The organism is Sphingomonas sp. KRR8 (genome assembly GCF_023559245.1).
Taxonomy (GTDB): Bacteria; Pseudomonadota; Alphaproteobacteria; order Sphingomonadales; family Sphingomonadaceae; genus Sphingomicrobium.
Genome location: NZ_CP097462.1, coordinates 1 through 57,671, shown reverse-complemented (window position 1 = coordinate 57,671; position 57,671 = coordinate 1). Strand labels below are relative to the sequence as shown.

The following is a 57,671-nucleotide window of genomic DNA, read 5'->3' as shown; positions in this document are numbered from 1 at the left end:
TGAGCTGCCCAGCGTAAGCAAGCGGAGCGAAGCGAGCGCAGCTTACGCGAGAGACAGCGAACGGCGGACGGCCTGCGCGAAGCGACAGGACCGACGACTCGGGATTTACTCCCGCGTCGCTGCCGCGGAGGGTAATATGAGGAAACAGGAAACCACCGAAGGTCGTTCGGTCCGCCTGCTGCGCGTGGGTGAGCAGGTGCGCCACGTGCTGAGCGAAATTCTCAGCCGCGGCGACGTGCATGACGAGACGCTGCAGAGCCACCTCGTCAGCGTCACCGAAGTGCGCATGTCGCCCGACCTGCGTCACGCTACCGTGTTCGTGAAACCGCTGCTCGGCCAGGACGAGGACGTGGTGCTGAAGGCGCTGCGCACCAATACCGCTTTCCTCCAGCGCGAGGTCGCGCACCGGGTGCGGACCAAATATGCCGCCAAGCTCAAGTTCCTCGCCGACGAGAGCTTTGACGAAGGCAGCCACATCGACCGCATCTTGCGCTCCGAACATGTCGCACAGGATCTTGGCGAGGAGTGATCGCACTCGCGGAGCCGATGGCGGGTGAGAATTGCACCGCCCTACCCTTCAGCGAAGATCATCGCGCCGCGCTCAAGGCGGCCTGCGGGGAAGACGCGGACATCTGGCCGATCTACTCGGTGAGCTGCGATCCCACCCATTTCGACGGCACCATCGATGCCCTGCTGGCGCGGCCGGATGCGGTGACCTTTGTGCTGTTCGACGGTGACGAGCTGGCCGGAATGTCGAGCTTCCTGCGCATCGACGAGCGCAACAAGGTGCTGGAGATTGGCTTCACTTACTATCGGCCGCCCGCGCGCGGCACGGGGCTCAACCGCCGCGTGAAGGACATGATGATCCGCCGCGCGTTCGACGTCGGCTTCCGCCGCATCGAGTTTCGGGTCGACCGCCGCAACCTGCGCAGCCAGGCGGCATGCCGCAAGCTCGGCTTCGTCCGCGAGGGCATCCGCCGCGCCGACACCATCACCTGGACCGGCCACGTGCGCGACACGGTCATGTTCAGCGTGCTTCCGGGCGAATGGCCAGTGTGAATGTCCGCTATGGGTGGAAAGCGGACGCGGCTAAGGGTAGCTCCGCGACATGCGCAGCCCACCGGCAACCCTTCACATGTTTTGCGGCATCATCGCCTCTGGCAAGAGCACGTTGGCGAAGCAGTTGTCCGAAGATGGCTGCACGGCAGTCGTCAGCGAGGACCGCTTACTGTCATCCCTCTACCCCGGCGAGATAAGAACGGTTCAGGACTACGCTCGATGCGCAGGCAGGCTTCGGAATGCGATAGGTCCTCTCATCGTTCATCTGCTCTCGGAGGGCGTGTCTGTTGCCCTCGACTTTCAAGCGAACACAAAGGATGCACGCGCTTGGATGCGCAGTCTTTTCGAAAAAGCTGGCGCTCAACACAAGTTGGACCACATCCAAGCGCCTGAAGACGTCTGTTTATCTCGTCTTCAGCAGCGGAATGCGAGCGGCACACACGAGTATCAGGTTAGTGAAACCGACTTCCGCATTTTCAACAGCTTCATAGTGTCGCCGACCCCCGAAGAAGGTTTTGACATCGTCGTCCACCACTTCAGCTGAAGTCCGCAAGGGGTCGGAGGCGGACATTTCGGCTGAAAGTCCGCAACGGGTCGAAAGCATACCCTTCGATCACCATTACATCACCCCGGACCCGGGTGGCTAACAGGCGCGCGATTGGCCGGAAGTGGGCCGCTTGCCGCACGAGTGACTAGCCGGCCTATTTCGTTCCTTCGAAGCAGACGCCAGCGGCGACATACATGCCGCGCTCCTCCGGGATGAGAGCAGAGAATTCGTTAGCGAGAGCAAGGAACTGCTCGACCTTGTTGTTATCAGCGAACTTCTTCAACTGCGTCGCGGATGCGAACCATCTCATCGTGTTCGCGAAGCCAGTCTCCCACCAGATCTTACGATCACGGAACATGTTGAAGATCAGTTCCATGCCGTAGGGCGTGACGTTGAAGAAGTGCTGCCCTTCGCTGTGGATGGGTTGCATGAACGCAGCGTCCGCCAGTGCAGACCCGCCAGGCTTCAGAACGCGGTGGATTTCGCGACCCATGCGCAGTGGGTCCGTGACATGCTCCAGGACTGCCGAGCTGTAAACGAAGTCAACAGTACCAGCTTTGAAAGGCAGGGCTGTTCCGTCTCCGAAGATGTCGGGCTCATCGAAGGCTGAGTATTCGAGGTTGATGTACCTTGGATCGGCGAGCTGGCGACGGCCGCCGCCGACGTCCAGAATGACGGCGTCGGCGTGGAGCTGCCTGGAAAACTCGAAGAAGCGAGGTCGAAAGCTGCCTCCCCGGTTGCGCGCCTTCAACTTGGAATAAGTCGGCGTCACAAGAACTTTCCCATACTCGACGATGCCGTCGAGCAGGACTTGAGAACCTTGCGAATTTGGGTTCTTGCCGACAGCGGTAATTCTTACATCGAGGCTGAGATTGTCAGGATTGTCTATGTAAACGCGCTTCGAGATGTTGTTTTCTTCGTTGTAGAGGTCGACCCTGCAAAACTCGTCCCCGTTGACCTGGACTCTGGCCAGGCCCGACCAGCCGTGGGCGTTCAGAACCAACTCGACCTTGCTGGCAGTGCTGGTGAACGCCACTGCTGCGTCAGGATCGCCGTCGTCGAACCCCTTCAGATAATCGTCGAGTTCAAAAAGCTTGCCGGACCAGCGAAGCCGATCGCTGAAGGAACTTATATAGGTCCCTTCCGGTACGCGCGCTTGCGTAGGACCGTTCTGGTCCAGGCTGGAGCGCTCCTCGGCGGTGACGTCGCTGAAGTTCACGAAACTGAATCGAAAGGCATCAAGCCTCGCCCACACCTTGCCGCGCGAATCCTCGAGCCACCCTTCGTAAGGCTCATCGCCGGCGAAGCTCGTGGTGACGAGCGCAAGGCCTTCTTCCGTGCCGGGCACGGACAGAAGGTCGACCAGTTTACTGGGTTGCATAGTTCATTCAGTCAGAGGCGTGTGGGAAGGGCTCGGCGAGGCGTTCAAGTGCCTGCTGGAGGCCGAAAAAGTCTTGGGCGGGCTTGGCCGAACGGAGGCCGGATCGCAATGATATACTGAGCTTCGAACGCTCTGCGTTCGGGGCGATCGCAGCCGATGAGGTCGAACAAGTCCCGAACCTTGAACATCGCATCCTGCGAGCTTCCCGCGTCGAGAATTGGAACGTGCGCGGGGGCCGGGCCGCCGCGGGATGCGCACTGAGACCCGGATTGTGTTCTGCGCACCACAGTGTGCTGTTTTGCGCGCACGGAGGGCAATGTGGGTTCAAAACTTTAACCTGGTTGAGTAACGGGCCGCCGCTGGCGATGTACGCCAGACAAGACACAGGGGCATTTTCATGAACAATCTACATCTCGTCACCGCGCTTGCCGCGGTGACCGTCGGCGCGCCGGTCATGGCGCAGGATACCGCGGCGGCAGCCGAGGCACCCCACGGCGCGCGCATCGAAGCGGTTGTCGGGGTGGACCATGTCCGTCTGGACCTGCGCGACTTCGGTCTTGGTCACGTGACCGATGGCGGCCTGCTGTACGGCGTCGGCGCGGGTTTCGACTTTCCGGTCGGCGATGCGGTTTCGGTCGGCGCGGACGTCGAGGCTTCGGACTCCACGCTCAAGTTCGGCGATAGCGGCGTTTACGTGAAGTCGGGCCGCGACCTTTATGCCGGTGGCCGGTTCAGCTTCGCGATCGGCGAGGGTTCCAACGTCTACGTCAAGGCGGGCTACACCAACGCGCGTTTCAAGGCGACTGACGGCACGGACAGTGCCTCGGGCAATGGCGACGGCTTCCGCGCCGGCATCGGTGCGCAGGCGAAGCTGATGGGCAAGACCTACGCGGGTCTCGAGTATCGTTACTCGAACTACGAAGGCGGCCTGATTCGCCATCAGGGCGTGGTCGTGATCGGCACGCGCTTCTAAGTAATAGTGCAACATGGAAGAGCGGGGTGTCCCTGTTGGGGTGCCCCGCTTTTCTTATGGCAGCGTGCCACCGTGAGCGGTCTGGCTCAGCGGCCCGTCAGGCGCTCGCGCAGTTCGCGAATTTCCCATTGGTCGTTGCGGCTGAGCGGTAGCAGCGGTTCGACCGCGGCGAGGAGCGTTGGGCCAAGGGCGCGCTTGGCTTCCTCGACCCGCCTGAAGGCCGCCTCGCCGTCGCCGCGCACCATGTCGGCGCTCGTCGCCTGGGTCGCGAGCGTCTCTTCGGCGAGCACGATCAGCGCGAGTTGCGCCTGAGCGTATTCACGGATCCGCTCAGCGGGTCCGGGGCCGCTCCGCTGGCACAGCGCGGCCAGCCGCTGGCCGCGCAGGTCCTGCGGGAAGCCGCCGGCATCGAGGATGGCCAGCGCCTCGGCATGGGCGGTCCGTTCGGCGACCAGCCACTCCTCCGCCTCCTCGGTCCCAAAGCGGAGGATGCCCATCACCACCAAGGGCGCGACCGCAAGCGCGCCGATCATCGCCAGCAACGGCCGGTCGGGAAGCTGGTTGAAGAGGAGGTGCAGCGCCACCGCGGCAAGATAGCCGGGCAGGAACCACCAAAAGCGAAAGTCGAAGTCATCGGCGTTGCCGCGCGTTTCCTGCTCGGCAAGCTCGTGCGCGATGGCGGCGAACACGGCGAGCGTCGTGCCATGCATCACCGCGGTGCCGAGGCCGCGAACCAGCCAGACGCCGACCGCGAGCTCCGGGAAGCGCAAGAGGTAGAGCATGTTTTCGATCACCGAGAAGCCAGCCCCGACCGCGAAGCCGCTGATCACCGCGTCGAGCTTGAAGCCGATGCGGTTCACCCGGAACAGCAACACCATGGCGGCGCCCTTGATGGCCTCTTCGATGAACGGGGCGATAAACCGGCTGTAGAAGGAGAAACCCAGCGGAAGCGCATCGATCAGCCGTCCCGCGACCGGGTAGGATAGGGCGGCGGTGATGGCGCCGAGCCCGAGCAGAACGAGGATCTCACGCACCCGCATCAGCTTGAACGCGTCCAGCCAGACGAACAGGCAGAGAATGGCGAGGACCGGCAGAAGCGCGACCAGCCAGTGGACGAGTGAGCCCGCCATCACATGATCTTCAGGCTGATCATGGTTTCGGTGCGCCCCTCCCCCTGGCGCCCAAAACCATGGGCCGCCCCCACCGAGATGATCATCGGCAGCCGGAGGGCCACGGTAAAGTTGAGGTCGAGCTGCCCGCCGACGGTTCCAAACCGGCGATTGCCGCCCAGTGGATCGCGGGTCAGCAGGGCGCCGCCAAACACCGCCGGCCGAAGCGAGGACAGGAAAAAGGCCGGCGCTCCGACCTCGGCGAAGCGCAGCGGCGGCAGGTTCACTTCGCCGATCAGCTTGGCGTAGCGGCGGGCAGCGATCTGGTCGATCTCGAAGCCCGGGAAGGACTCCGGCTCTCGGTATCGTTTCTCGGAGCGGTTATCGACATAGTTGTTGCGGAAGCTGCCGAAGTAGAAGTTCGAGAGTGGCGAAGCGGCATTGCCCCAGGCGCTGCCCGCCGCGACGTAAGCCCAAGCCGAGCTGTTGGGCAGCGGCAGCGGCACGCCGACGTCCATGCTTGCCGCAAGCTTCGGGCTGGTCACGCCCCCGCCCCGGTCCACGCCCCCGCTCAGCTGCCAGGCCAGGCCCTTTTCGCGGTCGACGCTGCCGAGGCTCTTGCGCAGGCTGTGGTAGCGCAGCCCGGCCTCGACGCTGACGATGTTGCGCGGGCTGACGATGTTCTGCGCGCCCGGCAGCCGGTCGAGGCCGAGGTAGACCCCGCCATTGCCGAACAGTTCGAGCTGACGCGGCGGGTCGTAGATAAGGCTTCTCACATATTCGGCGGTGACGATGTCGCCCTTTCGGCTGCGCTCGACCGGGCCGAACAGGTCATAGAAGTCCGCGCCGTTGTGGCGATAGCGAAGCTTCCAGTTGAGGGTCCGATATTGGAGGTCGAGGTGCAGCCGCTCACCGCCGCGGGTCTGGTGGCCGAGTGGCGACACGCCGACGGTCGCGGTCACCTGGCGGAACTGCATCGGGTCCTCCCAATGGAAGAGATAGCCCGCGACCGGCGTGCGCCGGTAGCCTTCGATGATGGGATAGGCGCTGGCCAGACGCATGCGCTTGCCCGGATCGTATCGCCCGCGCTGCGTGATCAGCGGTTCGAGGTCGATCCGGGCGGGGGAGCCGACGCCCCATTGCTCAAGTTCCGGATGGGCGCGGACGACCTTGGTGCCGAAAAGCTGGATGGTGCCGAGGTCCTTCTGCACCTCCGGCACGATCCGCACCGGCCGCAGCCCCTGCCCCGAATAATCATAGACGATCAGCGATCCGTCCGGCTGCGGCAGCGGACGGAAGAAGCCGGTCGAGGCGTTGCTCACCACCTCCCACTTCGCCGTCGAGAGGTCGAAGCGGTAGATGTTGGAAACGCCGGTGTAATAGCTTGAGCCGACGAGGGCCTTGCCGTCGGGGGTGAAGACGAAGCCTTCGGGCGTGGAGGGCGGCAGTTCGAGCCGCGTGACCTCGATCGGACCAAGGCCGTCCTGCAGTTCCGGCCGCTTCCACACGCGCACCGACTGCTTGCCATCGATCTCCCCGAAGCTGGCGGAGACGAGGCTCCCGTCCGGCGAGATGTCGAGGTCGAACGGAATCTGCCCATAGTCGAAGGTGTGGACTTGGTTGAAGGAGGCGTAGGGCGCCGGGATGCGCACCAGCGTCGCATACCCGTTCTGGTGGCGGATGCCCCACAGAGATCGATCAGCCGGGTTCAGCACCATGTCACCAATTCGCGCATCCTTCAGCAGCATGCGACGCGCACCGGTGTCGACGTTCAGCGCAATGAGGTCGCGGAAGGCGTAATTGTCCTCGGTGTAGAAGACGGTCCGCGCTTGCTCGTCGAAGGCAAGGCTGGTCACCTTGTACAGCATCATGCCCTTGATCTCACGCAGCGGGCGAAGCTTGCCCGTGGCCAGGTCCATGGCGCCGACGAAGCCGATCCGGCCGGGATAGCGGAAGGCGGCGACCAGGCTGTTGGTGCGGGTGTCGACAAAGCCGCGTGAGATGGAGCCAAGTCCGCGCGGGCTGAGCGGGGTCACCTGCGTCAGCGAAAATTGCGCGAGGCGGGCGAGGTTCTCGCGCTGGAACCGCTGCTCGCTGGAAAGCCATTCGTTCCAGACCTGGTCGAGCGGCTTGCCGAACACCTGGCGGAAGCGGGTGGCGTAGAAGCCCGCGCTGCCGTCGGGCCGACGAAGCCAGTCGACGGCGCGTTCGGGGCCATAGGTCAGCGCCAGGTAGGAGAAGAAGCGGGTGCCGTAGAGGTAGTCGTTGACCCCCACCTGATAGTCGACGCTGTTGCCTTCGCTTTCGAGGCCCAGCGGCGAGTAGAGCCGCTCGCCATCGCGCACCTTGGCGCGGAACACCATCTCGTCGAACGCGCCCTGCGCGCGGCCAAGACCGCCGGCCATCCAGGTTTCGAAGAAGACCGCGCTTCCTTCCAGATACCAGCGCGGCACGTTGGTGCGCGGCGTGGTCAGATAGTTGTAGAGGATGGACTCGGGATGCTCCTGAAGCGGCATCGGCTTGCCGTGGAGCAGCCGCCGCCAGCGGGCGTCATGGCGGTTCCAGACGTCCATGGTGGCGACGTGCGCCAGTTCATGGTTGATCAGCGTGAAGAAGCGCTCGCCGGGCGTGAAAGTCTCGAAGCTCTGGCTCAGCGGCGCGACATCGAGCAGCACCGCATTGTTGGGAGAGGCCCGGGCGCCGGCGTTGCCGTAGTCGCCGAAGTCCTTGAGCAACACGGTGGTGCGGTCCCACGGCTGCCAGCCGAACTTGCGCTTGTGAAAGGCGATCGCATTCTCGAACGAGCGGCCGAGGTAGGGCGTCAGGAAGGTCTGGACCGGATCGAAGTAGAGGAGCGAGAAGTCCTTCGTCTCGAGAGTCGATAACGGGATGCCTGAGGCATCCTGCGGGACGCTCTTCACTTCCTCGGTGGGTGCCGGTGCCGGTGCGGGCGGCGGGCCGCCAGTCGGTTCGACCAGCGTGGTGGTTGGCGGCGTCGGTGGCGGCGCTTGCGGTGCGGGTGCCTGCTGCGCGGCGGCCGGAAGGGCCACGCCCGCAAGCAGCAGGCTGCTGAGGCGCAAGGCGACCCGGACGCGACTGCCTGCCCCCAACCTGTCCCCCTCTTATGGGCGGGGCGGGCGCGCAGGCCCGCCCGTTCCACTCACTGCCGAGCCGTCGCCTCCGCCAGGCCTCCGCTGCGGAGCGCCGCGGCGAAGCTCGGGTTCATCGCCAGCGCGGCAAAGGCCGGATTATGCCCAAGCGCGACGAGCGCGTCGGCGTTGCGCGCCAGCGATGCCACCGCCGCCGGTTGCCGCGCCAGCGCCGCGAAGGCCGCCGGATTGCTCGCCATCGCCGAGATCGCCTGCGGGTTCTGGGACATGGCCTGGAGCAGCTGCGCATTGGCCTGTCCGCTGGCCGCCATCTGGGCCGCGGCGGCCGAGGCGTTGGCCGCTTGCGCGGACAGCGCCGCGCTAGCGGCGGCGTTGGCATTGCGGGCGAGCGAAGCGAAGGCCGCCGAGTCCCTGGCCATGGCATTCAGCGCCGCCGCGTTGGTCGCGTAGCGGAACATCTGCGCATTGGCGGCCAGCGACTGAAAGGCGGGCGCATTACGGGCAAGCGCGTCGAACACGTTCGACTTGGCCACCGCCGCCATGGCCTGGTTATCGGCCGCAAGCCGGGCGAAGGCCGCTGCGTCCTGCTGCATGGCTTGCGCCTGCCCCGATCGCGCGGCGGCGGCGAAGTCGGCGCCGCGCCCGGCGAACTGGGCGAAGGCTTGCGGGTTCTTGGCCATTACCAGCAGTGCCTGCGGGTGATTGGACAGCGCCGCGAACGCCTGTGCGTTCTGCGCCAAGGCAGCGAACAGCTGCGGACTGGCCGCCATCGCGCCGAAGTTGCTGGCGTACTGCGCCAGCGTTCCGGCCGCGCCCATCGCATTGGCGGAGTTCAGCTGCGCCGCCAGGGCGGCTGCCTGGTTGGCGGCGAGGGCCAGCGCTTGTGCGTTGACGCCCATGGCGGCGAAGGCCTTGGCGTTCTGGGCCATGGCATTGATCGCATTGCCTTGGCTCAACCTGGCCATCGCCTGCGAATCCGCCGCAAGCCGGGCGAAAGCCGCGGCATCACCACCGACCGCCGCCACCGCTTGCGGATTGCGAAGCGCGGCGGCGACACCGGCTGCGCGGCTGTAGTTGGCAAAGGCATCGGCGTTGCGCGCGATGGCGGAGAAGACCTGCGGATGCGCCGACAAGGCCGCGAAGGCTTGCGCGTTCTGGGCCATGGCGGCGATGGCCGCGGCCCGGCTGGCATCGGCCTGGGTGGCCGCCGCGCTGATCGCATTGGCGTCACGCACGGCCGCGGCGAAGGCAGCGGGATCAGCGGCAAGCTGCGCGAAGGCCTTGGGATTGGCGGCGATCGCCGCCATCGCCTGCGGGTTCTGAAGCGCAGCCTGGAAGCCGGCGTCACGGGCCAGTGCCCGGAAAGAGGAATCGCGGGTCAGCAGGTCGAAAGCGTCGGTCTGCATCAGTTGTGCGACCGACTGGTCGCCCAATTGCACGTCCTTGGCGCCGACCTGCGCCGAGACATAGCGATCGGCCGGTGCGATGGTGCCTGCGGACGGGCCCTGCGGGGGATAGATCCGACCGACGCCATAGGCCCCGACCGCGACAGCGGCGATGATCGCCCCGGTGGTCCAGTATCTGGAATTGCTACGCGGAACAGAGACGCGGTCACTACGATCAACGGTCACGGTAGCGTTCACGACGCACCTCCCTTTGTAGCTGGGCGGTAGTTTACGCTACGTTAACCACGAGTCAATGAACCCCAGAAATTCGCCAAAAGTGGGTGCCTCCGACCGAGAGCTGGGGGCGAGAATGCGACCGCCTTTCCCGCCACTCCCGAGCGGACTAGCATGACCGAATGCAGATCATCGGAAGCTTCGTCAGCCCCTACGTCCGCAAGGTCCTGGCTTGTCTTGAGCTCAAGCAATTGACCTATGAGGTGGATCCCATCACACCCTTCTTCGGCAATGACGAGTTCAGCCGCTTGAGCCCCTTGCGGCGGATACCCGTGCTGATCGACGGCGATGTGACCATCAGCGATTCATCGGTGATCTGCGCCTATCTGGACGACGCTTATCCTCAGCGACCACTGCTGCCCCAAGGCGCGGCTCCGCGGGCGCGAGCGCGATGGCTTGAGGAATATGCCGACACCCGACTTGGCGACCTGCTCGTCTGGGGTCTGTTCTACCAGCGCGTCGTTCGTCCACTTGTCTGGAAAGAGCCGGCGGACGAGCAACGTGTTCAGCAGACACTGAGCGAGAAATTGCCGCGAGCGCTCGATTATCTCGAAGGCGAGCTGCCCGCTTCGGGTTTCCTTTGTGGGAACCTCGGTTTGGCGGACGTCGCCATCGCCTCCTTCTTCCGCAATGCTGCTTATGCCGGCGTGGAGGTCGATGCTGCCCGTTGGCCGGTCACCGCCGGGTTCATCGGGCGAGCGCTTGATCATCCGGTGTTCCGGAAGCTCGCCAAATATGAAGCAGTCCAATTGCGGACGGATGTAGCGGGCCGCCGGCAGGCACTGCTGGATGCGGGGGCGAAGCTGACCGCGCAGACTTATGGTCAGCGTGAGCCCCGAAGGGGCATGATGCGGCTGTAGGTCAGGTCAGTCACTTGATTGCCCGTCTAGCCTTCCGAAAGCGCCGATTAGCCGAAGGCGGTCGAGCGCGCTAAGCGGCGCGCATGGCCAAGCTTTATTTCTACTACGCCGCGATGAATGCGGGGAAGTCGACGACGCTGCTGCAGGCGGACTTCAATTACCGCGAGCGCGGCATGGAGACGATGCTGTGGACCGCGGCCCATGACGACCGTGCCGGCCTGGGCCGGATCGCGTCACGGCTCGACATCGGGGCCGAGGCGCACACCTATCGGCCCGAAACCAACCTGCGCGACGCGGTGCTGGACGAGCTCAAGACGAGGCAGCTGCATTGCGTGCTGGTCGATGAAGCGCAGTTCTTGACCCAGGAGCAGGTGCTGGAGCTGTGCCGCTTGGCCGACGAACTCAACATTCCCGTGCTCTGCTATGGCCTCAGGACCGACTTCCTCGGTCAGTTGTTCCCCGGCAGCGCGGCGCTGCTGGCGCTGGCCGATGCGCTGGTCGAACTCAAGGCCGTGTGCGAGTGCGGACGCAAGGCGACCATGAACCTGCGGGTGGACGAGGCGGGCCATGCGGTCGCGGCGGGCGCGCAGACGGAGATCGGTGGCAATGACCGCTATGTCGCGCTGTGCCGCCGCCACTTCTTCGAACGGTTGCGGGCCGGCGACGCGGGCAGCATGGGCGGCGGCGAGGCCGGCTGAACCATGCTGAACGGCTGGATCATCCTCGACAAGCCGGTGGGGCTTGGCTCGACCCAGGCGGTGTCCGCGGTCAAGCGCGCCCTGCGCGAGGCGGGCGAGCCCAAGACCAAGGTCGGACATGGCGGGACGCTGGACCCGCTGGCCAGCGGCGTGCTGCCGATCGCGCTCGGCGAGGCGACGAAGCTCGCCGGGCGGATGCTGGACGCCACCAAAGCCTATGACTTCACCATCCGCTTCGGTGAGCAGACCAGCACGCTCGATGCAGAAGGCGAGGTGGTGGCGAGCACCGAGGTGCGGCCGACGCTGGCCGAGGTCGAAGCGGTCCTGCCGCGCTTCACCGGGCCAATCCAGCAGGTGCCACCGGTCTATTCCGCGCTGAAGGTAGATGGGCAGCGCGCCTATGCGCTGGCGCGGGCGGGGGAAGAGGTGGCGCTGAAGAGCCGGGCGGTGACCGTGTTCGAATTGCGTGCCCTGCGCTCTCCTGAACAGCGGGAGAAGGTGGAGGAAGTCACCCTTTCCGCCACCGTCTCCAAGGGCACCTATATCCGCAGTCTGGCGCGCGACATTGCGCTCGCGCTCGGCACCGTTGGGCACGTCACCATGCTCAGGCGGACCAAGGCGGGGCCATTCACGCTGGCGCAGGCGATATCGCTGGACTTTCTGGGCGAAGCCGCTAAGGCGCGGCGGCTTGATGGGGCGGTCCACCCGCTCGTCGCGGGGCTGGACGACATCCCGGCCCTCCCCGTCTCACCCGAAGAAGCTGTTCTGCTCCGCCAGGGGCGCCGGCTTGTTCGGTCACCTGCGGTGTCGGGTCTTCACCTGGCCCTGGACGAAGATCGTCCGGTGGCCCTGGTCGAAGGCTCGGACGACGGCCTCCGGGTCGTGCGCGGGTTCAACGTCTAACGAACAAGGAGTGACACGATGTCGATTACCGCAGAGCGCAAGGCTCAGCTGATCAAGGATTACGCCCGCGAAGCCAACGACACCGGTTCGCCCGAGGTCCAGGTTGCGATCCTCACCGACCGCATCAACACGCTGACCGAGCACTTCAAGACGCACGCCAAGGACAACCACAGCCGGCGCGGCCTGCTGATGATGGTCAACAAGCGGCGCAGCCTGCTTGATTATCTCAAGCGCGAGGATGCCCAGCGCTACACCGACCTGATCGGTCGCCTCGGCCTCCGCAAGTAACCAGTTTTCCGAAGGGCGCCCACGCGGCGCCCTTCGCCTATCCGGACGGCCCGCACTTCGGCGGGGCGTTCAGGGGCACTGAAGAACGCCCCACACCGCTCGCAGACCGGCTGTCTGCGACATGCTGCCCCCGCGCGCATCTGGCGGCGGGGTGAAGGAAACAAGATGTTCAATATCCATACTGCTGAAGTCGAGATCGGTGGCAAGACGCTGAAGCTCGAAACCGGGCGCATCGCCCGCCAGGCCGATGGCGCGGTGCTCGCGACCATGGGCGAGACCGTGGTGCTGTGCGCGGTGACCGCCGCCAAGAGCGTCAAGCCTGGCCAGGACTTCTTCCCGCTGACCGTCCACTATCAGGAGAAGTTCTCCGCCGCGGGCCGCATCCCGGGTGGTTTCTTCAAGCGTGAGCGCGGCGCGACCGAAAAGGAAACGCTGACCAGCCGCCTGATCGACCGCCCGATCCGCCCGCTGTTCCCGGAAGGCTTCTACAACGAAGTCCTCGTGATCGCCCAGGTACTCAGCTACGACGGCGAGAACGAGCCCGACGTCCTCGCGATGTGCGCCGCGTCCGCAGCGCTCACGATCTCGGGCGTGCCCTTCATGGGTCCGATCGGCGGCGCGCGCGTCGGCTTCATCGACGGTGAGTATGTGCTCAACCCGTCGCCGGAGCAGATCAAGGAGAGCAAGCTCGACCTGGTCGTCGCCGGCACTCCGAACGCCGTGATGATGGTCGAATCCGAAGCGCAGGAACTGAGCGAAGAGCAGATGCTCGGCGCCGTGATGTTCGCGCATGAGGCGAGCCGCAAGGTCTGCAACGCGATCATCGACTTGGCCGAGAAGGCCGCCAAGGACCCGTGGGAGCTGAGTGCCGGGCTCGACAAGAGCGCCATCAAGGCCAAGCTCAAGGACATCGTCGGCAGTGACATCGACGCCGCCTACCGAGTGACCGCCAAGGGCGAGCGTTCCGAGCTTCTCAACGCGGCCCGCGCCAAGGCCAAGGAAGCCTTCGCCGACGCCGACCCGCAGGAGCAGCTGATCGCGCAGAAGATGGTCAAGGTCCTCGAGGCCGAAATCGTTCGCGGAGCGATCCTCAAGGAAGGCCGCCGGATCGACGGCCGCGACACCAAGACGGTGCGCCCGATCGAAAGCATGGTCGGTTTCCTGCCCCGCACCCACGGCTCGGCACTGTTTACCCGCGGCGAGACGCAGGCGATCGTGTCGACCACGCTGGGAACCAAGGACAGCGAGCAGATGATCGACGGCCTGGAAGGCCTGTCGTACCAGCGCTTCATGCTGCACTATAACTTCCCGCCCTATTCGGTCGGCGAAGTTGGGCGCTTCGGTGCGCCGGGCCGCCGCGAAGTCGGCCACGGCAAGCTCGCCTGGCGCGCGCTTCACCCGATGCTGCCGAGCGTGGAGGAATTCCCCTACACGATCCGCGTCTTGTCGGACATCACGGAGAGCAACGGCTCCTCGTCGATGGCGACGGTGTGCGGCGGTTCACTGGCCATGATGGACGCGGGCGTTCCGCTGAAGCGTCCGGTCGCGGGTATCGCCATGGGCCTGATCCTCGAGGGCCAGGACTTCGCGGTCATCAGCGACATCCTGGGTGACGAGGACCACCTCGGCGACATGGATTTCAAGGTCGCCGGCACGTCCGAGGGCATCACCAGCCTGCAGATGGACATCAAGGTCGCCGGCATCACCGAGGAGATCATGAAGGTCGCCCTGGCGCAAGCCAAGGACGGTCGCGCCCACATCCTGGGCGAGATGGCGAAGGCCCTCGACAGCACGCGCGGTGAGCTTTCGGCTCACGCGCCGCGCATCGAGACGATGTCGGTTCCCAAGGACAAGATCCGCGAAATCATCGGCACCGGCGGCAAGGTCATTCGTGAGATCGTCGCCACCACCGGCGCCAAGGTCGATATCGACGACGAGGGCGTGATCAAGATCAGCTCCTCCGACGTCAACCAGATCGAGGCCGCGCGCCAGTGGATCCGTGGCATCGTCGCGGAGCCGGAGCCCGGCACCATCTACACCGGCAAGGTGGCGAGCATCGTCGATTTCGGCGCGTTCGTGACCTTCATGCCCGGCAAGGACGGACTGGTGCACGTGTCCGAGATCAAGAACGAGCGGGTGGAGAACGTCCGCGACGTCCTGAGCGAGGGCCAGGAGGTCAAGGTCAAGCTGCTCGAGGTCGACAGCCGCGGCAAGGTCCGCCTGTCGATGCGCGTGGTCGACCAGGAGACCGGCGAGGAACTGCCCGACACCCGCCCGCCGCGCGAGCCGCGTGAGGGTGGCGACCGTGGTGACCGTGGTCCCCGCGGCGACCGTGGCGGCCGTGACGGCGACCGCCGTCGTGGCGGCGGCGGCGACCGTGATCGCGGCCCGCGCCGTGATGGCGGCGGCGACCGTGGCCCGCGCCGTGAGGGCGGTGACCGGGGCGACCGCGGTCCCCGAAGTGAAGGCGGCGATCGCGGCCCCCGCCGCGAGCGTGGCAACGATGAAGGCCCCGCGCCCGAGTTCGCGCCGGCCTTCCTGACCGGCGGCAGCGCCAGCGGGAACGACGACGGCGAATAAGCCGCGGCGTCAGCACTGAAAAAAAAAGGCCCCGCAGGCGACTGCGGGGCCTTCTTCGTTGCGTGGGTCAGGGAAAGCCGTGGGGCCCGCGTTCCGCCCCCCGGATCAGCGCTGGCATTCCTCCGGACGGTCCTGCCGGGCGATCGCCTGCACTTGCCAGCAGGCCTGGGCGAGCAATTCTTCTTCCGCAGAGAGCTGGTCTTCGCGGGTCGTGCCGGACGCGTGGCACGGACGCATGAAGTTCTGTGGCGGCACGCCATAGCCGACGCCGCGCCAGCCGCTGGACGGGAGGTCGTAGACGCAGCGGCTGGTGCCGGTTGAGCCGCCGCCATCCGACATGCGGGCGCTCGGTGCGGCGAAGGCGGCCGAGGACAAAGGCAACAATGCGAGCGGGGTCAGGAACAGTGCAAGCCGCATGAGGGCCTCCGGGGTACGAGTGGCGACCCTTCATTATGCGGTGGGCTGGGAGCGCTCCGTCCCGGCGGTGGCCGAAATTGGGTCCGGTTCGGATCAGACCCGGCTTAACCGTCCGGTAGCCTGCCCGCGGCTAGGACGACCGCAATCGCGCACCCTTGCGCCTGGTGGAGCTTGCAAAGTGGCGCGTTACCGCTCGATCCAGCTGTTCGCGCTGCTGTTCGTGGCCAGCCTTGCGCTGTCGACGGTGCTGGCGGTCCAGGTGACCAGCCAGCTGACTTTTGCCGTTCACCTGACGCCGGAGGCGGCGGCGACGTTGGCCGGGCGGATCGTCGTAATCCGGGAGGCGGGACTGGCGCTGGCCGCGGTGCTGATGCTGCTGGTGACCTTTGGCGCATCGCGGTCGGCGCGTGGGGCGCTCGCGGCGCGGTGGGTCCTAGGCGTGGCGACCAGCATGGCGTTTCTGCGCGGCAGCGGGCTGGTGCAGCCGCTTCCCAGCCATGACGGCGCGATCATCGTCGCGTCCGCCGTTCAGATCGCGCTGGAGGGCTTCGCGATCCTGCTGCTCTACGGCGAGGACGCGAACGAGTGGTTCGTGCTTCGGCGATAGAGTTGGTTCGGATCGGTCGCGACGGCGAAACAATCGAGCAGGTGGATGTTGAGGGGTTTGCCCAAACGGCGCACGGCCAGCGCTGCGGCGATCTCCGCGGGAGTGAGGCCGAGATCAGCCATTCCGAGGGGGCCGCGGACGAGGATCAGGCCGGCGGCGGCGGCAAGGAAGGCCTGCTCGATCAGACCCGCCGGGTCGTAAGCGGTGAGCGCGGCCGGGCCTTCGGCAACGGTGAGGGTGGCGAGGTGGCGGCTGGCCTCGTCGACCAGCAAGGCTCTCAGCATGACCTGGCTGTCGGTCTCGATCGCGCGGCGGACGAAGGCGGTGACTGCGCGACGGTTGTGAAGCAGCGGGCGGAGTGGAACGACGTTGCCGGTCAGTGCAGCGCCGGAGCGCGCGGCGGGAGCGACGGCTTCCAGTCGGGTACGGAGCGGTGCCGCCGTTCCCGCAACTGGTGCGCACGGACGCCGATGGCGGTGGTCAGCAGCATCGGCCAAGCCCACATCTGGAGCAACACAGCATAACCGAGCGCCGGAAGGTGCGGATAAAGCGCCTTGGCCAGGTGCGCGAACATCGTCGCCAGCTGCAGCCCGGCAAGCACGATCGGCCAGAGGCGGTTGGCCCTCAGCGCCAGCCAGGTCAGCGCCACCAGCAGCAGGGCATCCGCCGCCAGCCAGCCCGGGACTTCCTTCCAGAAGCCTCCGGACACCGTGAGAAAGCCAGTCGCCAAGGTGAGCAAGAGGGCGAGGCCCTGGGCCAGCATCGCCAGCCGTTCGGGCCGCCCGCCCGCCTTGAAAGCATACCACGCGCATAAGAAGAAGGCGGCGAGAAACAGGGCGATGCGGATCATGATACGCGATCCGCATCGCCAATTCCCTCGCTCGCTATCGCCTCAGGCGACGCGCTGCGAGGAAACAAGGGAAAGGCCGGTGGCGGACGGCGGTGGGCATTCGGCGACGTCGCCGTAGCTGAACGCGTCCAGCCCGACCTCGGACTGGGTCTGACGGAAAGCAGCGTGGGCCTGGGCGATGAGCCCGCGGGCTTCGACCAGGCGACTGTTGGCCTTGGCGATGAAGTCGAGACCCTCCTGACCGGTCGCGAGCGGAACGCGGCTCGCCTTACGGCCTTCGATGACGAGAATGGTGAGCCGGGCATTGTGCAGGATGGCGGCATCCACGTCCTGTTCGGCGGGCAGCAGTTCGTTGGCGATTCCGCGGGCGATTTCATGGCGCTTGTTGAGCATGGGTCGTCTCCTGATCTGGTCCCGAAGGCCAGAAGGGAGACTTCAGGAGAACAGCATCCGACCAAGCTTGTTGGCGCCGTCGGCCGCCGCGATCAGCGCGGCTACCGCGAGCACCGATCCAAGGCTCACCGCCAGGATCAGAAGCAAGGTCGAGACCGCGCCCAGCCGGTTCAAGGCCAGAGGCTCCCTCGTCACCCCTTCCATGCCGCCGAGCGGTGTGGGGGTTGCCAGCCCCTGGCCGGCAAAACGGTCCGGCTGAACCTCCGAAGCGTCGTAATACGGCTTGATCGTAGGCCCCTCGGGGTCGCCGAAGACGAGGCGCGCGGCCTCGATCGAGCTGGTCACGCCAAGCCGCTCGCGGCAGGCGAGCAGGTGCTTTTCCACCGCATGGTGGGTGATCCCGAGCTCCTGCCCGATCTCCTTTGCGCTCTTCCGCGACCAGAAGCCGCGGAGGCATTCCTGCTGGCGACTGGTCAGCAGCGGGTCGGCGCGTGCGTCACTAATCCTGGGCATCGTCCTGCTCAATTGCCTGGCGGGGCCTATGCAATATGCGAGGTGCGAACGCCAGCTTCGTCGACTCTGGAGTGGCCGCTTCCCGGTTTCGCAAGCCATTCAGAAAAGGTTGGAAAAGCAGCATTGAGGCTGGGCTGGCGACCACCTTCGGCAGCGCCGCCGCCGTTTGTCGAAACGACGAGCGGTATGCCCGTGGCAATGTCCGTCATCAACAACGATCAGGTTTAGGAGTTCGCCTCATGTCCCTGGTCCCTGCCCTGCCTCCCCAGCCGACAAGCCCGCGTGAGGAGGGCGCGGTGGCCGAGTGACTGGGTCAGACGGATGGCGGGTTCAGCTGGAACTCGGCCGTGATCGCCAGAACTGGGACCGGGTCGCGCAGCCGGGATTGCACAGCATTCTCTGAGTAAGCGAGTGTGCTCGTGCGTCCCGGTTGAACGGGTGAGCATTGGCCGGTATCGAGAGGCGTGGACGTCAGCGCGGATTATTACGCGACGCTAGCGATTGTGCCGGAGGCCGATGCCTCGGCGATCCGCCGGGCATATCGCGACCTGATGCGGCGTTATCATCCGGACGTGAATGCAACGGCGGAGGCAGCGGCCAAGGCGCAGGCGATCAACGAAGCCTATGCCTGCCTGCGCGATCCCGATGAGCGGGCCGCTTATGACCGGCTGCGCCATGCGGCGCGCACGGCCGAGCGGCCGATGACCCCGCCCCCGCCGCGGCGCAGCCATGCCTCGCACTGGCGGCACCAGCACACATACATTGTGGACGACGAGCTGCCGGTGCAGCCGAAAAAGTGGAAGGCGGCGAGCTTGGGCGCGGCAACGCTGCTGACGGTGGTGACCTTTGCGCTCACCTCCGCCACGCCGCCGCCGATGCCTCTGCCGCCCGAGCCGGTGATGGTAATGACAACCGGCATGGCCGGACCTGCGGTGTATGGCGGGTGCAAGGCTCGCGGCGCGGCGCCGGATGCGCCCTGCCCCACCGCGCCCGCACGCACGCCGGAGCCCACCGCCCGCTAACCAACCGGAACTGGCCGAGCGCATCGGGCTGGTGCTGGCCGGGACGCGGGCGGAGCGCGCGGAGGCACCCACCGGAATGCTGATGCAGTCCGTTTCAGCGCAATAACAATCCCCTGAAACGGGTCCCTACAAGGTGCGAGTGCCACCGGCGGAAGTTAAATCTCGTTATGGGACAGGGTGTAATAAAAATTGAACCAAGCCAGTGAACAAAGTGTTAAGACGTGACTGACTCGAAATCACTTGGCTCCGCGTAACAGGGATATTCACATGCCGAACCTCACTCGCTTTGCCGCCGCCATGGCGTTGCTCACCGGCGCAGCCGGTGCGGCTAACGCCGCCGTCATCACTGCGCAGATCGACGGAGCCTCGGGCTCCTTCTCCAACCCGTCGGTGCAGTGCTCGCCCACCGTGAACAGCTGCCCGAGCGGTCAGAGCTTCACGGACACGGTGACCTTCACGACGCCGACCGGCACCAACAGCGTGTCTGCGATCCTGAATTCGACCTTCAACACGTCGAACCCGCTGACCAACCTAAACTTCACCTCGGTCGTGCTCAACAACGGCACGTCAAACTTCTCGTTCAACATCGCCAATGGCGTGTTCGATAGCGCCAGCCGCGAGCTCATCCCGCTGGTTGCCAGCGCGAGCAACGTATTGACGATCAACGGCACCACCTTTGGTGACGCCAGCTACAGCGGAACGCTGTCGTTCGGCATGAACTCGGCGGTTCCGGAGCCGGCCACCTGGGCGCTGATGCTGCTGGGCTTCGGCGCGGTCGGTTTCTCGATGCGCCGCAGAAATTCGGCCGCCGCGTTGCTGCAGATGGCCTGAGCCCACCGTAGATTAGGATCGAAGGGCCTGGCGGTGACGCTGGGCCCTTTTCTTTTGCACGGTGGCGGGCGCCTGCAGCGGATATGGAACAGCCCGGCCGCCGGGGGGGGAGGGCGACCGGGCTGCATTGGGCCGTGAAGAGGGTTGGGGGACTCCGTCTTCGCCCGGTCCAACCATCGTCCAAACGAGGTGTTCCCTGCTGATCGTGCTTTGCGCGCGAAAATATCGATCGCCGGCTGATGACGGTATCCGGCACCCTTCCGCACAGGCCTGCGTTACGTTGGGTATCCCTGTGATGAGTAAGGATCGCATGCCCCAGCCGACTGCCGACTCACCCGCCGGGACCGCCGCGCTGTTTGACCGGACTGGCGCACAGTGTGGGCGACTCATCGCGGAGCGTGACTGGTCGCAGACCCCCCTGGGGCCGATCGAATCCTGGCCGCAGAGCCTCACCACCGCAACGGTCACGTTGCTGACCTCACCGGTGCCAATCGTCATGCTGTGGGGCGACCATAGCGTCATGATCTACAATGACGCTTATTCGCTGTTCGCGGGCGGACGGCATCCGGCGCTGCTCGGCTCCAACGTGCGCGAGGGCTGGCCGGAGGTTTCCGACTTCAACGACCATGTGATGAAGGTCGGGTTGGCCGGCGGGACCCTGTCATTCAAGGACCAGGAGCTGACGCTGTACCGGCACGGCGTGCCCGAGCAGGTCTGGATGAACCTCGATTATTCGCCGGTGCATGACGAGTGCGGGCAGCCCGCGGGCGTGTTCTGCATCCTGGCGGAGACGACCGAGGCGGTGCGGGCCACCGCCGCGCTGCGGGAGTTGAACGAGACCCTCGAGGCGCAGGTCGAAGCGCGTTCGGCGGAGCGCGACCGGCTGTGGGACCTGTCGCAGGACATGCTGGCGCGGGCCGATTTCAGCGGGATGATGTCCGCGGTCAGCCCCGCCTGGGAGCGCGTGCTGGGTTGGAGCGAGGCGGAACTGCTGAGCTGGCCTTATGCGACCTTCATGCACCCCGACGACATGGATGCGACGCTGTCGGCGATCGGCGGAATGGCCGAGAAGCGGCAACCGGCCCGGTTCGAAAACCGCATCGCAACCGCGGACGGCGGCTGGAAGGTGATCGAGTGGACGGTTGCGCCCGAACCCGACGGCGTGAACTTCATCGCAGTCGGTCGGGATCTCAGCCAGGCCAAGGCGCGCGAGACCGAACTGCAGCTCGCGCAAGACGCACTTCGCCAGAGCCAGAAAATGGAGGCGCTGGGCCAGCTGACCGGCGGGATCGCCCACGATTTCAACAATCTGCTGACGCCGATCATCGGTGCGCTGGATGTTATTCGCAAGCAGGAGCAGACGCCGCGCCACCTGCGGTTGCTGGACGGTGCGCTGACCAGCGCGGACCGGGCCAAGGTCCTGATCGCGCGCCTGCTGAGCTTTGCCCGCAAGCAGCGGCTGGAGGACCGGGAGGTGGGCCTGCGCCGTCTGCTGCTGGGGATGACTGACCTCATCGCCAAATCGCTTGGCCCGACCATCCGGCTGGAGTTGCAGCCGCCGGCGGCGAGCCTCAGCGCGCGGATCGATCCCAACCAGCTGGAGCTGGCGATCCTCAACCTGGCGGTAAATGCGCGCGACGCGATGCCAGACGGCGGGCGGCTGCGCATCGCGGTGAGGGAAGAAACGGTGGCTGGGATCCATCCGGCGGGGCTGCGCCCCGGCAACTATGCGCGGATTGATGTGGTGGACGACGGCGAAGGCATGAGTCCGCAAACGGTGCGGCTGGCGATTGAGCCGTTCTACTCCACCAAGGAAGTGGGCAAGGGCACGGGGCTTGGCTTGTCGATGGTGCACGGACTTGCGGCGCAGTCGGGCGGCGGATTGTCGATCGCAAGCAAGGTCGGCGCTGGAACGACGATCAGTCTGTGGGTCCCGCGAGGCAATGGGGCATGCGATGAGCTGGTGCCGTCAGATGAGGCTGGCGAGATCTCGCCCCGCAACATCCTGCTGGTTGATGACGAGGATTTGGTGCGCCTCGCCACTGCCGAGATGCTGAAGGAAGCCGGCCACCGGGTCGACCAGGTCAGCAGCGGTGCGGCGGCCCTCGACCTCCTTCGGCGGGAGCCTTGTTATGACGTGCTGATCACCGATTATGCGATGCCGCTGATGAGCGGGGCGGCCCTCATCAGGGCCGCGCACGACGTGGTGCCCACGCTGCCCGCGCTGCTGGTCACGGGCTATGCGAGCGAGACCAGTGATGTGCCCGCCGAGGTGCCCCGGATCGAAAAGCCGTTCCGCTCGGCCGAGTTGCTGACCCGGATCGCGCATCTGGACGGAGGCAAGGCGGAGCGGCTGGAGGTGGAGTATAAGCAGCCCGCCGGATGATTATCTCTAGCCCGAAAGCGGCAGGAAAGTCACGCTTCGTCCGTGACTTGGGGCCGGGCGAACATCGGCGTTGTGTTGACCTGCGTTAAGCTTCAGGAAGTCTTTGTGCGTTAGGCGGGCGCGCAAGGGGAAAGATGTTCAGGCGTTTGTATGCGTTGCTGATCGTGGCATTGGGTGTGGCAATCGCCGCGCCCGCCGCCGCGTCACCTGCGCGCGAGACCTTGTCTTTCACCGCCAGCCCCTCCTGCACCGCAAGCGTCCCCGCCGCCCAACGCGGACGAGACTGGACGTGGATCGAGGTCAGAGCGCCACGCTCCGCCGCATTGGGCCGGCCATGGCTGCTGCAGATCGACCAGACCCGCTTCGATCGGATCGCGATGGTGGTGGAGCAGCGGTCGGGCCCGCCGGTGCGGGTCGAGCGAAGCTCGGGCGAGCTTCAGGATATCCAGTCGCTCGGCAACAGGCTGGCCATTCCGGTTCCGGTTGCGGCCGCATCGGTGGGCCGAATCTGCGTCGGCTACCAAGGTTTTGACGGGCTGGCGCTGATGCGTTCTGTGAAGGCGCTGTCGAGCGACACGCAGGCGAGCCAATTGCAGCTGTGGACCGGAATCGCGATGGCGGTCTGCGGCGTGCTGCTGTGCGCGCTGGCCACCAACCTGTTCATGATGGCCTGGCTGCGGAGCCGGTTCCAGCGATGGTATGCCGTGTGGCTGGCGAGCGGCATCGCCTACACCTTGTGCTGGACCGGCATGGTCACGGAACTGTGGCCCGGCATGGACGGGTCGTGGCGGATCCGGGCGAACATCCTGCTGGTGACCCTGCTGATCGGATCGGCGACCGGCTTCTTCTTCGACTTCATCGAGCGGCGCAAGCTGCCTGGCTGGCTGATCCGTGCCGGCCGTCTGTCGGCGCTGTCGATCGTGTGCACCGGCTGGCTGGCGGCGTCCGATCGCTTCCTTCCGGCACGGTCCACCGACCTGTTGATGAACGTGGCGTTCCTGGTGTCGATCCTGCTGGTCGCGACCGGGATCGGTATCGGCATCCGCAACGGCAGCCGGACCGTCTGGTTCTACCTGGCCGCCTGGACTGCGCCGATGGTCGTGTTCATCATTCGCGTCGGCCGCAATTTCGGTCTGTGGGGGCAGTCGGACCTGGTCGACATTGCCAGCCTTGCCGCGATCGCCTTCGAGAGCATCATCCTCAGCCTGGCGATCGCTGACCGCTTCCGGAGCTTCATGCGGCAGCGCGACGCCGCCCATGCCGAGCATGAAACGCTGCGCCGGGTGGCCAACACCGATGCGCTGACCGGGCTTGCCAACCGCGCCGCCTTCCAGACCCGGATCGCGGCTGTGGAGCGGCATCGCAACGCCGACCTGCTGATCATCGACCTGGATGACCTGAAGGAAGTCAACGACACGGCCGGGCATGACGCCGGCGATGCTTCGATCATTGAGGCCGGACGACGACTGACGGCTGTGACGGGCGACCGTGGCTTTGTCGCCCGGCTTGGCGGTGACGAATTGGCGGTGCTGCTGGTCGACGAGGAACGCGTCTTGCTGCCCGCCCTGTTGTCGGTGGTCGAGCAATCGGGCGTGGAGCCACTGGTGCATGATGGCCGCAGCCTATCGCTGCGCGTGTCAGGCGGTCTTGCCAGCTGGGACCGGGAAAGCGGCTTGCCCGAGCGGCTCTACAAGGAAGCAGACCTGGCGCTGTATCGCGCCAAGGCCGACGGGCGCGGCTGCTGGCGCGTCTATTCGACCGACATATGCGACGAACTGGAGGCCCGGCGGTCATGGGTGGCGCAGGCCCGGGGCGGACTCGACCGCGATGAGTTCGAGCTTCACTACCAGCCGATCGTCGACCTGCGGACGGGCGCGGTACAATATCATGAGGCGCTGCTGCGCTGGCGGCACGCCGGCAAAGGGCTGCTTCGGCCGGCCGCCTTTAGCCAGGCGTTCGACGATCCAGGGGTGAGCATCGCCATCCAGGAAAGCGTGCTGACCATGGCGCTCGACACGGTGCGGAACGGGCGGCGCAGCGGCGTCGGGCCGCAGGCGATCAGCGTCAATTTCCTGGCCTGCCAGTTGCAGGGCGAGGCGGCGGCCGACCATATCCTGGCGGCACTGGAAGACCGGGAACTGCCGCTGACCGCGCTGACGGTCGAGGTTACCGAGAATGTGGTTTTGGGGCGGCCGGGGGGACCGGTGCTCGAATGCCTGCGCCGGCTGCGGAGCAAGGGCGTGGGAGTCAGCCTGGATGATTTCGGCACCGGCTACGCCAGCCTGGTGCACCTGCGCGACCTGCCGGCCGACGTGCTGAAGATCGACCGCTCGTTTATCGCCGGCATGAACCGCGATGCGGAAAGCACCAAGATCGTCCGGGCGATCGTCAGCCTGGCCCATAACCTTGGCCGGCGGGTGGTCGCCGAGGGCATCGAGACGTTCGAGCAGCAGCAGTTCCTGCAGCGGCTAGGATGCGATCTGGGCCAGGGGCACCTGTTCGGCCATCCGCTCCCCGCCCCTGTCGCCGCTGACCTGGCTCGGGGCCGCGCGGCGTGAGGCACGTCGGCCACGGAACCAGTGCATTATAACGCAGAAACGGCGCGAAAGTTGACTTTCGTTAAGCGAACGTAAAGATTCCCGGCGCGAGTCGCGTGCGGCGTCCGCCATCGCGCGACAAACAAGGGGAATGAACATGCGTCTCGGTCTTTGTGCGTCCGCGCTGGGGCTCGCGCTCGCGGCCACGCCGGCGACCGCGTCGGTCTATGTGGTCGGGATCAGCGGGTCGATGACCGGGACTACCGTTACGACGCTTTGCTCCCCCGGGCCTGGCTGCCTTCCGGCGGACGCGCAGCGCAACGATGCGTTCAGCGGCGACTTCAGCAGGATGCTCGGCGCCATCAACCTCGCCAGTGGCGATAACCCCTTCAGCTTTGGGTCGATCTACTCGGGTGGCCTGTTCAGCGGGATCATCAACAACGATGGTGGCGTGCTGAGCGGTCGCGACCTGACCTTCAGTCTGCAGACCTGCGCACCCGGCACTCCGTCGGTCGGCTGCCAGGTCACCAACGGCTCCGCCCGGCTGTTCGCCGTGAGCGGCGGAGTGCCGGAGCCGGCGAGCTGGGCGCTCTTCCTGCTGGGCTTTGGCGCGGTCGGCACCGCCGTGCGCCGCCGCCGTCCCGCCTCGGTATGGGTCTCCTTCGCCAGGTAATAATATATCTTTTCAAGCCGCACTGTGACGGTAAACTCCCGCTTCGTCTAACGGGAGGTAAAGGCATGATGTTGCGTGGCGTGCTGCTTGGCGGAGCGGCAATCATGGGGGCGAACGGCGCGGAAGCGCAGCCCCTTCCCAGCCTTCATGGACCTTCGGTGACGGCACTGGTGCGCGGGGTCAATCGTGCCGATGCGGTGCGCCCGCTGGAGATCCGGCGACTGACCCTGACCGCCAGCGTGCGCGGCGCCGTGGCCACGGCCGAGTTCGAACTCGAGGTGCACGGAGTTACCGACGAACGAGTCGAAGGGCGGGTCGGGATCGCCCTGCCCGCCGGAGCGGTAATCACTGGCTATGCACTCGATGTGGATGGCCGGATGATCGATGGCTCCCTAGTCGAAGCGGCCAAGGCGCAGGCGGCCTATGAGCAGAATGTCCGCCAGCAGGTCGATCCGGGACTGGGGACGGTTGATGTTGCCGGCGGGTTCAACACGCGCATCTTCCCCATCGACCGAATGACGGGGCGGCGGATGAAGGTGCGTTTCACCGCCCCGGTGGGGGAGCTGTGGCGATTGCCGCTGCAGGGGACGTTGGCGACGGAGGGCTGGCAGGTCAGCGTCTATGGCGCCGATCCGCGCGCGCTTCGGCTGGGCTCGCGGGAGCTGCGCGAGAGCAACGGCGCGTGGGTGCTGGCGGGGCGCGGCGCGCTGCCTGGCGACCTCACCATCGCCGCCACGCCGCAGCCTGATGCGCTCGCCAGCCTGCACGGGACGGGCGAGCAGGTCTGGCAATTGTCGGGCGTGCTGCCAGCGGCCGCGGCGCGGACCGGTGGGAGCCTGCGGATCTACTGGGACCGGTCTCGCAGCCGGCGCGACCAGGACCATGGAGCCGAGCTGGCGCGGGTCAAAGACGCGATCGCCGCCCTGAAGCCGGCCAACATCGAATTCGTTAGCTTCGCCAGCAATTCGCCGGAGCGGTCCGTGGTGACGAGCGCCGCCGCGCTGGAGGCAAAAGTGGCCGCGGTGCGCTATCGCGGGGCGACCAGCTATCGCCTGCTGGCGCGCGACAGCGCGGCCGACACCTGTCTGCTGGTCAGCGACGGGCAGGTGACAATGGACCAGGAGATTGCCGTACCGCCGCCGTGCCGGCTGTTCGTGGTGGCGCCATCGAGTGGGGCGAGCCGACCGCGATTGGCCGCACTGGCGCAAGCCGGCGGCGGACAGCTGGTCGAGGCCGGCGGCGGGTCGGTCAACTGGAATGCGCCAGCCGTCGAGCGCGTGACCGACGCAGGCGGGCGGCCCCTACCGTTCACCGTGCTGCCGGGCGCTGCCGGACGCTGGACGCTGCTGGCGCAGGCGCCGGCAAGCGGAGCGGCGCGGGTAACCGCGGGCGGAATGACGGTGGAGCGCATGGCGACGTCGCCGCCGGTGCGATTCGATGGCGCGGCCTCGCTACTGGCGGCGGCGCGGCTGCCGCTGATGGAGGGGACCGCCAGCCGCGAGCAGTATGTGGCGATGAGCCGGCGCTATGCGATCGCGTCCCCAAGCTTGTCCTTTGTGGTTCTGGAGACCCCCGAGGATTATGTCCGCAATCGGGTGCAGCCGCCGGCCAATTACCCTCAGGCCGCCAAGGTGGCCGAGCTGCAGGATGCGGCCGACGCCAATCGCAAGGCCGAGGAAGGCAACCGGCTGGCGCAGGTGATTAAGCTGTGGGCCGATCAGCTTGCCTGGTATGATAAGAAGTTCGACTTGAGCTGGCGGTCGGTGGTGGCGGCCCCGCACAAGTCGGGGGCAGTGCCCCCGCCCGTAATCGCGCCAGCGCCGCCGATGATGGCCCCCGGCACCCCGCCACCGCCACCGCCGCCGCCGCCGCCTGCGCCCGAGCGGGAGGACGACAATATCGTTGTCACCGCCCAACGGCTCTCCGGAGCAGCGCGTGCGCCAGCGGCGGAGAGGGACGCCGACCGACCTGATGACGTGCGGGTGTCGGTGGATGCGTGGAGCCCCGATCGCGATTATCTCAAGGCGTTCGACGCCGCTCCGGGTGACTTCGACACGCTTTACGAAACATGGGAGCGCAAGGCGGGCGGCGTGCCGGCCTTCTACCTCGACACCGCCGACTGGTTGGTTCGGCATGATCGGGCAACCGAGGCACCCGACGTTCTGCTGTCCGCGCTCGACCTGCCCACCTCGAACGAGGTGACGCTGGGCATGGTGGCGGCCCGGCTGGAGCGATATGGCGCACTGGACGCGGCAATTGCCTTGCGTGAGCGGCAGGTGCTGCTCGATTCCGACCATCCCCAGCCCAAGCGGCTGCTGGCGCTGGTGCTGGCGCGCCGGGCGGCGAAGGGCGGTGCCGGGGCGAAGGCCGACCTGACACGGGCAATCACCTTGCTGCGCGAGGTGGCGCTGAAACCGCTTGATCAGCGCTGGGACGGAATCGACCTCGTCAGCCTGGTGGAGCTGAACGCGCTGCTGCCGAAGCTGCGTGCGCTGGGCGGGGATGTGGCAATCGATCCCCGGCTGGTGCGCAACCTGGTTAGCGACGTCCGGGTGGTGATCGACTGGTCGAACGACGCCACCGACATCGACCTGTGGGTCGACGAGCCGTCGGGCGAGCGGGTAATCTATTCGAACCCGCGCAGCCACGTCGGCGGGCACCTGTCGAACGACATGACGCAGGGTTACGGACCGGAGGAGTATTTCATCCGACAGGCCGCGCCGGGCGCTTACGTCGCGCGCGCCAACGTGTTCGCGCCCGACCGCCTCGATCCCAATGGCGCGGCGCGAGTGACGGCGCACCTCTACCGCGACTGGGGCCGGCCGAACCAGCGCGAGCAGGTGATCGATTTCGACGTCAGCCGCGGCAAGGACGGGCAGCTGATGATTGGCACGATGAAGGTGGATGTGCCACGCGGGGAGTGAGTGGGCGGCGATCCTCACCCGTGTTCGGCGAGCCTGACCACCTTGGTCCGTGCGGTGGCGCCGCGGACGAGTTGCAGCGAGGAGGCAGGCACGCCGAGTGCCTTGGCCAACAGGCGAAGGACGGCGTCGTTTGCCTTGCCTCCTTCCGGGGTGGCGGTGGTGCGGATGAGGAACGTGTCCGCACTGCCGTTGGCGGTGAGGATAACCTCGTTGGTCGAGGCATTGGGCATGACCCGAACCTCGATCAGCCCGCGCCCGTCGACCAGCTTCAGCAGCGCGGCGGGGTCCGGCGTGGTTCGCCGAGGCCGCGCCATCAGCGCTTGCGGACGAACTCGGCGCGGAGGACGAGACCCTTGATCCCGTCGAACTTGCAGTCGATCTCCTGTGCGTCGCCGGTCAGCCTGATCGACTTGATCAGTGTTCCCCGCTTGAGCGTCTGGCCCGCGCCCTTGACGTCGAGGTCCTTGATCAGAGTCACCTGATCGCCGTCGGAAAGGAGGTTGCCGACGGAATCGCGGACCTCGACCTGGGCGCTGGTGCTGCGCCGCTGCGCAAGCTCCGGCGCGGAGAGCCACTCGCCGCTTTCTTCGTCATAGACATAATCATCGTCGGACATGGGGGCCGCATAGGCCGGAACGCCGCTGCTTTCCACCTGCGGCACCGAGGGGCGCGCCCGCCCGTTATGCCTGATGATGGACCGCCTGTTCACCCGCATTGCGACCGCGATCAGCACCGCCGCCGGGCAGCCACAGGCGTTCGTGGTCGCGTTGCTGGTGATTCTGGGCTGGGCGGCCAGCGGGCCCCTGTTCGACTATTCCGATACTTGGCAGCTGATCCTCAATACGGGATCGAGCATCATCACGCTGCTGATGGTGTTCCTGATCCAGAACAGCCAAAACCGGGACGCGGCGGCGATGCAGGCCAAGCTCGATGAGCTGCTGCGCTCGATCCACGAAGCCCGGGCCGAGTTCATCGGGATCGAGCATCTGACCGACGAGGAGATCAAGACCATCCGCTCGGCACTGGAACGCGAGGTCGGCGCCGATGAAGGTAAGTCCGGGACTGCGGACGACAGCGTGGAGCAGCTGATCGGACGGCTGAAATAAGGGCTGCGGCCTGAAGCTATTCCTTGCGGAGAACCGCGCCGACCGCGGCGATGCGCTCGACCTGCGCGTCGACATAGGCCGGCTGGTCGAGTTCCTCGCCGAAGATGTCCGGGTCGAGTTCGTCATAACGCAGGGTGCAGCCGGCCTCGTCGACCGCGTCGCTGAGCGCGGTCAGCAGGCGGTCTTCGCCGGCGACGATGGGGCTGCCGGTATAGAGCAGCATGGCGCCGCCGTCGGCCAGCCGGGCCATCGCGGCCTTTGCCCACTCGACCGAAAGACCCGTGCCGAGATCACCGCCGCCATCGCGATAGGTGCGCGAGCCCGCGTCGGCCATAAAGGGCGGGTTGGCGACGATGAGGTCGGGGGTTCCGTCGACGGCCGCGAGGTCGCCACGGGTGAGTTCGACCTCCACGCCGGCGGCTGCGGCGTTGGCGGCGGCGAGTTCCAAGGCCTTGGGATTGATGTCGGTGAGGGTGACTCGGGCGGGCTCGGCCAGGCCGGCCACGAGAATCCCCCCTGCCCCGCCGCCAGCGCCGAGGTCGACGACATGGGCAACGTCCGGAAGGTCCGCGAGTTCGGCCGCCAGGAATCGGGCGAAGCGGTGGGTGTCGGGGCCGAAGAAGACGCTGTCTTCCTGTGTCGTGGGGAAAGAGGAATGGAGGAACAGGCGGCCGTCGAGTTCGGCGACACGGTAGCGGCTGCGGAAGAGGTCGCCGTCCTGCGCCATCCCGCCGGCGTCCTTGAGCGCATCGAGCACGGGACCCTGCAGCAGGTCGCGCGCGAACGGCAGGTTCCAGCCGAAGATGTCGCGCAGGTCGGCCGCGCGCGCGTCCCTGCCCCGGTGGGTCAGGATACGCTGGTGGGTGCGCGGAGTGACGCAGGTGAACTGGTAGCCGTCGGCATCGAGCTCGCGCAGCAGCGCGATGAGGGAATCATGCATGGCCGCGCCCTAGCGGGTGGCGCGGCTCAGGACCACAGCGCGGACCGATAGCGTTCGAAGCAGCGGCGGCCGCATTCGAGCCGCATCAGCGCGCCTTCAGCCATGGCGGTGGCGCGGCGAGCGCCCTGCTCAGGGTCGAAGACGAGCGGCAGGATCGCTTCCTTGTTCCATTCCTCGCTGTGCTTGATGTCGAGCGTGGCGTGGAGGTCGAAGTAGCGGCGGGTCTTCGCGTCGAGGCCGAGGCGGCGCATCGCGCGACCGGTGGCTGCCGAGCGGGCGGGCGCGGTCAGCTCGATGACGCCGAGCGCGCCGACGCTGTGCCAGGTCCAGTTACGGCTGGAGGCCATGGCGGTCATCGCATTGGCGAGGGCCAGGCTTTCCCACACGGTGGTCTCGATCGAGGGCTCAAGGCCCAGCTCTCCGACCACGAAGTGGAGCATCGGGCCGTGCATGCCCTTGGGATTGCCGCGGCCCATCTCGTCCCAATAGTTGCGGGCGAGCTCGAGCTTGGCGCGGTCGGGGACCCGAACCTGGGTCATGGCCACGAGGTCGTCGAAGCCAGCTTCACCCGCAGCTTCCTGCGTCAGATAATATTTGAGATCGTCGAGCGTGGCTTCGTGCTCGAGCCAGTCGAACAGCGGATCGTGTTGACCGGGGCCCGTGCGCTCCAGCTCTTCGAACCAGGCCACGAAGCCGGTCGGGTCGGTGGGAGCGGCGGCGGCGGCGTCACGGACCTCGGCGCGGAGGTCCTGGAGGAAGGCAAGTTCGAGCCGCTGCATCGGCAGGTCACGGTCCATCGCTTTGGGAGCGTCGTCGGGGAAACCGGGCTCAAGCCGCGTGCGATTCCAGCGGGCCAGTGCCTGCTGGAAGCTGTCGGTGTGGAATTGCGATCGTGATGAATTCAGTGGGGATTTGAAACGGGTAGCCATGGGAAGAGAGCGCTTCAGCCCCCGGCAGGTTCCCAGTTCTTTCCCGGACTTTAGCCCTGGTTGAGCGCTGCAGCGGCCTTCGCGAGCCTGCCGATGCGGGAGAGGTCCGTCTCCTTCGCGGGAACGATCCAGCTCCCGCCGACGCAGCTGACGGCCGGATGGGCGAGCCAGTTGGGCGCGTTGTCGACGGTGATGCCGCCGGTGGGGCAAAAGCGGACCTCGCCGAACGGGCCCGCAAGCGCCTTCAGGGCAGGCAGGCCGCCGCTCGTTTCGGCCGGGAAGAATTTAAAGCGCGAAAGGCCGTGGTCGAGGCCGCGCATGATGTCGGCGGCGGTAGCGACCCCGGGGAGGTAAGCGATGCCGCTGGCGATGGCGGCGCGGGTCAGGCCGTCGGTGAGGCCCGGCGCGACGATGAACTGGCTTCCGGCCTCGATGGCCTGATCGAGCTGGGCGGGGTTGAGGACGGTGCCCGCGCCGACGATCGCGCCGGAGACCTTGGACATGGCGCGGATGCAGTCGAGTGCCTGAGGGGTACGCAGCGTCACCTCGAGGACCGGCAGGCCGGCAGCGACCAGCGTCTCGGCCAGCGCTGCGGGATCGATGCTGCCGTCCAGCACCAGCACCGGGATCACCGGGGCAGCGGTCATCACCTCGTCGATGGTCATCCGTGGTCCCTGGCGAAGGCCGCGGCGGCGCCGAACAGGCCCGGCTGCGGATAGGTGATGAGCTTGACCGGCATGTCGTCCATCCGTCGCTCGAACCGCCCTTTGGCGATGAAGCGGTCACGGAAGCCCGAGCGCGGCAGATGGTTGGCGAGGCGGAGGCCGAGGCCGCCGCCGATGGCGACTGCCGAGGCGCCCTGCGCAAGCGCGAGGTCCCCCGCGACTGCGCCCAGCGCGAGGCAGAAGCGGTCGAGTGCGGCGGCGGCGAGGCTGTCGCTTCCGGCGAGCGCCGCAGTCCACAACTCCTTTTCATCGTGAAAGGCGGCCGGGCGGTTCTCCACGGTGGCGAGCGCTTCGTAGATGTTCATCAGGCCGCGGCCGGAGATCAGCCGCTCGACCGAGACTCGGCGGAAGCTGCGGCGGAGTTCGACCAGGATCCTGTCCTCGAGTCCGTCGAGCGGTGCGAAGTCGACATGGCCGCCTTCGGTTTCGAGCACGTCGTAATGGTCGTGCCGGCGGAGCAGGCCGGCGACGCCGAGCCCAGTGCCGGGGCCGAGGATGGTGATGACGCCGTCGGTCGGCAGTTCGCGCTCGGGGCCGCACAGGTGGGTAAAGGCGCTGCCGTCGAGTGCGGCGACGGCGTGGGCCACGGCGCCGAAATCGTTGACGATGGTGTAGCGGGTGGCGCCCAGCTTCTCGCCGATCAGCGCGGGCCGGATCACCCACGGATTGTTGGTGAGCTTGAGCAGCTCGCCGCCGACCGGGCCAGCAAAGGAGATGGCGAGCTCATGCGGCATGGGGCGGTCGATGCGGCGGCCGAATTCCTCCCACGCGGTCTGGAAGCTGGCATGCTCGGCGGTCTTGAGGGTGACCGGCTCGGACAGGGTCGTCACCCTTCCCTCGTCGATGGTCGCGAGCGCGAAGCGAGCGTGGGTGCCGCCAATATCGGTGGTGACGATCTGGCGGGTCATGCGGCCTCAAAGGCGGATTGCGGGGTGACGGCCTGCTGCATCTCGGCTTCCATCAGCGCGAGCATCGCGGAAGCCCCCCGCTCAGCATCGTCGCAGTCGCGGCGCATCAGCGCGAACAACTCACGGCCGGTGCCCTGCGGCGGTGGCGGCGAGGCGGCGGGATCGCGGGTGGAGAGGTCGATGCCGATCGCCTCCAGCGTGCCGTCATCGCCGGAAAGGCGAACCATGTCACCGTCGCGGAGGCGCGAGAGCGGGCCACCCCCAAGTGCTTCGGGCGAAACGTGGATGGCGGCGGGGACCTTGCCGCTTGCACCCGACATGCGCCCGTCGGTGACGAGCGCGACGCGGTGGCCGCGGTCCTGGAGCACACCCAGCGTGGGGGTGAGCTTGTGAAGTTCCGGCATGCCGTTGGCGCGGGGACCCTGGAAGCGAACGACGACCACCACGTCGCGATCGAGTTCGCCGTTGGAGAAGGCCGTCAGCACTTCGCCCTGATCGGAGAAGATGCGCGCGGGTGCTTCGATGGTCCAGCGATCGGGATCGACGGCGCTGGTCTTGAAGGTGGCGCGCCCGAGGTTGCCTTGCACCAGGCGCATACCGCCGTCGGGCAGGAAGGGCTGCGCGACCGTGCGGAGCATGGTGTCGTTGCAGCTTTCGCCAGCGTCGCGCCAGACGAGATTGTCGCCTTCGAGGTCGGGGTTGCCGTGCCACGCGGAGAAGTCGTCGGCGCCGGCGGTGACGAGGTCGGCGTGGAGCAGGCCCGCTTGCGTCAGCTCCCGCGCGACGAAAGCGGTGCCGCCGGCATAATGGAAGTCGTTCACGTCACCCGAGCCGTTGGGATAGACGCGCGCGATCAGCGGCACGGCGGCGGACAGCTCGTCGAAGTCCTGCCAGTCAATGCGGATACCGGCGGCGCGGGCGATGGCCGGCAGGTGGATGGCGTGGTTGGTCGAGCCGCCGGTGGCGAGCAGGCCGACCATCGCGTTAACGATGCTGCGTTCGTCGACGCACTCGCTGAGCGGCCGCTGCTTGTTGGCGGCCAATTGCGCGAGGCGGTGAACGGCGGCGCGGGTCAGTGCCTGCCGGAGGGAGGTGTTCGGCTGCACGAAGGCGCTGTTGGGGACGTGGAGGCCCATCAGCTCCATCATCATCTGGTTCGAGTTGGCGGTGCCGTAGAAGGTGCAGGTACCGGGCGAATGGTAGCTTGCGCTTTCGGACGCGAGCAGCTCGTCACGGCCGACCTTTCCTTCCGCGAAGAGCTGGCGGACGCGCTGCTTTTCCTTGTTCGGCAGGCCCGACGGCATCGGGCCGCCTGGCACCAGCAGCACCGGCAGGTGACCGAAGCGGAGCGCGCCGATCAGCAGGCCCGGCACGATCTTGTCGCAGATGCCGAGCAGGGCGGCACCTTCGAACATCCCGTGACTCAAGGCGACGGCGGTCGAAAGGGCGATGGTGTCGCGGCTGAACAGCGACAGGTCCATGCCGTCCTGCCCTTGGGTGACGCCGTCGCACATGGCGGGCACGCCGCCCGCAACCTGGGCGGTAGCTCCCACCTCGCGGGCGTAAATCTTCATCTGCTCGGGGAAGCGCGCATAGGGCTGATGCGCGGAGAGCATGTCGTTGTAAGCGGTGACGATGCCGATGTTGGGGCCCGCACGGGTGCGGATCCGGTCCTTGTCCCCTTCCGCGGCGGCGAAGCCATGGGCGAAGTTGCCGCAGCTTAAGCGCCCGCGGTTTATTCCCGCCTCCGCCTGCCGCGCCATCAGATCGAGATAGGCGCGGCGGGTCGGCCGGGAGCGCTCGATGATCCGGTCGGTGACGGCGGCGATGCGGGCATCGAGAGTCATTCGGAGAGCCAGTGGATGTCGATCGGCTGCTCGGCCTCGGCCAACACGCGGCCGATGGGGAGCTTGCTGCTGTGCCCGTCGGCGATCGCCTGTTCGAGCAGCGCTTTCTTCTTCTCGCCGGTGATGGTGATGAGGATGGCGCGGGCCGAGAGGATGGCGGCGCGGGTCAGGGTGACGCGGGCGACCGGTGCATCGGCTGGCATCGGATCGGGCATGACTCCGACCATTCGGCGGGCCTTGGGGGCGTTCAGGGCGTCCTCAAGGTCAGGACCGGCGAAAATGGAGGCGGTGTGGCCGTCCTCGCCCATGCCGAGCCAGACGAGGTCGGGCGGCCAGCGCAGGTCCTGGAGTTTGGCATCCGCCGAATTGCCGGCCAGCTTGTGGTCGGCGATCATCGAGGCGACCGGGAAGACCCGCGCACCCGTGCTGATGAAGCTTTGCGCGATCAGGCGGATGTTGCTGCGCTCGTCACTCATCTCGACCAGCCGATCGTCGGTCGGGATGATGGTGGTGTTCTTCCACGGCAGCTTGGCCTTGGCGAGCTTGGCGAAAACGGGCTTGGGTGTGTTTCCGCCGGGAAGTGCGATCAGGCAGTCGCCACGCGCGTCCACCGCCCTTTCGACGATGAAGCCGACATCCCCCGCGACCGCGTCGGCGAACTCGCCCGCGTCGTCATATTCCCACCATTCGGCTTCAATCATTCCAGCTCACTCCATCGCGTTCGGCCAGTGCAATCGCGGCGGAGGGCCCCCAGTTTCCGCTGCCGTAGCTACGGGGCTTGAGCCCGGCCGCGGTCCAGGCCGCGCGCACGCCGTCGATCCACTGCCATTGTGCCTCGACCTCGTCGCGGCGCACGAACAAAGTGGGGTCGCCTTCGATCAAATCCAGCAGCAATCGTTCATAGGCGATCCGGCGGCGGGTGTCGGCGAAGGCATCGGCCAGGCGGATGTCGAGCGGAACCTCGCGCAGGCGGATGCCGCCGCGGTCGAGGCCGGGCATCTTGGCCATCAGCTCGAGCGAGATATTCTCTTCGGGCTGGATTGAGATGACGAGCCGGTTCGGGACGGTGCGCGCGCCCTTCGCGGCGAACATCGAGTGCGGCACGTCCTTGAAGGTGATGACGATCTCGGTGCTTCGCTCCGGCATGCGCTTGCCGGTGCGCAGGTAGAAGGGAACGCCGGCCCAGCGCCAGTTGTCCACCTTCGCCTTCAGGGCGACAAACGTCTCGGTGTCGGACGGTCGGCCAAGTTCGTCGAGATAGGCGGGTACCGGCTTACCCCCGACGGCGCCCGCGCCATATTGGCCGGTGACGACCTGGGTGGCGACGTCGGCGGCGGTGATCGGACGCAGCGAGCGCAGCGCCTTCACTTTCTCGTCGCGGATGGCGGTGGCGTCGAAGCTGGCTGGCGGCTCCATCGCGACGAGCGCGAGCAGCTGGAGCATGTGGTTCTGGACCATGTCCCTGAGCGCGCCGGCGCCGTCGTAATAATCCGAGCGACCCTCAAGTCCGACCGTCTCGGCGACGGTGATCTGGACGTGGGCGATGTACTGGCTGTTCCACAGAGGCTCGAACAGGACGTTGGCGAAGCGCAGGGCGAGCAGGTTCTGGACCGTTTCCTTGCCGAGATAATGGTCGATCCGGAAGGTCTGCTCTTCGGGGAAGGCCTTGCCGACCGCGTCGTTGATCGTGCGGCTGGAAGCGAGGTCCGTGCCGAGCGGCTTTTCCAGCGCCATCCGGACGTTGGGGCCGGCGAGGCCCGCGGCCTCAAGATTGTCGATGGTCGGCTTGAACAACGAGGGAGCGGTCGAGAGGAAGATGGCGATGCCGGCCTGCCGGTTCGGGATGGCGGCGGCGAGGCGCTGGTAACCGGCGGCGTCCGTGGCATCCAGCTGGACGTAGCTGAGCCGCGCAACGAAGCGGGTGAGGACGGCGTCGTCGACATACTGAGCGCCGACATGTTCGGAAACGGCCTCGGCCGCATGCTGGCGGAAGGTTTCGTCCGTGCGTTCGGAGCGAGCGGTGCCGATGATCTTGAGATCGTCGGGGAGAAGCCCGTCGAGGTCGAGGCCGTAAAGCGACGGCAGCAGCATGCGCGCGGCAAGGTCGCCGGTGGCACCGAACAGGATCAGGGTCGAGACGGGCGAACGGTCGATCATGCGGCGAGCGCGGCCTTTGGGAGCCTGGCGAGCGCCTCGGCATGAGACGGGAAGTTGAGGGCGCAGCCGCCAACGAAGCGGTCAATGTTGGTCATGTCGATGGGCCTGACATCGCCGCCGGGCGGGCGCAAGCGCTCCGCGTCAGGATAATTGCCGTAGCCGCCAAGCAGACAATGCCAGCTCAAGGGCGGATAGATGTCGGCGACGCCCTGTTCGTGGATCTCTTGGACCAGATCGGCGCCGGTGAACCAGGCGGTAATGATACCCTTGAGGCTATCAGACAGGCGGTCGTGGCTGGTCGCCTCGCGCCAATAGTCGGTGTCCCGGCGCTGTGCCGTTCGATAATGGCAAACGATATAATCGCGGATCCCTTCGAAGCGGCGGGCAATGGCGGAGTTGAAGCCGTCGCGATCCTGCGTGTCCCACGTGGCGACAAAGCCTTCGACCGTGGCGAGGACGATGTGGAGCGCGGTGGCTTCGAGCGGCTCGAGAAAGCCCTGGGAGAGGCCGACGGCGAGGCAGTTGCGAACCCAGCTGCGGGCCGTGCGGCCGCAGCGCATGGACAGGTGGCGGACCTCGACGTCGGGGGCGAGCCCGCAATGCTCGCGCAATTCGGCGGCGGCGGCATCGGGATTGATGAAGCGAGAGGAATAGACGTAGCCGTTGCCCGCCCGGTTGGTCAGTGGAATGTGCCAGATCCACCCGGCGCTCTTGGCGGTGGAGGTGGTCTGGGCCTTGGCTCCGCCAGCCGGGAGCGGCGTCGGCGTGACCACCGCGCGGTCGTTGAACAGATTGTCGGCGAAGCTGACGTGCGGCTCTTTCAGCGCGCCTTCGGTGATCGTCGCGCGGAAGCCGCTGGCGTCGAGGAACAGATCGGCTTCGAAGCGCCGCCCATCGTCGGCGAGGAGGGCGGCCACGTCGCCCACTTCGGTCAGTTCGACTTGCGCGATAGTGGCCGAGGCGTGGGTGACGCCGCGCGCAACGGCGATGTCGCGCAGAGTGGCGCCAACCAGGTGGGCGTCGAAGTGGTAGCCGTACCCGACCCTGAACGGGAAGTTGGCCGGAGCGAGCGGCGCTCGACCTTCGGCGGCGATGCGGCTGGCAAGGAAGAAGGCGTCGGGATGGCCCGGCGTGTCACGGCCGCTGCGCCGGGCATGCGCCGAGTAGAAGAATTTGGGCTCAGTGAAGCGGTCCACCTCCGTCGGGAAGGGGTGGAAATAATGGTCGAAGCCGGGCTTGTCCGACCAGCCGCGGAACTCGATGCCCGCCTTGTAGGTGGCGTTGCAACGGGGCATCCATTCGGCCTCGGGCACGCCGATCTTGTCGAAGAAGGCCTTGAGCTGCGGGGTCGAGCCTTCGCCGACGCCGATGATGCCGATGGCGGGACTTTCGATCAGGGTGATCGCCGTCCCCTCCCCGCCCCACTCGTGCTGAAGCAGGTTGGCGGCCATCCAGCCGGCGGTGCCGCCGCCGAGGATGACGATCCGGCGCGGCGCCGGGCGGCGGCTCACTTCTTCCAGTCCGCCAGCAGCCAGCCCCACATCTCCGGCAGGCGCGCGGCCCAGGCGTTCTCTTCATGCGCGGCGCCCTGGAAGACGCGGCTGCGGAACTCGGCGTCGGTCCAGCCGAGCTGCCTGAGGTCGGCGTCAACCGCGGTCTGGTAGGGCGCGTAGTTGGAATCGAGGGTCTCGGTGCCGTGGTCCATCCACAGCTTGCGGCCGCGCGGCGCCCCCATGCGGGTGGTGAGCCAGGCCGCCCAGTCGCGCTTGACGATGTCAGCAAGCTCGGGCCGGGCCTTGATCGTGTCGGGATCGACCAGCGGAATGTGGGTGGAGACCGCGGCGGCCTTGCCGAACACGTCGGGACGCTCACCGAGCAGGTAGATGCTGATGAGGCCGCCCATGCTGCTGCCGGTGGTGGCCGTGTATTTGGCTTGCGGGCGGGTGCGGTAGGTGCGGTCGATCAGCGGCTTCAATTCATCGGCGAGGAAGGCGACATAGCCGTCGCCCTGGAGCGGGCCGACCTTGGCTGCGATGCCCCTGGCGAAGACCGGATCGGCGACCTTGTCGGGGAAATAGCGCTGGTAGCGCCGGGGTCCCGGATGATCGATGCCGACGATGATGAAGGGCGCGACCTTGTGCGCAGCAATCAGGCCGAGCGCGGCCTTGTCGGCGGCCCAGACCTTGTTGAAGTTGGACCGCTTGGGGAAGAACAGGTTCTGCGCGTCGTGCATGTAGACGACGGGGTAGCGGCGGGCTTTGTCGCGGTCGTAGCCGGGCGGAAGCCAGGTCACGGTGTGGATAGGGCCGAACGCTCTGGAGGGTACGTCCGTCTCGACGAAGCGGCCGGTGTCGGGCGCGGCGAGCGCTGGGACGGCGAGGAGCAGCGCCCACAGGGTCAGGAGGAGCCGACGGATCATCGGCCGAGCCTCACGAAGCGGATCGCGAAGCCGCCGCCCGGAGCGATACGGATCGGCATGGTGTCGGCGGCGGTGACGGTGCGGCGTTCGATGACGATTTCCCTTGGATTGGTGCGGAAGTCGGCGGCATCGCCGTCGCGATAGATCTCGGCGCGATACTTCTTGCCCGCCTCGAGGAAGGAGAGCGGAAGGGTGAGGCGACGCTCCGTCTCGTCGGTGATGCCGCCCATGAACCAAGTCGGCTGGCCCCGCTCTTTCCGCGCGAAGACGGCATATTCGCCGACCTTGCCATCGATCATGCGGGTGTCGTCCCAGTCGACCGCCACGTCCTTGATGAACTGGAAGGGGCCGGGGTTGGCCTGGTAATTCTCTGGCAGGTCGGCGGCCATCTGAACGGGCGAGGCGATCACCACATAATAAGCCAGCTGGCGGGCGAGCGTGGATGGAATGGCGGTGTCGCCCTTGCCCTTGAGGCTGAGGATGCCTGGCGTGAAATCGAACGGCCCGCCGAGCATGCGGGTGAAGATCATCGCCGTGTCGTAGCTGGGCGGGTTCTTGGGCACCCCCCAGGCGTTATATTCCATCCCGCGCTGGCCTTCGCGACTGACCCAATTGGGGTAGGTCCGGCGAAGGCCCGTGTCCTTGATCGGCTCATGCGCGTCGATGGCGATGTGGCGCTTGGCGGCTTCGGTGACGACCAGCAGGTGATGGCGGCTCATGATCTGGCCTTCGTGCCATTCGAAGCTGATCCGCCCATCGGGCAGCCGCGCCTGAACGCCGCCGGCGTCCGCGACATAGCCGGTCTTCACCGTATCCTCGCCATAACGCTTGGCGAAGTCGAGGGCGGCGGGAAGCTGCGCCTCGTAATTGGCGATGTTGGCACTGGTTTCGTGATGGCCGATGAGGTGAACGCCCTTGGCGAGACCGTAGCGGCTGACCTCTGCAATATCGAAGTCGGCGGTCGGCTCGGCGAAGCGGAAGTCGCCGCCGGTGGCGAACCAGTCGCCATCCCAGCCCTCGTTCCAGCCTTCGACCAGCAGGCCGGTGAAGCCGTTGGCCGCGGCAACGTCGATCATCTTCTTGGCGTAGGCCGTGGTTGCGCCATGCTTGGGGCCGGTAGCCCAGGTCTGGTGATCAACATGCATCCCCCACCAGATGCCCATGTACTTGCGGGGTTTGACCCAGCTGACGTCGCCCAGCTTATTGGGCTCGTTCAGGTTCAGGAATTCGGCATTGGCGGCGTAGAGCGAGGGCGCGTCGGCGGTGATCAGGATTACCCGCCACGGAGTCTCGAACGGCGTGTCGCGGACCACGGCGGGGCCGCTCGACGAGGGGGTGAGCATCGCCTTGAGCTGCCGGCCCTGAACCCGGCCAATGTTCATTCCCGCATAGTCGATCAGCGCCGCTTCGTGGATGGCGAGGTGAAGGCCGCTCTTCGTCACCATGGTGAAGGGCGTCTGCGCCTGACCGATGCCGTCGATGGGCGTGTGGTTGTAGAGCTGTTCCTCGCGGTTGCTTTCAAACGCCGGGGACCACCAGGCATCGCCCGGTTCGGCGATGTGGAACTGGGTCAGCTCTTCGGTGATACGCGCGGTCTTGAGATTGGGCTGGCTCGGCAGCTCATAGCGGAAGGCAACCGCGTCGTTGAACAGGCGAACACGGACGCGGAGGAGGCGGCGGAGCTTGTCCTTCTCCTGGAAGGTGGCGGCCAGTTCGTTGTGATGGTCGCGGACGGTGCGCCATTCGCCCCACGGCTGCTGCCAGCTCTCGTCCTTGCTGCCCTTTTCGGCGGAGACGAAGGTGAAGTTGCGCAGCATCTGCGGCGCGTCAGCGACGAGGAAACCGAGGTGACTTTCGGTGATCACCGGCTGGTCGCCGCGGGTGACCTGGTATCCGATCCGGCCTTCGCCGTTGAGCACCAGCTGGAGCTTGATGCGGCCGTCGGGCGAGCTTGCCTCGGCAACGGAGGCGTTCACGACGTGATCCTGCGCAACTTGCGCGGCAGCGGGAACGGCGAACAGGAGCGCAACCAGCGCCAGCCAAGACTTCATCGGATTTCCTCGATCAGGGCGGCGTATGGGCCGAGCGCGTCGGCCAGCACCGGGCCGGTTTCGATCATCGCGCCATCGTGGCGGCGGAGCGGGACCTCGTCCGGCGACAGGTTGAAGGTGCAGCGGAGACGCTGGCCGTCGTGGACCCGCTCGAAACACAAGGTTCGATCGTCGGCGGTGATGGGCACGAACTCACCCCAGCGCAGCGCGGGCGAACCGTTGCGGAGCGCGAGAACACTGCGGGTGAAGGCGAGCATGCTGGCGGGATCGCCGTTCTGCCGGTCAACCGCAAGCCCGGCATGGTCGGGACCGAGCGGAAGCCAGGGCTCGCCAGTCGAGAAGCCATTCGCGTCATTCGCTTCGGCCCGCCACGGCATGGGCGTGCGCGCGCCGTCCCGGCTGAGTGTCTGCGGCCAGTTGGCGATCGCTTCGGGATCGCGCAGCCGCTCAAACGGGACGTCGACCTGGGTCAGGCCAAGCTCCTCCCCCTGGTAGAGGATGATGGTGCCGCGCAGGGAGGCGAGCAGCAGCATCTTCAGCCGCGTGAACTGGTCGCGGTGGTCGGGTGCGACCCAGCGCGACACGGCGCGAGGCGCGTCGTGGTTCTCGAAGGCCCAGCTGGGCCAGCCCGTGTCGGGCGCGGCCGGCCAGGCGGCGGCCGTGGCGGCGACGAGGCCGGGAGTGAGCGCGGGGGCGTAGAGGAAGTCGAACCCGTAGGCACTGTGCAGCCGGTCATCGCCGACGGTATATTCGTGCATCTCCGCCGCGGCGCGCTCGCCGCCAACCTCCGCCAGGGCGAAGCGGTCGCCATAGCTGTCGATCAGGTCGCGCAGCCGCTCGATGAAGCCGATCAGCGCCGGGTGCGACTGGTTGTGGATGTGCTGCTGGAAATCGAACGGACGAGTGCGCTTGGCCGGATTGGGAACCGGCGGATTATCGGTGAGCGCCGGGTCGTGCATCGCGAAGTTGATCGCGTCGAAGCGGAAGCCGTCGACGCCGCGGTCGAGCCAGAAGCGGGTGACGTCCAGCAACGCCTGCTGAACCTCCGGCAGGTGGCAATTGAGCTGCGGCTGCTCCTTGAGGAAGCTGTGGTGATAATATTGCTCGCGACGAGCATCCCAGGTCCACGATGGTCCGCCGAACACCGACTGCCAGTTGTTGGGGGGCGAGCCATCGGCCTTGGCATCGGCCCAGACGTACCAGTCGGCCTTGGGATTGGTGCGGCTGGAGCGGCTTTCCCGGAACCAGGGATGCTCGTCGCTGCTGTGCGAATAGACCTGGTCGATGATGACCTTCAGGCCCAGCTGGTGCGCCCGGGCAAGCAGTGCGTCGAAGTCGGCGAGACTTCCGAACAGCGGATCGACGGCGCGGTAATCGGCGACGTCATAGCCATAGTCCTTCATCGGCGAGGTGAAGAAGGGCGAAATCCAGATGCAGTCGACGCCGAGGCTGGCGACATGGTCGAGGTGGGCGGTGATGCCCTTCAAGTCCCCTACCCCGTCGCCGTTCGTATCGGCGAAGCTGCGCGGGTAGATCTGATAGATGGACGCGCCCTTCCACCAAGGCTCGGCAGCCTTTGTCGCCACCTTGGGCGCGGCGAGGTCAGCGGTTCGCATGGCAGATCGCAAAGCCGAGCGCCGGCAGGGTGATGCGCGCGCTGCCCGGCGCCTGGACGGCAGCGGGGCACTCGCCGGCGAGCTTAGTGAAGCCGCGCGTGGCGGTATCAAGCGCGACATTCCGGGTGATCGGCTGGTTCGCAGTGTTGACGAGGACGAGCACCTCGTCGTTGCCCGCCACGCGCGAGAAAGCGAGCAGGCCGGGCTTGTCCTCGGTCGCGCGAACGACGGTGACGCCCCGGCGCAGCGCCGGCTCCGAGGTGCGGATGGCGCTGAGCTGCGCGATCAGGCGATAGAGCGGGTGATCCGGCAGGAAGTTCTCCTGTGCGGTGCTGCGGTTCGAGCCGAGCAGCTTGTCCTCATTGTAGGTCGCGACCTTGGAGGCGAACAGCGGCTGGCGTGAGTCCTGGTCGCCGCCCTTGCCGACAAAGCCCTGTTCATCGCCGTAGTAGATGGTCGGAACGCCGCGGGCGGTGAGCATCAGGACGTGGCCCAGCATCACGCGCTTGAGCAGCTCGGCGTCGCTTGCCTGCGGCAGGGCGCGCTTGATGAACATGGCGAAGCGGCCGGCATCGTGATTGCCGATGAAGGTCGGCAATTGCTGCGCGCTGACGGGGCCGCCGTCGTAGAGGATGTCTTCCGCGAAGAAGTCGCGCCAGGCCTCGGTCCCGGCGGCTCCGGAGAGGGTCTTCACCGCTGTCACCCCGAATGCGAAATCGAGCACGGCGGGGAGCTTGTCGTCGCGGGTGTAGCGGGCGAGGCGCCCGGGCTCGCCACGGTCGTCGGCCACTTCGCCGAAGATGTGAAAGTTGGGAATGCCACGGGCCTTCGCGCGGGCAATCATGGCCGGCACGAACTGCCGCCAGAACTCCGGATTCACATGGCGGGCGGTGTCGATGCGGAACCCGTCGATGTCATAGCGGTCGATCCACGCGCCATAGATGTCGATGAACCCGGCGACCACGCGCGGGTGCTCGGTCATCAGGTCGTCGAGCCCGACGAAATCGCCAAGCCGCGAGGACTCGCCGGTGAAGGTCGAATTGCCGCGATTGTGATAGTAGATGGGGTCGTTCAGCCAGGCCGGAACCTTGACGTTCTTCTCGGCGGCGGGGACTTCGACCGTGTAGGCGTAGTTGGGGTCGGTCAGGCGCGCAAAATTGGCGGCGCTGCCGTCCTCTGTGCCAGCGAAACCGGAATTGATGGCGGCACCGGAAGGTCCGCCGCGGCGCTGGTATGGAAAGTCAGCGACGCTTCGGTACGGGCATTCCTGCTTGCCCTGGCATTCCTTGAACTGGATCACGTCCGCCGTGTGGTTGGCGATGATGTCCATGTAGACCTTCATGCCCCGTGCGTGAGCGGCGGCGACCAGCTCGGCGAAGTCCTGATTGGTACCGAGGTGCGGGTCGACCCGGGTGAAGTCAGTGATCCAGTAACCGTGATAGCCCGCGCTCTCCTGGCCGGGACCGCCCTGCACTGGCTTGTTCTGGAAGATCGGGCCGACCCAGATGGCGGTGACGCCCATGCCCTTTATGTAGTCGAGCCGCCGGATCAATCCCTTGAGGTCCCCGCCTTCGTAAAAGCCCTTGGCGGACGGGTCGAAGCCGGTGTGCAGGCGGTCGCCCTTGAGCCCGCCACGGTCGTTCCGCGGATCGGCGTTGTCGAACCGGTCGGGCAGCAGGAAATAGATGATCTCATCCTGCGGCAGCCGCGCGCGATAGTCGGCGGCGGCGGGCGCGGCAGGCTGTGCCGCCTGGACACCCGTGGCGAGGAGAGCGGCGGCGGCGGCAAGAAGCGCGCGAAGGATCAAGAGGTCGTCTCCGATGTGGTGCCGAGCATCGCCTTGATGAAAGCGCCGTGCGGCGGAAGGGCTTGCGCCTTGACCCGAGCCGACTTGGCGATGCTGCCGAGAAAGGGGCCGATATCCTCGCCGGGCACGTTATCGGCGAGCGGGGACCAGCCCGACGGTTCGATGCCCTGCCCCAGCATCACCTGGCCCCAACTGTCGTCAAGGAAGAGGTCGTCGGCTTCGCGCATGACCAGGCCGGACTGGCGGAACAGCGCGATCTTCTCGGCCAGCGAGTCCGGGATGGCCATCGCTCGGCAGTGATCCCAGAAGGGCTCTCCGTGGCGTCCGTTGGCGACATAATGGAGGACGAGGAAATCGCGGATCTGCTGCCACTCGACGTTGGTCAGGCGGTTGAACATGGCGCGCGGGGTAGCAAGGTCGGAAAAGTCGTTCGGAAGCAGGTTGAGCAGGCGGCCAAGGCCTGACTGGACGAGGTGGATACTGGTGGACTCCAGCGGCTCCATGAAGCCGGCGGAGAGGCCGAGCGCGACACAATTGTGCGCCCATGGCTGGCGGCGGTGCCCGGTCGTGAAGCGGATCGGGCGCGGGTCGCCGAGCGCCTTGCCCTCGAGGTTGGCGAGCAGGAGGTCGGCGGCGTCGTCCTGGCCCATGAAGGCGGAGCAGAAGACGTGGCCGTTTCCGGTACGAGACTGCAGCGGAATGCGCCATTGCCAGCCGGCAGGCCGCGCGATCGACTGGGTGTAGGGACGCAATGTGGCGCCGTTCTCGCACGGCACGGCCAGAGCGCTGTCGCAGGGAAGCCAGTGCGACCAATCGTCGAACTCGACCGCGAGCGACTTGCCGAGCAGCAGGCTGACGAAGCCGGTGCAGTCGATGAACAGGTCGCCCGGGACGGTCCGCTCGTCGCTGATGCGGAGGGCATTGATGTCGCCGGTCTCGCCGTTACGGACGACCTCTTCGATCTTGCCTTCGACACGGGTGACGCCGCGTTCCTCGGCGTAGCGGCGGAGCAGCTTGGCCAGCAGGCTGGCGTCGAAATGGTAGGCGTAGGGGAGCGGTTCGGCCCGGTCGTTAGCCTGCGATAGCGAGAAGCCGCCAGAGCGCGCGGCCTGCACGTTGGCGCTGTAGGCGCCGAAGTCCTCCACTTGGCCAAGCGCCCTGCCGCGCAGCCACAGCTGTCGGAAGGGGATGAGGCCGACGCCGCGTCCGGTGGAGCCGAAGGAATGAATGTAGCTGTGCGCCGGATCGCGCCAGCCGACAAATTCGATCCCAAGCTTGAAGGAGGCGTTGGTTTCGCGAACGAACTCGGCCTGGTCGAGACCGAGGCCGACCAACAGATTGTGGATCTGCGGAATGGTGGCTTCGCCGACCCCGACCGTACCGATGGCGTCGGATTCGACCAGCGTGATCGAGCAGGCGTCACCAAGGAAGCGCGCGAAGGTCGCGGCCGCCATCCAGCCGGCCGTTCCCCCGCCGGCAATCACGATCTCGGCAGGTTTACGCACCGGCAAGTCCTCCAGCGTTCGACGGTCCCGGCCCGAGGATAGGCCGGGACCGTCGCTTAGCCATCAGAACTTGTACGTGAAACCGGCCAGGAACCGGCGCCCGTAGGTCTGATACTTGAGCCAGGCGTTGGGAACGGCAAGGCCGTTGATTTGCGCCAGGGTCGCCTGCCGCTCGTCCGTCAGGTTCTGGCCCTGCAGATAGAGCGAAAGGCCGTGCAGGCTCGAGTTCGCCGGGAAGTCATAGCCGACCTGCGCGTCATAGACGGTCTCCGCCAGCACCGCCTGACGATCGAGGCCACCGCTGAACAGCGAGAAGTCGCCCAGGAAGCTCGAGCGATAACGCATCGAGCCGCGGAGGTTGAAGCCGTACCGCTCATAGAAAGCGGTAAGGCTGCCGACCCACTTCGAGTAGCCCGGAATGGCCTGCTCCTGCCCAGCTGCGTTCATCGCCTTGGTCTTGGAATAACCAAGGCCGCCGGTGATGCCGAAGCCTTCCAGCGCCGGGGTGAAGACGTCGAACGGCAAGGTCGCCGCCAGCTCCGCACCCGCGATGTGACCACCCTTGGTGTTCACCGGGCCGCTGAACACGCCGATCGGCGAGCTCGGCACCAGACCCGGCGGCTTGGGGAAGCCCGAATAGTCGAAGTTGGTGACGTTGGCGCTCGGATCGATGTAGTCGATCAGGTGCTTGTAATAGAGCTGCAGGGCGACATAGCCCTTGGTCGCGAAATACTTCTCGAACGAGAGGTCAACCGCAGCGGCCTTGTAGGGGCGAAGCAGCGGGTTGCCGCCGCCGCCGGTGTAGATCGGCGGGTTGTAGGCCGGATTGTAGCTGAAACCGACGATGTTGTTCATGTCAGGCAGGCGCGGACGCATCATCTGCTCGGACGCCGCGAAGCGCACGACCAAGCCATCGGCCGAACGGAAGTTTAGGTTGAGGCTCGGCAGGACCATCCAGAAGCTGTTCTTGATGGTCGGGTTGATCGCGCCCTGCGAGGTGATTCCGGTGTGGATCGCCTGAACACCCAGGTTGCCGGTCAGCGTGTTGCCGTTGCCCAGGTCATGGTCGAAGTTCGCCATGGCGTAGGGCGACCAGACGTTCTCGCTGATGTTGTACGCCTGCGAGTTGCCGAAAGTGTTGGCGTTGTAGACCAGGATGCCGCCAGGCACGAGCGTGCGCGGATCGTAGGACAGGATCGGGCCAAAGCCGCGATCGAGCTGCACCGGGGTCAGCAGCAGGTTGCTTGGGATAGCGATCGAGCTGGCGCCATTGGGCGGCGACAAGACCGCTTCCTGCTGCGTCAGGTTCTTCTTGCGATAGGTGTGATCGACGCCGACCTTGATCGACCGGACGAAGCCGCCGATGTCCTGTTCGACCTCAGCGCGTGCTTCCTTGAGGTCGTCGCGGCTGCGGCGGATCTTGTCGTAGCCGGCCTGGATCGGGCTTCCGGACCACCCCTCCACGTCGGTCAGCACCAGCGCGGGGTTAGCGCCGTTGAAGCTGCTGGTGAACAGAAGGGCGTTATTGTCGGTGACGGTGTAGCCGAAGGTGCCGCCGTAGCTGGAGACGGGTAGCGGGTTGCCGGCCTGGTCCGTGGTCGGCAGGTTGCGGCCAAGACCGGCGGTAGTCTCAAGCCGGTCCTGATTACGGTCGGTGCGCGACCAGCTCAGGTCGATGAAGGCGCGGGTGCCGTGGAAATTGTCCCACTTGAGGTTGCCGGCCAGCGCATAGGTGTTGTTCTTGTTGTCGGTGGCGTAGTTCTCGATGAGCGGACGGCCTGTCCAGGTCGCCGAGGTGACGAGGCCGCCGGCGCCCGCCGCGCCGCCGCCAAGCGGCGTCGACTGGAAGCTGGTGACGGTCGATCCGCAGCACAGGATCGGCATCTCGAAGCCCTTCTGGTCGAGCTTCTCGTTGAAGTGCGAGTAGAAGCCGTCGACGGTCAGGGTGAGGTTGTCGGTGAACTTGGCCTGCACCGTGCCGTTAAGACCAAGGCGCTTCAGCCGCGAGGCTTCCGACCAGGTCTTGACGCCGCTGATGCCATAGTTGTTGCCGCCGTAACCGCCATACCCCCAGGCGTTCCAGTCGTGGGTTTGGTAAGGCTCGTCCGAGTAGGCCGCCGACAGCGCCACGCCGAGACGGTCCTGGGCGAACTGGTCAACGAAGGTGCCATAGACCCGATAGCCCTTGTCGGTGACGGTCGGGATGACCTTCTGGTCGACATAGGTACCGCGCGCGCCGACCGCGATCACCGGCTTGCGGTAGTCGAGCGGGCGGATGGTGCGAAGGTCGATCGAACCGACAAGGCCACCGGCCGTGTGATCGGCCTGCGCGGTCTTGTAGACGTCGACGCCGGCGAGGATCTCCGACGGGAACTGGTCAAATTCGACGGCGCGGCTGTCGTTGGTGGTCGTCTGCTCGCGCCCGTTCAGGGTGGTGGTCGAGAAGTCCGGACCAAAGCCGCGGATGGAGATGATGTTGGCGCGGCCGTTGCTGCGCTGGGCGGCGAGGCCCGGCAGGCGGGCGATCGACTCACCGATGGAGTTGTCGGGCAGCTTGCCGATGTCCTCGGCGCTGACGGATTCCACGACGGTCTCGGACCGCTTCTTCTTGGCGGTGGCGGACTGAAGGGCGGCGCGGAAGCCGCGAACCACGATGACCGAGCCTTCATCGGCGGGCGGCGGAGCGCCGGCAGTGTCCTGGCTGGCGGCACCGGTGATGGTGGGCGTCGCGTCCTGCGCGGCGGCGGGGCTTGCGGCCAGCGCCAGTGCGACGCCAAGCGCCAGCGGGCTCGCCGCGCTGCCAAAGCGCCGCAGATTCAGGTTGGATGTCACGTTTCTTCCCCTCCAGACGGCGCGCTCATGCAGGATTGCGGCCGGTAAGTTCCTCCAGGGCAGACCGATGGTCAGCCTCCAACCGTAACTTACCAGCCATATTCAGGAGCGAAACGGAGCGGCCGCGCTATACATACGTATTCAAGCGGCTACAGTGCGGCTTGGATGTCACAGCGGCGGCCAACTTCATTCGATATCGCGGCTTTGGCGGGTGTTTCCCAGCCAACCGTGTCGCGCGCCTTGTCCGGAAATCCGGCTGTCAGCGCCGAGACCCGCGCCCGAGTCTTCGCCGCCGCCGAAAAGCTCAACTACAAGGTCGACAAGAATGCCTCCGGCCTGCGGCGGCAGCAGGCGCGGACTCTGGCGGCGCTGTTCTTCGAGGACCCCACGCCCGACGAGACGCTGATCAATCCCTTCTACCTGTCGATGCTGGGATCGATGGTGCGGGCCTGCGCCGCGCACGGCTATGACCTGCTGATCAGCTTCCAGCAGCTGTCCGACGACTGGCACGTCGATTATGAGGACAGCCGCAAGGCCGACGGGCTGATCCTGCTGGGCTATGGCGACTATACGCTGCACCGCCCGCGGCTGGAGCAGCTGGTGCGGCACGGGACGCACTTCATCTGCTGGGGCAATCCGCGTGCGGCGGAGTTCGGCGCGGTGGTTGGCTGTGACAATGAGCAGGGTGGATTTGACGCGACGCGGCACCTGATCAAGGCTGGCCGGCGCCGGATCGCATTCATCGGCACGGCGACCGAGGCCTATCCGGAGTTCCTGGAGCGGCACCGCGGTTACGTCCGGGCGCACCAGGACGCCGGATTGCCGGTGGACGAACAGCTATGCGTTCCGGCCGGGCCGAGCGAGGCGGAAGGCCGGTCGGCGATGGCCGAGCTGCAGCGGCGTGGCGCCCTGCCCGACGGGCTGTTTGCCTCATCCGATCTGGCGGCGATCGGGGCGATGCACGCGCTTCAGGAACAGGGAGTGGTGGTTCCGCGCGATGTGTCGGTGGTGGGCTTCGACGATCTGGCGGCGGCGGGCTATGCCAACCCGCCGCTGACCACCGTCGCCCAGGACGCACGCGCGGCCGGCAAGGCGCTGGTCGAAGGACTGATCGCCAGCATCGATGAGCGCGGAATTACCAGCCAGCTGCTGCCCGGCACCCTCAAGGTACGGGGCAGCAGCCTGCCTTAGAAGGCTGCGCGGTGCCGGGCGCACCACATGCCGAAGCCAGCGATGACGAGGTAGCAGAGGGCCGGCAAGGTCAGCGCGGCGGCGAGACCGATCCTATCGGCCATGGCGCCGTAGATGGCGGGAATGATCGCCCCGCCGGCAATGGCGACGTTGATGATGCCCGACCCGTCCGCTGCCTTGGGCCCGAGCTCTTCGCAGGCAAGGCTAAAGATTGTCGGGAACATGATCGAGTTCATGAGGCCAATAGCAAGCAGGGTGTAGGCCGCGACATTGCCGCTCGTGTTGGCGCTGATCAGAATGAGGGTAATGGCGCCGATGGTATTGAAGGTTAGCACCTTGCCCGGGCTGACCACGCGCAGCACGGCGGAGCCGATGAAGCGGCCTATAAGCGCGCCGCCCCAATAAAGCGGGATGAGCTTGCCGGCCGAGAGGTCCGTCAGGCTGAGGACGCTAGGCTGCTTGAGATAGCTGACGATGAAGCTGCCGATGGCGACTTCGGCACCAACGTAGAGGAAGATGCAGGCCGCACCCCAACCGAAGCGGGTGCCCTTCAGAAGAGCCAGGCCGTCAGCAAGGCTGCTCGGCTCGTGCCGTTCACCCTTTAGGTGATTGCGGAACAGCCAGACGGCGCCGGCCACCACCGCGAGCGCGACGGCGAGGCCGAGATAGCCGCTGACGATCGCCTGCGTTTCGTTGGTCCGATAGGCGTCGAGCGCCGGGCCCGACAGTTCCTTGGCGCTGAGGCTCGCCAGGCCGCCCAGGATCAGGATCGAGCCGAAATAAGGGAAAATGGTGGTGCCAAGCGAGTTGAACGCCTGGGCAAAGGTAAGCCGGCTGCTGGTCGTTCGCGCCGGTCCAAGCAGGCTGATCAGCGGGTTGGCGACGATCTGCACCAGCACCACGCCTGCGGCGAGGATGAAGTAAGCGAACAGGAAAAGGGGGAACAGCGCTGAGCGGCTGGCCGGAATGAACAGAAGGCAGCCGACCAGCATGGTCACGAGCCCGGCGAGTGCACCGCGCATGTAGCCGATCCGCTTGACCAGGCGAGCGCCGGGAATGCCGACGACCGCGTAAGCAATGAAGAAGCAGAACTGGACCAGGCTGGCTTCGAAGAAGCTCAGCGTGAACAGCTCCTTCAGCTTGGGGATGATGACATCGTTGAGGCTGGTGATGCCGCCGAAGATGAAGAAAAGCGCAAAGACGAAATAGCGCAGTTCCGGCGCGTCGGTGTGGCCGCTCGCGGACGCTGAATCTTCCCCCGCCCCAATCGGCGATACGTGAGCCACGGCCATATTGAATTCCCCTCTCCTGCCGGACGCTAGGCGTTTCGCCCGCTTCCTGTCACCTGTGAATACCTATGCTGCTGCAATGCACAACTCACCTGCGCCCTTGGCAGTGGCGCGCTTCTTGGCCAGCGTATGACAGAAGAATGGCGGGAGGAAAGCGTCGGTGGATCAGATGACGGGTATGACGGAGAAGCCGCGGCTGAACTGGGCGGGGCTGTGGAACTTGTCGTTCGGCTTTTTCGGCATCCAGATCGGCTTCGCGCTGCAGAACGCGAATATGAGCCGGGTTTTCCAGTCGCTGGGCGCGAAGGTCGAGGAATTGCCGGCCTTGTGGGTCGCGGCGCCGCTGACCGGCCTGCTGGTTCAGCCGATCATTGGTTTCCTTTCCGACCGCACTTGGCTGGGCAGGTTCGGGCGGCGTCGACCCTATTTCGTGGGAGGTGCCTTGCTCGCCGCACTGAGCCTTGTCCTGATGCCCTTCAGCCATATTCTGCTGATGGCTGGCCTGCTGTTGTGGACGTTGGATGCGAGCCTCAACATCTCGATGGAGCCCTTCCGGGCGTTCGTTGGCGACGTACTCAGAAAGGATCAGCATACTGCCGGCTATGCCGTGCAGACCGCCTTCATCGGGGCCGGGGCAGTGGCGGGGTCAATCTTTCCCTACCTGCTCGAGCACCTGGGCGTCGCGAACGAGGCGCCCGGAGGCGGAGTGCCGCCGACGGTGCAGTGGAGCTTTTGGACAGGCGGTGCAGCACTACTGGTGGCGGTGATCTGGACCGTGTTGAGCACGCGGGAATATTCGCCCGACGAACTGCGAGAGTTCGGCGAGCCGGTTGGACACGAGGGCGGCGAGGACACGGTGCGCCTCCTTGCGAGCCGCAGCTTCGGCTGGTGTTTGGGCTGGATTGCGGCAGGAGCAGTGGTGATCTTCGGCACCCGTGAATTTGCGCTACAAAAAGAAGTCTACCTCCTGGGCGCTCTTCTGGCCGGTTATGGCATGCTCAGCGCTTTGGCGATCGGCCTGGTCCGACAGGGCCGCAGTGCAGGGATGCTCGCCAGCATCGTTGGTGACTTTTCCGGCATGCCTCCGGTCATGAAGAAGCTGGCACTGGTGCAGTTCTTCACCTGGTCGGCGCTGTTTATCATGTGGACATTCACGACACCGGTGGTCGCCCAATATTTCTTCGACACGACGGACAGCAACAGCAAGGCCTTCCAGGATGCGGGAAACTGGGTCGGCGTTCTTTCGGCGGTTTATAATGGCATCGCTGCTGTCGCGGCTCTGACCCTTTTACCATTTCTGTCGCGCAAAATTGGAAAGGTGCGGACTCACGTCTTCGGGCTGCTTTGCGGCGCAGCGGGGTTTGCCAGCCTTTTCATCCTGAGAACGCCGAACCAGCTTATTTTCGCCCAGATAGGGATCGGCATAGCATGGGCGTCATTGCTCGCCATGCCCTATGCGATCCTCGCCTCCAGCCTGCCGCAGCGGAAGCTTGGCATCTACATGGGGCTGTTCAACGTGTTCGTGGTGGTGCCGCAGCTGCTGGTGGCGACGGTAATGGGTTCGATCATGAAGGCGTTCTTCCCCGGGCAGCCGATTTGGACCATGGCGTTCGCGGCCGGGACGCTGGTGCTGGCTGCCTTGGCGACGCTGAGGGTGCGGGAGAATGCGCCCGCCGTGTGACAAAAGGTTCATGGCTGGACCAAGGTCCACCTGTGGAACTTTGTCGCGCAAGCGAACTTGAAGCGGGGCGCTCGACTGCGTAGCCCTTCGTCGAGCGTCGCCGCCCGTCCGCCGATCCGCAGGTTGGCGGACGAGGGGCTGACGCCCAAGTGCCCCCTCCCCTTCCGGTACGATCTTCTCCATGAATGAACGAATGACGGCACGGCCGCTGCGGCTTTCGGTCAAGGTGGCGGGCCACCCGACCCCAACGGCAGCGCTGGCGTGCTTGCTGATGTTTAGCGCGGCGCTGGCTGGCTGCGGCAATGCGTCCCGGCAGGCCGGTGGCGCGGGTGGGCGCGGCGGTCCTGGCGGGCCGGGCGGCGGGCCGAAGGAAGTTGGTTTTGTGGTCGTCCAGGCCGAGAATGTGCCGGTCGTGAACGAGCTTGGCGGGCGCACGGTCGCGTTCGAGACGTCGGAAGTGCGGCCGCAGGTGACCGGGCTGGTGCAGCGCCGGTTGTTCACCGAAGGCAGTTTCGTCCGGCAGGGACAGCCGCTCTACCAGATCGACGCGCGGCTTTACCGGGCTGCGGCCAATCAGCAGCAGGCCAATGTCGCCAACGCCGAGGCGGCGGCCGACGCGGCCCGGGCGCGCGCGGCGCGGTACAAACCGCTGGCGCAGATCGAGGCAGTCAGCCAGCAGGATTATACCGACGCGGCGGCGCAGGCGCGGCAAGCGGCGGCGCAGGTCCGGCAGAACCAGGCCGCGCTCCAGACGGCGCGGATCAACCTCAACTTCACCACCATCCGGGCGCCGATCAGCGGCAGGATCGGACGCAGTCTGTTCACGCAAGGTGCGCTGGTCAGCAACAGCCAGGCCGATCCGCTGGCGGTGATCCAGAAGGTCGACCCCATCTATGTCGATATCCAGCAATCGAGCGCGGCGCTGACCACCTTGAAGCGCGCGCTTGCGACCGGCGGCGCGACCCCCGGCAGCACGCAAGTGCGCCTGAAGCTCGAGGACGGCAGCGACTATGGCTACACCGGCACCGTCCAGTTCAGCGAAATGATGGTCAACGAAGCGACCGGCACGGTGACCTTACGGGCGCGTTTCCCCAATCCGCAGGGCACGCTGTTGCCGGGCATGTTCGTCCAGGCCAGCTTCATTCAGGCGGTGACCCCGAACGCCATCCTGGTGCCGCAGCAGGCGCTTCAGCGCGAGCTTGGCGGCGAGGCGTTCGTCTTTATCGTCGGACCCGGCAACAAGGCCGTGCGGCGGAGCGTCAAGGCCGAGCGGACCTACGCGAGCAGCTGGGTGGTGACCGGCGGACTGAACCCCGGCGACCGGATCATCACGCAAGGGCTCGCCAACCTGCGCGAAGGCGCGCCGCTGAAACCGGTGGCGGCAAGCACGCCCCAGAAGATTGCACCGCGCCCGCCTGGTCAGGGTGGCGGCGGCGCTGCCGGCGGGCGTGGCGGCGCGGGGGGCGGCCGCTAGGGCATGTCCAGGCTGTTCATCAACCGGCCGATCTTCGCCTGGGTGCTGGCGATCATCGTCATGCTGGCCGGCATCGGCTGCATTACCCTTCTGCCGGTCGCGCAATATCCGGACGTCGCCCCGCCCCAGGTCAACATCCGCGCGACCTACCCTGGCGCCAACGCCCAGACGGTCGAGAACAGCGTCACCCAGATTATCGAGCAGCAGCTGACCGGCCTCGATGGGCTGCTGTATTTCTCTTCCACCTCAAGCTCGCGCGGGTCGGTCAGCATCTCGGCCACTTTTGCCAAGGGGACCAATCCCGACACTGCGCAGGTGCAGGTCCAGAACCAGGTCCAGCAGGCGGTCAGCCGACTGCCCCAGCAGGTCCAGCAGCAGGGCATCCGGGTCACCAAATCGAACGCCGACTTTTTGTTGATTGTCGCGGTCTACGATCCGACCAACCGGCTGACCAACATCGACGTGTCCGACTATTTGACGTCCAACATTCAGGACCCGCTTTCGCGCATTCCGGGTGTGGGCGACGTCAACGTGTTCGGAAGCCCCCGCGCCATGCGCATCTGGCTCAATCCGGCGCGCCTGGCGGCGGTGTCGCTGATGCCGCAGGACGTGATCGCCGCCATCCAGAACCAGAACACCGAGGTGGCGGCCGGGGAGGTGGGCAGCCTTCCCACCGCCGGGTCGCAGCTGCTCAACGCCACGGTCACCGCCCAGTCCCGTCTGCAGACCCCGGAGCAGTTCGAGAACATCATCCTCAAGACCCAGCCGTCGGGTGCGACCGTGCGGATCGCCGATGTCGCGCGGGTGGAGCTTGGTGCCGAGAACTACAATGCGGTGATCCACGTCAACGGCCATCCCGGCGCGGGCATGGCGGTGAGCCTGGCGCCGGGCGCCGACGCGCTCAAGACCGCCGACCTGGTAAAGGCGCGGATGACCCAGCTGGCGACCGGTTTCCCCAGCAATCTGAAGCATACCTACGCCAACGACACGACGGCCTTCATCAAGCTGTCGGTCGACGAGGTGGTGAAGACGCTGCTCGAGGCGGTCGTGCTGGTCGTGATCGTCATGTTCGTGTTCCTGCAGAGCTGGCGGGCGACGCTGGTTCCCGCGATCGCGGTGCCGGTGGTGCTGCTGGGCACCTTTGCGATTTTCTACCTGGCTGGTTTCAGCATCAACACGCTGACCCTGTTCGGACTGGTGCTGGCGATCGGACTGCTGGTCGATGACGCCATCGTGGTGGTCGAGAATGTCGAACGCCTGATGGAAGAGAATCCGGGGATGAGCCCCAAGGATGCGACCATCGAATCGATGAAGGAGATCCAGGTAGCGCTGGTAGCGATCGCGGTGGTGCTGTCGGCGGTGTTCCTGCCGATGGCTTTCTTCGGCGGTTCTACGGGGGTCATCTACAAGCAATTCTCCCTGACCATCATCAGCTGCATGGTGCTGTCGGTGCTGGTGGCGCTGATCCTGTCGCCGGCCATCACCTCCACCCTTCTCAAGGCACGCAAGAAGCCGGAAGAGGAAGCCGCCGAGCGGCACGACGCCAACCGGTTCATGGCGCTGACCCACCGCTTCCAGGACTGGTTCAACCGCACCTTCAGCCGGGGGGTCGACCGCTACGAAGGGGCGGTGAAGGCGGTGATCGCGCGCGGCGGTGGCTCGCGTTGGGAGTCTATGGGATCGTTTGCGTGGTGCTGGTGGTGCTGTTCTTCGGCTTCCGTCGAGCTTCCTCCCGACCGAGGACCAGGGTGCGGCGAGCATCCAGTTCCGCCTGCCCGCCGGCGCGACCCAGCAGCGGACGCTGGAAGTGCAGAAGGGCATTGAGGATTATCTCAACAAATATGAGGGCAAGAACCTCGCGACCGTCTTTACGGTCGCGGGCGGCGGTGGCGGCGGTGGCGCGACCGGCCAGAATACCGGCCAGGGCTATATCAACCTGGCGCCCTGGGATGAGCGCAAGGGCAAGGAGAATGGCGCGGACGCGATCGTCGCGCGCGCGTCGGGCGCTTTCCGCGGATTTCGCGATGCCCAGGTGTTCGCGCTGGTGCCCGGCGCCATCCGCGGACTTGGCCAGTCGAGCGGCTTCACCATGGAGCTGCAGAATTCGAGCGGGATGAGCCGCGACGCCTTTGCGGACGCGCGCGACCAGCTCCTCGCCGCCGCCAACGCCGACCCGAAACTGACGGGCGTGCGCCTGTCCGACCTGCCCGAAGTTGCCCAGCTGGACATCAACGTCGACCAGCAGAAGCTGACCGCACTCGGGCTCAACCAGGGGGACGTCAACAGCACGCTGGCGACGGCCTGGGGCGGGCGGTACGTTAATGACTTCATCGACAAGGGCCGGGTCAAGCGGGTCTACGTCCAGGGCGACGCACCCTATCGCAAGGACCCGTCGGACCTCAGCCAATGGTATGTCCGAGGGTCAGGCGGGCAGATGTCGCCCTTCTCCGCTTTCGCTGCAACCTCGTGGGACACCGGCCCTTCGAGCCTGTCGCGCTTCCAGGGAGTGCCCGCCGCCGAGTTCCAGGGCCAGGCCGCGCCCGGCGTCAGCTCGGGCGAGGCGATGGACCGGATGGCGCAGCTGGCGGCTCAGATACCGGGCACCAGCGTGGCCTGGGCCGGCGCTTCCTATCAGGAGCGGCTGTCGTCGGGACAGGCGCCGCTGCTGTACGGACTGTCGCTGCTGGTCGTCTTTCTGTGCCTGGCGGCGCTGTACGAGAGCTGGTCGATACCGGTCGCGGTGCTGCTGGTCATTCCGCTGGGGCTGGTCGGCGCGAGGCGGGGGATCATCGCAGTAACCCTGCGCGGGCTGGAAACGACGTCTACCTGCAGATCGGGCTGCTGACGACCATGG

The 57,671-nt window shown here is 66.3% G+C and carries 47 protein-coding genes and 1 pseudogene (1 of these 48 running past the window's edge); 22 read left to right on the top strand and 26 right to left on the bottom strand.

The genetic code is table 11. The annotated features are described in order from the left end of the window. From infB to M8312_RS00225, 4 genes are all read left to right on the top strand, one after another. Positions 1 to 3, top strand: the 3' portion of a protein-coding gene (infB, locus tag M8312_RS00240; RefSeq protein WP_250118403.1) for a translation initiation factor IF-2. It extends 2,541 nt beyond the left edge of the window; only the last 3 of its 2,544 coding nucleotides appear in the window; its start codon lies off the left edge, out of view; it ends in the stop codon at positions 1 to 3. A 133-nt stretch (positions 4 to 136) separates the two neighbouring features. After that, positions 137 to 529, top strand: coding sequence for a 30S ribosome-binding factor RbfA (rbfA, locus tag M8312_RS00235; RefSeq protein ID WP_250118402.1), 393 nt, complete (start codon positions 137 to 139; stop codon positions 527 to 529). Next, entirely contained in the window at positions 526 to 1,059 is a 534-nt protein-coding gene (locus M8312_RS00230; protein WP_250118401.1) for a GNAT family N-acetyltransferase, read from the top strand. The genes rbfA and M8312_RS00230 overlap by 4 nt, the downstream gene beginning before the upstream one ends. Before the next feature lie 49 nt (positions 1,060 to 1,108). Next, positions 1,109 to 1,603 (top strand): P-loop nucleotide/nucleoside kinase family protein, encoded by a 495-nt coding sequence (locus M8312_RS00225; protein WP_250118400.1) that lies wholly within the window; start codon positions 1,109 to 1,111, stop codon positions 1,601 to 1,603. A 157-nt stretch (positions 1,604 to 1,760) separates the two neighbouring features. On the opposite strand, the gene M8312_RS00220 is transcribed toward M8312_RS00225, so the two are convergent. Then, positions 1,761 to 2,954: a methyltransferase domain-containing protein gene (locus M8312_RS00220; RefSeq protein WP_250118399.1), complete on the bottom strand. Its 1,194-nt coding sequence runs from the start codon at positions 2,952 to 2,954 to the stop codon at positions 1,761 to 1,763. A gap of 430 nt (positions 2,955 to 3,384) precedes the next feature. Between M8312_RS00220 and M8312_RS00215 the strand changes: the two genes are divergently transcribed. Continuing rightward, a complete protein-coding gene (locus tag M8312_RS00215) occupies positions 3,385 to 3,960 on the top strand; it encodes an outer membrane protein (protein ID WP_250118398.1) in 576 nt (191 codons plus the stop codon). 86 nt (positions 3,961 to 4,046) lie between these two features. On the opposite strand, the gene M8312_RS00210 is transcribed toward M8312_RS00215, so the two are convergent. The 3 genes from M8312_RS00210 to M8312_RS00200 are packed head-to-tail and all read right to left on the bottom strand — an operon-like array spanning position 4,047 to position 9,822. Next, positions 4,047 to 5,090: a PrsW family intramembrane metalloprotease gene (locus tag M8312_RS00210; RefSeq protein WP_250118397.1), complete on the bottom strand. Its 1,044-nt coding sequence runs from the start codon at positions 5,088 to 5,090 to the stop codon at positions 4,047 to 4,049. After that, positions 5,090 to 8,179, bottom strand: coding sequence for a TolB family protein (locus M8312_RS00205; protein ID WP_250118396.1), 3,090 nt, complete (start codon positions 8,177 to 8,179; stop codon positions 5,090 to 5,092). Before M8312_RS00205 ends, M8312_RS00210 begins: the two co-directional genes overlap by 1 nt. 50 nt (positions 8,180 to 8,229) lie before the next feature. Further along, positions 8,230 to 9,822: a hypothetical protein gene (locus M8312_RS00200; RefSeq protein ID WP_250118395.1), complete on the bottom strand. Its 1,593-nt coding sequence runs from the start codon at positions 9,820 to 9,822 to the stop codon at positions 8,230 to 8,232. Positions 9,823 to 9,980: 158 nt separating this feature from the next. Here M8312_RS00200 and M8312_RS00195 point away from each other — a divergent pair, with 158 nt between their 5' ends. From M8312_RS00195 to pnp, 5 genes are all read left to right on the top strand, one after another. After that, positions 9,981 to 10,718, top strand: a complete 738-nt coding sequence (locus M8312_RS00195; RefSeq protein WP_250118394.1) for a glutathione S-transferase family protein — start codon at positions 9,981 to 9,983, stop codon at positions 10,716 to 10,718. An 83-nt stretch (positions 10,719 to 10,801) separates the two neighbouring features. Continuing rightward, positions 10,802 to 11,416 carry a thymidine kinase gene (locus M8312_RS00190; protein WP_250118393.1) on the top strand — a complete coding sequence of 205 codons (615 nt, stop codon included), beginning with the start codon at positions 10,802 to 10,804 and terminating at the stop codon, positions 11,414 to 11,416. Positions 11,417 to 11,422: 6 nt separating this feature from the next. After that, positions 11,423 to 12,319 carry a tRNA pseudouridine(55) synthase TruB gene (gene truB / locus M8312_RS00185; protein ID WP_250119797.1) on the top strand — a complete coding sequence of 299 codons (897 nt, stop codon included), beginning with the start codon at positions 11,423 to 11,425 and terminating at the stop codon, positions 12,317 to 12,319. 18 nt (positions 12,320 to 12,337) lie between these two features. Next, positions 12,338 to 12,607 carry a 30S ribosomal protein S15 gene (rpsO, locus tag M8312_RS00180; RefSeq protein ID WP_250118392.1) on the top strand — a complete coding sequence of 90 codons (270 nt, stop codon included), beginning with the start codon at positions 12,338 to 12,340 and terminating at the stop codon, positions 12,605 to 12,607. A gap of 165 nt (positions 12,608 to 12,772) precedes the next feature. Further along, positions 12,773 to 15,187, top strand: coding sequence for a polyribonucleotide nucleotidyltransferase (gene pnp / locus M8312_RS00175; protein WP_250118391.1), 2,415 nt, complete (start codon positions 12,773 to 12,775; stop codon positions 15,185 to 15,187). 105 nt (positions 15,188 to 15,292) lie between these two features. On the opposite strand, the gene M8312_RS00170 is transcribed toward pnp, so the two are convergent. Continuing rightward, complete coding sequence (locus M8312_RS00170; protein WP_250118390.1) at positions 15,293 to 15,604, bottom strand: hypothetical protein; 312 nt, start codon at positions 15,602 to 15,604, stop codon at positions 15,293 to 15,295. Positions 15,605 to 15,782: 178 nt separating this feature from the next. On the opposite strand from M8312_RS00170, the gene M8312_RS00165 reads away from it, so the two are divergent. Then, positions 15,783 to 16,211, top strand: a complete 429-nt coding sequence (locus M8312_RS00165; protein WP_250118389.1) for a hypothetical protein — start codon at positions 15,783 to 15,785, stop codon at positions 16,209 to 16,211. On the opposite strand, the gene M8312_RS00160 is transcribed toward M8312_RS00165, so the two are convergent. Genes M8312_RS00160 through M8312_RS00145 form a run of 4 tightly spaced genes read right to left on the bottom strand, consistent with a single transcriptional unit; the run spans position 16,169 to position 17,967 of the window. Continuing rightward, the gene (locus M8312_RS00160) at positions 16,169 to 16,561 is read right to left on the bottom strand and encodes a JAB domain-containing protein (protein WP_284070218.1); all 393 of its coding nucleotides are present in this window, start codon (positions 16,559 to 16,561) and stop codon (positions 16,169 to 16,171) included. The genes M8312_RS00165 and M8312_RS00160 overlap by 43 nt on opposite strands. Positions 16,562 to 16,587: 26 nt before the next feature. Next, on the bottom strand, positions 16,588 to 17,061 hold the full coding sequence (locus tag M8312_RS00155) for a hypothetical protein (protein ID WP_250118387.1): 474 nt from the start codon (positions 17,059 to 17,061) through the stop codon (positions 16,588 to 16,590). Between the two features lie 42 nt (positions 17,062 to 17,103). Further along, positions 17,104 to 17,454, bottom strand: a complete 351-nt coding sequence (locus M8312_RS00150; protein WP_250118386.1) for a hypothetical protein — start codon at positions 17,452 to 17,454, stop codon at positions 17,104 to 17,106. A gap of 42 nt (positions 17,455 to 17,496) precedes the next feature. Next, positions 17,497 to 17,967, bottom strand: a complete 471-nt coding sequence (locus tag M8312_RS00145) for a response regulator transcription factor (RefSeq protein ID WP_250118385.1) — start codon at positions 17,965 to 17,967, stop codon at positions 17,497 to 17,499. Between the two features lie 464 nt (positions 17,968 to 18,431). Here M8312_RS00145 and M8312_RS00140 point away from each other — a divergent pair, with 464 nt between their 5' ends. From M8312_RS00140 to M8312_RS00115, 6 genes are all read left to right on the top strand, one after another. Continuing rightward, positions 18,432 to 18,989, top strand: a complete 558-nt coding sequence (locus tag M8312_RS00140; protein ID WP_250118384.1) for a J domain-containing protein — start codon at positions 18,432 to 18,434, stop codon at positions 18,987 to 18,989. A 267-nt stretch (positions 18,990 to 19,256) separates the two neighbouring features. Next, on the top strand, positions 19,257 to 19,820 hold the full coding sequence (locus M8312_RS00135) for an FxDxF family PEP-CTERM protein (RefSeq protein ID WP_250118383.1): 564 nt from the start codon (positions 19,257 to 19,259) through the stop codon (positions 19,818 to 19,820). Between the two features lie 310 nt (positions 19,821 to 20,130). Next, positions 20,131 to 22,206: an ATP-binding protein gene (locus tag M8312_RS00130; RefSeq protein ID WP_250118382.1), complete on the top strand. Its 2,076-nt coding sequence runs from the start codon at positions 20,131 to 20,133 to the stop codon at positions 22,204 to 22,206. A 134-nt stretch (positions 22,207 to 22,340) separates the two neighbouring features. Continuing rightward, the gene (locus M8312_RS00125) at positions 22,341 to 24,764 is read left to right on the top strand and encodes a putative bifunctional diguanylate cyclase/phosphodiesterase (RefSeq protein ID WP_250118381.1); all 2,424 of its coding nucleotides are present in this window, start codon (positions 22,341 to 22,343) and stop codon (positions 24,762 to 24,764) included. A gap of 130 nt (positions 24,765 to 24,894) precedes the next feature. Beyond that, positions 24,895 to 25,416 (top strand): PEPxxWA-CTERM sorting domain-containing protein, encoded by a 522-nt coding sequence (locus M8312_RS00120; protein ID WP_250118380.1) that lies wholly within the window; start codon positions 24,895 to 24,897, stop codon positions 25,414 to 25,416. 65 nt (positions 25,417 to 25,481) lie between these two features. Then, positions 25,482 to 28,340 carry a DUF2135 domain-containing protein gene (locus tag M8312_RS00115; RefSeq protein WP_250118379.1) on the top strand — a complete coding sequence of 953 codons (2,859 nt, stop codon included), beginning with the start codon at positions 25,482 to 25,484 and terminating at the stop codon, positions 28,338 to 28,340. 14 nt (positions 28,341 to 28,354) lie between these two features. On the opposite strand, the gene M8312_RS00110 is transcribed toward M8312_RS00115, so the two are convergent. Both M8312_RS00110 and M8312_RS00105 read right to left on the bottom strand, forming a co-directional pair. Further along, on the bottom strand, positions 28,355 to 28,654 hold the full coding sequence (locus M8312_RS00110; RefSeq protein ID WP_250118378.1) for a DUF167 domain-containing protein: 300 nt from the start codon (positions 28,652 to 28,654) through the stop codon (positions 28,355 to 28,357). Beyond that, complete coding sequence (locus tag M8312_RS00105) at positions 28,654 to 28,956, bottom strand: alkylphosphonate utilization protein (protein WP_250118377.1); 303 nt, start codon at positions 28,954 to 28,956, stop codon at positions 28,654 to 28,656. Before M8312_RS00105 ends, M8312_RS00110 begins: the two co-directional genes overlap by 1 nt. Positions 28,957 to 29,032: 76 nt before the next feature. On the opposite strand from M8312_RS00105, the gene M8312_RS00100 reads away from it, so the two are divergent. Next, on the top strand, positions 29,033 to 29,446 hold the full coding sequence (locus M8312_RS00100; protein ID WP_250119796.1) for a low affinity iron permease family protein: 414 nt from the start codon (positions 29,033 to 29,035) through the stop codon (positions 29,444 to 29,446). 16 nt (positions 29,447 to 29,462) lie between these two features. On the opposite strand, the gene M8312_RS00095 is transcribed toward M8312_RS00100, so the two are convergent. The 14 genes from M8312_RS00095 to M8312_RS00030 form a co-directional block, all read right to left on the bottom strand. After that, a complete protein-coding gene (locus tag M8312_RS00095; protein ID WP_250118376.1) occupies positions 29,463 to 30,386 on the bottom strand; it encodes a methyltransferase in 924 nt (307 codons plus the stop codon). 26 nt (positions 30,387 to 30,412) lie between these two features. Further along, complete coding sequence (locus M8312_RS00090) at positions 30,413 to 31,315, bottom strand: iron-containing redox enzyme family protein (protein ID WP_250118375.1); 903 nt, start codon at positions 31,313 to 31,315, stop codon at positions 30,413 to 30,415. Between the two features lie 50 nt (positions 31,316 to 31,365). Continuing rightward, positions 31,366 to 31,980 carry a bifunctional 4-hydroxy-2-oxoglutarate aldolase/2-dehydro-3-deoxy-phosphogluconate aldolase gene (gene eda / locus M8312_RS00085; protein WP_250118374.1) on the bottom strand — a complete coding sequence of 205 codons (615 nt, stop codon included), beginning with the start codon at positions 31,978 to 31,980 and terminating at the stop codon, positions 31,366 to 31,368. After that, positions 31,977 to 32,948, bottom strand: a complete 972-nt coding sequence (locus M8312_RS00080) for a glucokinase (RefSeq protein WP_250118373.1) — start codon at positions 32,946 to 32,948, stop codon at positions 31,977 to 31,979. The genes eda and M8312_RS00080 overlap by 4 nt, the downstream gene beginning before the upstream one ends. Further along, positions 32,945 to 34,795 carry a phosphogluconate dehydratase gene (gene edd, locus M8312_RS00075; protein WP_250118372.1) on the bottom strand — a complete coding sequence of 617 codons (1,851 nt, stop codon included), beginning with the start codon at positions 34,793 to 34,795 and terminating at the stop codon, positions 32,945 to 32,947. Before edd ends, M8312_RS00080 begins: the two co-directional genes overlap by 4 nt. After that, positions 34,792 to 35,496, bottom strand: a complete 705-nt coding sequence (gene pgl, locus M8312_RS00070) for a 6-phosphogluconolactonase (protein WP_250118371.1) — start codon at positions 35,494 to 35,496, stop codon at positions 34,792 to 34,794. Before pgl ends, edd begins: the two co-directional genes overlap by 4 nt. Beyond that, positions 35,489 to 36,952, bottom strand: coding sequence for a glucose-6-phosphate dehydrogenase (gene zwf / locus M8312_RS00065; protein ID WP_250118370.1), 1,464 nt, complete (start codon positions 36,950 to 36,952; stop codon positions 35,489 to 35,491). Before zwf ends, pgl begins: the two co-directional genes overlap by 8 nt. After that, positions 36,949 to 38,493: a tryptophan halogenase family protein gene (locus M8312_RS00060; protein ID WP_250118369.1), complete on the bottom strand. Its 1,545-nt coding sequence runs from the start codon at positions 38,491 to 38,493 to the stop codon at positions 36,949 to 36,951. The genes zwf and M8312_RS00060 overlap by 4 nt, the downstream gene beginning before the upstream one ends. Further along, positions 38,460 to 39,371, bottom strand: a complete 912-nt coding sequence (locus M8312_RS00055; RefSeq protein ID WP_250118367.1) for an alpha/beta hydrolase — start codon at positions 39,369 to 39,371, stop codon at positions 38,460 to 38,462. The genes M8312_RS00060 and M8312_RS00055 overlap by 34 nt, the downstream gene beginning before the upstream one ends. Then, positions 39,368 to 41,422 carry a glycoside hydrolase family 97 protein gene (locus M8312_RS00050; RefSeq protein WP_250118368.1) on the bottom strand — a complete coding sequence of 685 codons (2,055 nt, stop codon included), beginning with the start codon at positions 41,420 to 41,422 and terminating at the stop codon, positions 39,368 to 39,370. Before M8312_RS00050 ends, M8312_RS00055 begins: the two co-directional genes overlap by 4 nt. Then, positions 41,419 to 43,038 carry an alpha-glucosidase gene (locus M8312_RS00045; RefSeq protein ID WP_250118366.1) on the bottom strand — a complete coding sequence of 540 codons (1,620 nt, stop codon included), beginning with the start codon at positions 43,036 to 43,038 and terminating at the stop codon, positions 41,419 to 41,421. The genes M8312_RS00050 and M8312_RS00045 overlap by 4 nt, the downstream gene beginning before the upstream one ends. Further along, the gene (locus M8312_RS00040) at positions 43,025 to 44,842 is read right to left on the bottom strand and encodes an alpha-amylase family glycosyl hydrolase (RefSeq protein WP_502957463.1); all 1,818 of its coding nucleotides are present in this window, start codon (positions 44,840 to 44,842) and stop codon (positions 43,025 to 43,027) included. The genes M8312_RS00045 and M8312_RS00040 overlap by 14 nt, the downstream gene beginning before the upstream one ends. Further along, complete coding sequence (locus M8312_RS00035; RefSeq protein ID WP_250118364.1) at positions 44,842 to 46,350, bottom strand: tryptophan halogenase family protein; 1,509 nt, start codon at positions 46,348 to 46,350, stop codon at positions 44,842 to 44,844. The genes M8312_RS00040 and M8312_RS00035 overlap by 1 nt, the downstream gene beginning before the upstream one ends. A gap of 63 nt (positions 46,351 to 46,413) precedes the next feature. Then, entirely contained in the window at positions 46,414 to 49,182 is a 2,769-nt protein-coding gene (locus M8312_RS00030; RefSeq protein WP_250118363.1) for a TonB-dependent receptor, read from the bottom strand. Positions 49,183 to 49,347: 165 nt separating this feature from the next. On the opposite strand from M8312_RS00030, the gene M8312_RS00025 reads away from it, so the two are divergent. Next, complete coding sequence (locus M8312_RS00025; protein WP_250118362.1) at positions 49,348 to 50,373, top strand: LacI family DNA-binding transcriptional regulator; 1,026 nt, start codon at positions 49,348 to 49,350, stop codon at positions 50,371 to 50,373. Here M8312_RS00025 and M8312_RS00020 read toward each other — a convergent pair. Further along, positions 50,370 to 51,665: a sugar MFS transporter gene (locus M8312_RS00020; RefSeq protein WP_250118361.1), complete on the bottom strand. Its 1,296-nt coding sequence runs from the start codon at positions 51,663 to 51,665 to the stop codon at positions 50,370 to 50,372. The genes M8312_RS00025 and M8312_RS00020 overlap by 4 nt on opposite strands. 166 nt (positions 51,666 to 51,831) lie before the next feature. On the opposite strand from M8312_RS00020, the gene M8312_RS00015 reads away from it, so the two are divergent. The 3 genes and pseudogenes from M8312_RS00015 to M8312_RS00005 all read left to right on the top strand — a co-directional run. Continuing rightward, entirely contained in the window at positions 51,832 to 53,343 is a 1,512-nt protein-coding gene (locus M8312_RS00015; RefSeq protein ID WP_250119794.1) for an MFS transporter, read from the top strand. A 193-nt stretch (positions 53,344 to 53,536) separates the two neighbouring features. Next, on the top strand, positions 53,537 to 54,817 hold the full coding sequence (locus M8312_RS00010) for an efflux RND transporter periplasmic adaptor subunit (RefSeq protein ID WP_250118360.1): 1,281 nt from the start codon (positions 53,537 to 53,539) through the stop codon (positions 54,815 to 54,817). A gap of 3 nt (positions 54,818 to 54,820) precedes the next feature. Continuing rightward, positions 54,821 to 57,670: pseudogene (locus M8312_RS00005) on the top strand (efflux RND transporter permease subunit); the annotation flags it as partial. Position 57,671 lies beyond the last annotated feature (1 nt).

Coding starts and splice junctions, on each gene's coding strand:
- eda (WP_250118374.1), bottom strand. CDS start 31,980: ATGACCATCGACGAGGTGATGACCGCTGCCCCGGTGATCCCGGTGCTG.
- M8312_RS00115 (WP_250118379.1), top strand. CDS start 25,482: ATGATGTTGCGTGGCGTGCTGCTTGGCGGAGCGGCAATCATGGGGGCG.
- M8312_RS00095 (WP_250118376.1), bottom strand. CDS start 30,386: ATGCATGATTCCCTCATCGCGCTGCTGCGCGAGCTCGATGCCGACGGC.
- M8312_RS00010 (WP_250118360.1), top strand. CDS start 53,537: ATGACGGCACGGCCGCTGCGGCTTTCGGTCAAGGTGGCGGGCCACCCG.
- M8312_RS00145 (WP_250118385.1), bottom strand. CDS start 17,967: ATGCCCAGGATTAGTGACGCACGCGCCGACCCGCTGCTGACCAGTCGC.
- M8312_RS00055 (WP_250118367.1), bottom strand. CDS start 39,371: ATGATCCGTCGGCTCCTCCTGACCCTGTGGGCGCTGCTCCTCGCCGTC.
- M8312_RS00125 (WP_250118381.1), top strand. CDS start 22,341: ATGTTCAGGCGTTTGTATGCGTTGCTGATCGTGGCATTGGGTGTGGCA.
- pnp (WP_250118391.1), top strand. CDS start 12,773: ATGTTCAATATCCATACTGCTGAAGTCGAGATCGGTGGCAAGACGCTG.
- zwf (WP_250118370.1), bottom strand. CDS start 36,952: ATGATCGACCGTTCGCCCGTCTCGACCCTGATCCTGTTCGGTGCCACC.
- rpsO (WP_250118392.1), top strand. CDS start 12,338: ATGTCGATTACCGCAGAGCGCAAGGCTCAGCTGATCAAGGATTACGCC.
- pgl (WP_250118371.1), bottom strand. CDS start 35,496: ATGATTGAAGCCGAATGGTGGGAATATGACGACGCGGGCGAGTTCGCC.
- M8312_RS00105 (WP_250118377.1), bottom strand. CDS start 28,956: ATGTCCGACGATGATTATGTCTATGACGAAGAAAGCGGCGAGTGGCTC.
- M8312_RS00015 (WP_250119794.1), top strand. CDS start 51,832: ATGACGGGTATGACGGAGAAGCCGCGGCTGAACTGGGCGGGGCTGTGG.
- M8312_RS00045 (WP_250118366.1), bottom strand. CDS start 43,038: ATGCGAACCGCTGACCTCGCCGCGCCCAAGGTGGCGACAAAGGCTGCC.
- M8312_RS00090 (WP_250118375.1), bottom strand. CDS start 31,315: ATGGCTACCCGTTTCAAATCCCCACTGAATTCATCACGATCGCAATTC.
- M8312_RS00135 (WP_250118383.1), top strand. CDS start 19,257: ATGCCGAACCTCACTCGCTTTGCCGCCGCCATGGCGTTGCTCACCGGC.
- M8312_RS00025 (WP_250118362.1), top strand. CDS start 49,348: ATGTCACAGCGGCGGCCAACTTCATTCGATATCGCGGCTTTGGCGGGT.
- M8312_RS00080 (WP_250118373.1), bottom strand. CDS start 32,948: ATGACCCGCCAGATCGTCACCACCGATATTGGCGGCACCCACGCTCGC.
- M8312_RS00215 (WP_250118398.1), top strand. CDS start 3,385: ATGAACAATCTACATCTCGTCACCGCGCTTGCCGCGGTGACCGTCGGC.
- M8312_RS00190 (WP_250118393.1), top strand. CDS start 10,802: ATGGCCAAGCTTTATTTCTACTACGCCGCGATGAATGCGGGGAAGTCG.
- M8312_RS00100 (WP_250119796.1), top strand. CDS start 29,033: ATGGACCGCCTGTTCACCCGCATTGCGACCGCGATCAGCACCGCCGCC.
- M8312_RS00195 (WP_250118394.1), top strand. CDS start 9,981: ATGCAGATCATCGGAAGCTTCGTCAGCCCCTACGTCCGCAAGGTCCTG.
- M8312_RS00155 (WP_250118387.1), bottom strand. CDS start 17,061: ATGATCCGCATCGCCCTGTTTCTCGCCGCCTTCTTCTTATGCGCGTGG.
- M8312_RS00110 (WP_250118378.1), bottom strand. CDS start 28,654: ATGGCGCGGCCTCGGCGAACCACGCCGGACCCCGCCGCGCTGCTGAAG.
- M8312_RS00210 (WP_250118397.1), bottom strand. CDS start 5,090: ATGGCGGGCTCACTCGTCCACTGGCTGGTCGCGCTTCTGCCGGTCCTC.
- M8312_RS00170 (WP_250118390.1), bottom strand. CDS start 15,604: ATGCGGCTTGCACTGTTCCTGACCCCGCTCGCATTGTTGCCTTTGTCC.
- M8312_RS00120 (WP_250118380.1), top strand. CDS start 24,895: ATGAACATGCGTCTCGGTCTTTGTGCGTCCGCGCTGGGGCTCGCGCTC.
- M8312_RS00020 (WP_250118361.1), bottom strand. CDS start 51,665: ATGGCCGTGGCTCACGTATCGCCGATTGGGGCGGGGGAAGATTCAGCG.
- edd (WP_250118372.1), bottom strand. CDS start 34,795: ATGACTCTCGATGCCCGCATCGCCGCCGTCACCGACCGGATCATCGAG.
- M8312_RS00130 (WP_250118382.1), top strand. CDS start 20,131: ATGCCCCAGCCGACTGCCGACTCACCCGCCGGGACCGCCGCGCTGTTT.
- rbfA (WP_250118402.1), top strand. CDS start 137: ATGAGGAAACAGGAAACCACCGAAGGTCGTTCGGTCCGCCTGCTGCGC.
- M8312_RS00150 (WP_250118386.1), bottom strand. CDS start 17,454: ATGCTCAACAAGCGCCATGAAATCGCCCGCGGAATCGCCAACGAACTG.
- M8312_RS00050 (WP_250118368.1), bottom strand. CDS start 41,422: ATGAAGTCTTGGCTGGCGCTGGTTGCGCTCCTGTTCGCCGTTCCCGCT.
- M8312_RS00225 (WP_250118400.1), top strand. CDS start 1,109: ATGCGCAGCCCACCGGCAACCCTTCACATGTTTTGCGGCATCATCGCC.